The organism is Microcoleus sp. D2_18a_D3 (genome assembly GCF_036702455.1).
GTDB lineage: Bacteria > Cyanobacteriota > Cyanobacteriia > Cyanobacteriales > Microcoleaceae > Microcoleus.
This window is the reverse complement of record NZ_JAUBTK010000001.1, coordinates 188083-245753: the sequence shown is the minus strand read 5'-3', so window position 1 is coordinate 245753 and position 57671 is coordinate 188083. Positions and strand designations below refer to the sequence as shown.

The following is a 57671-nucleotide window of genomic DNA, read 5'->3' as shown; positions in this document are numbered from 1 at the left end:
CGCCCCAATTTTATGTTTATACACTTTTAACCATAAGCTCGTTTATTAGAAAACCCTCGGTTTACATCGGGGACAAACCCCAGGACGACCCTAGTTTCGACGATCGTCCTGGACGCTGAAACCGGTTTTTTCAACCCCCTTAATTCGTTCAAACCTTCAATAAGACTTAAAAAACCCCGTTCTGCGCGTCGGAGTGGGTGCGGGACTGGATGATTAATGCCAATATTAATCCCAACTTGTTTAGAGTGCGCGATCGACCGCCTAAGCATTCGTTTGTGGGCGACCGAAAAAGTTTTGAGGGTAGATATACTTAGCGCAGTGGTAAAAATTTTAAGGACTGCCAAGAGGGTGCATCGGCTTCTCGATCAAGCCCATGATTTGGTTTGCTCAATGGCTATTCAACTATTCCGACTAACTGCATAACTTGTATATATACAATAAAGTAAGAATATATACTATAGCTGCGATCGTGTCAATCTCTGACTTTCAAGAAAAAATGACCGTACGACTAGATAAATGACTATAAAAGGAGCGAAATTTTGTCATACGTGGTAGTGTTTGTAAATCCTTATGGGTTTTACCTTCAATCTTGGTAGAAAGGTTGTGGGGCTTTTGCTGCCGTATCCGAGCACAGCAGGCGGATCGAAATAGAAAGAATGCAGGAGTATGCAACCACCCAAAATTAGTCTATTAGCCCCGACCCCAGAGCCAGTTTTCTCTTACCTGCAATTTTCGAGCTGTGACTGTTCCGGAAAACTACTCGGTACTAAGTCATATAGGATACAAGACAAACATCTCTACAAGTCCCTCAAATCTAGGGACCTGCAGAGAATTTTGTACAAAATCTCTAGCGAACTGTATCCTGAAAAAACAATTCTTGATATGATATCGCGTGTTATTGGCGTGGTGTGGTGTGTGAGGAGCAAAGATGCCGAGTTCTGTTGATTTTAGCGGTAGACCATTTCATTTCATCGGCATTGGTGGGATTGGGATGTCAGCCCTTGCCTACATTTTAGCTAAACGCAAGTTGCCTGTGTACGGCTCCGACATTAAATCGAGTCACATAACCGAGCGCTTGCAAGGAATGGGAGCTCATATTTTTTGGAGTCAAGACGCCAGCAATTTTGAACTATTTCAAACGGCCCTTAACGGTAGCAGTCCCGACTGTGGGCAACAGGAAAGGGCGGTATCCTCGGCAGTAGCGGGTACGGTAGGGACTTCTGTCGCGACAGCCAAAGCTATCCAATTGAACGGCAAAGGTTCAAGCGCCCAAGCAATTCCGGGATTGCCTCAAGTAGTATGTTCGACGGCTATTCACCCAGCCAATGCCGAATATCGAGCTGCTTTAGATTTGGGCTGTCCGATTTTTCATCGCTCGGATGTGTTGGCAGCGTTAATTCAAGATTACCAAAGCATAGCCGTAGCCGGGACTCACGGCAAAACTACTACTAGCAGCTTAATCGGATTCATGCTGATGGCTGCGGGTCTAGACCCGACTATCGTAGTAGGAGGTGAGGTAAATGCTTGGGAAGGCAATGCCCGTTTGGGGGAAGGCCCCTACTTAGTGGCCGAGGCTGATGAATCCGACGGTTCTCTCGTTAAGCTGGTGGCCAAAATTGGCATAGTAACGAACGTGGAACTGGATCATCCAGACCATTACGATACCCTTGACCAGGTAATAGACACATTTAAGGTGTTTGCCCAAAACTGTCAAACCTTGGTGGGCTGCATTGACGACCAAATCGTCAAAGACTCCCTTCGGCCTGATGTCAGTTATAGTTTGCAGCCGGACAGCGGTGCTGACTACACGGCTTCGGGCGTGGAGTACGGGGCAGAAAGCACCAAGGCTCGGATTTGGGAGCGAGGAGTTTTCCTGGGGGAAATGGAGTTGAAGTTGCTGGGCACACACAATCTCAGCAATGCACTAGCTGCGGTAGCAGTAGGCAGATTGTTGGGGTTAGAGTTTTCGGCGATTGCCAAAGCGATTGCTGGCTTTGAAGGAGCTCGCCGGCGTTTTGAGGTGCGGGGTTTTCACAATGACATCCTGTTTGTGGACGACTACGCCCACCATCCTAGCGAAATTCGCGTTACCTTGGCGGCGGCTCGCTTGCGTATCGAAGGTAGCGAAAAAAATCCCAAATCCCGAAGAGTGGTGGCAATTTTTCAACCCCACCGTTACAGCCGGACTCTGACATTTTTGCCAGAATTTGCTCAATCTTTTGGGGATGCTGATTTGGTTGTGGCTTGCGATATTTATAGTGCTGGAGAACCAAATTTAGGAGAGATTAGCGGGCAGCAAGTTGCTGAGTTGATTGCTAAAGAAGGCCGAGAGGTTGAGTTTGCGCCTTCCCTAGAGTCAGTAACTAAGTTTTTAACCAAAAATCTGCAACCGGGGGATTTGGCTCTGTTTTTGGGCGCTGGTAATCTGAATCAGATTATTCCAGAGGTTATGGCTTTTTATCAACAAGCCGATCGCCCGGATTAGCTCGCGAACTGAGTAGAGTTGATCGACATTATGGCATGGCACTTTGTGCCGAAACTTCTGTCGGACGGCTCGCTCAAAGGGGCGACATAAGTTAGCTAAATGGATTTTAAACCACGTCTTCGAGCGAAGGTATTTTTAAGGATTTTCAAGATGGTGACTATCTCGAATGACTCCTCTGTTAAGGACAATCGGCGAGTGTATTCTCCTATTTCTTTGCGGGGAACTGATTGCAAGATTAACTCCCAAGTTTCGCTGGCGGGCCTGACTTCCTTCCGAGTCGGTGGCCCTGCCGAGTGGTACGTTGCTCCCCGCAGTATGGAGGCTTTGCAAGCGAGTTTTGCCTGGGCACACGATGAGGGGGTGCCGGTGACTCTGCTGGGTGCCGGTTCTAATTTGTTGGTGAGCGATCGGGGTTTGTCCGGTTTGGTCGTCGGCACTCGCTACCTCAAACAGGTGAATTTTAATCCAGAAACAGGTCAAGTTACAGCGGGGGCGGGGGAGTCAATTCCCCGCCTCGCTTGGTTGGCCGCTAAACGGGGCTGGAGAGGTCTAGAATGGGCAGTCGGCATACCGGGCAGCGTGGGAGGGGCTGTGGTGATGAATGCAGGCGCTCACAGAGGCTGTACTGCTGATATTCTGGTCAATGCTCGCGTCCTATCCCCTGGCGGCAAGGTGGAAATTCTGACTCCCCAACAGTTGGAGTACCGCTACCGGACTTCGGTGCTGCAAGGGGGCGATCGGCTAGTAACAGAAGCGACTTTCCAGTTGCAGCCGGGATTCGATCGATCGCAAGTAATGGCAGAAACTAATGACCATTTCAGCCAGCGGCGGACAACTCAACCTTACCACTTACCGAGCTGTGGCTCAGTCTTCCGCAACCCCGGCCCCAAGACGGCAGGTTGGTTCATCGAACAAGCGGGACTGAAGGGATATCAGATCGGCGGCGCACAAGTGGCTCAGCGCCATGCTAATTTTATTCTTAACTGCGGGTCGGCAACGGCCAATGATATTTTTCAAGTGATCCGCCACGTTCAACAACAAGTCGAGCAGCGGTGGTCGCTGTTGTTGGAGCCAGAAGTTAGAATACTGGGAGAGTTTCCCTTCTAAGGCATCATTGAAGTAATACGGAAACGGCAGACTGCCAGCCCACACACCATCACAAAGTAGTTATGACAAAATCAGGACAAGGATTTGGCTTCGGCCTGGGCAAAATGAAAGAACTGACTGAAGCTTTCAAAAAAGCTCAGCAGGTTCAAGAAGGAGCTAAAAAGCTCCAAGAAGAGTTGGATGTAATGGAAATTGAGGGAACTGCCGGCGGCGGCTTGGTCAAAGTTTTTCTCAGTGGCAACCAAGAACCCCGCCGCGTGGAAATCTCACCGGATGCCCTCGGTGAAGGTGCTGATGTGGTTTCTGAACTCGTCACGGTGGCGATGCAGGATGCTTACACTAAGTCTACGATGACGATGCGGGAAAAAATGGAAGAACTCACCGGTGGACTAAATCTGCCCGGTTTCGGTTAGTCATTAGTCATCAGTCATTAGTCATCAGTCATTAGTTGTTAGCTATCGGTGTTTAAAAAGGAATCTATAGCTAATGACTGATTGATTTCTCTGAAGTACGAAACGTTGGGAAAAAGGGGAAAGGAAAAATTTTCTTTCTTCCTTCCCATTAAAAATTACCAATTACTAATTATCAATTAAATGTCTTATAAATTATTGTTTGTCTGCCTCGGAAATATCTGCCGATCGCCCTCAGCAGAAAATATTATGAATCACTTAATTGAACAAGCTGGTTTGAGCGATCGCATCACGTGCGATTCTGCCGGAACTGCTAGCTATCACATTGGCAGCCCCCCTGACAGGCGGATGGCATTGGCGGCGAGGAAGCGAGACATTGAATTGCTAGGCGAAGCCCGCCAATTTACCAAGAAAGATTTTGAAAATTTTGATTTGATTCTGGCTATGGATCGCGACAATTATCGCAATATTCTTGCCCTGGATACTACGGGAAAGTATAAAGATAAAGTGCGGCTGATGTGCGATTTTTGCCAGAAATACGACCTTAAAGAAGTGCCAGATCCTTACTACGGCGGCCCGGAGGGATTCGATCGAGTAATTGATTTGCTGCACGATGCTCAAGCGGGTTTGTTGGAGTACGTTGTCAGTCAGGAAGGCTTAAGGGTTGGTGGCCAGCAATCAATTTAAATTAAAAAAGTGTCTTTTTCCGCCCGAATATTAGCAATGCTGTAGGGGGGACAACGCTAACAAAACTCGTAACTAGGGATATCACAGTTGTTCCCGCTCCTCCTCCCAAGATGATACTGGGTGACAAAGAAAAAGTGAAACTTGTCAAGACCAAATGGGGAGAATTGATACTCAAAGCAGCAATTGGCAGCAAAATAGATGGATACCAAGGCATTAGCCAAGGTGTAGCAAACAACAACAAAGTCAGAGTCGTCCATCCAATATCTGATACCAAATTTATTTCCGAATCTTTTTTGCGGAATAATGATTTAATTAATGTCCCTGCATAGTAAACAATCCAGCTTAAATACGCAAAATATTTGAGGAATGATAGAATACTTTCCCTAGTTTCAACACTTACATTGGGCCAAAAATTCAGAAATAAATTGATCGCATGGTGAAACGATCGAGCAGTCGCCCCGGCGGTTCCTGGATTTAAAAGACTTCTCCAAGCTGAAACTGTTGGTAAAAATGTATAAGTTATCACCGCTATAATTAATAAAGAAAGCAAGACTGATGCTGCTAAATCTCTCCACCGACGCTGCTTGCAGAGGAAAGCAAAAACTAACGGAAACCAAATTATAGGTAAGGTTTTTACTAGAAAACCCACCCAAATTGCTAAAATCGCAAAAACGTAACGTTGGTAATAAATACATCCTATTAAAACAATCAATGTATTAGCCAGCAAAACGTCAATATGAGCATTAACTATCTGCTCGTTCAAGAGCATTGGATTGAGTAGATATGCCATTGTGATCAGGCGGCGGTTCTCGGAATTTTTGAGTAATTGCCAAATCAAGTAAGCATTGAGTGTATGTACGCATAAACATATTATCTTAAAAAAATAAACTCCCACTAACGGGCTAATTGGTACTGCAAGTGCTGATACCGAAAAAAATAACAGAGAAACGGGGCCGTATGTGGAAGTTTGAAACCAGTGGATGAACGGGGATAAGATCGAGACAAAGTTATCGGACGTATTCAAGTAAGTATTGATTTTATTTAAGCTCATCACTCCGTAATGCAAGTACATATAAATGTCATTGCTTTGGGGATAAGCTATGAGGGCAATTGCCAGAAAGGGGATTGCATACTTGCAAATGTCTAGAAAGTTGGAACTTGTCTGCTTTTTTTGAATTAACCAGATAATATATGTAACTGTTGCTATCAAGTAGGAACCGTTAATTGTAAGTCGGATGAGGCTGAAACCGCTGGTAGGGAAATCGTTATAGTTGTCTCCACCCTGTAAAACGCTGTAATACTTTGTGATTCCCATTGATGTCATGGCAATACAGAAAATTATGGAAGCTGCTAGTGCGGCAGCATATAGAATTTTCTGATTTTTTAAGTAATTGTTGACCATGATGTTATTTATTCAGCAGGGTAAGTGTAGGTAATTTTCTTGCCCAGAGCGTTGGCGGTTATCTGACTAAATGGTGTTCCATCGCAAAGCGAACGAGTTCTGCTCGGTTGTTGCTGTCAGTTTTTCTGAACAAGCTGCTGACGTGCTTTTCGATAGTTCGAGGGCTGAGGTTGAGTCGATCGCCTATTTGAATATTAGAAAGACCTTCTGTGAGCAAATCTAGCACTTCTCGCTCTCGCTGAGTCAAACTCGGAGAATTTTGGCTGGGAGAGGGGCGAGCGTCGGTTTCTGACTTTGGAGTAAAAAAATCCGATTCTGGCTTGTCATTGGCTCTGCTGCGTGCCTCTGTTGGCGTCGGTTCGGGTTTTGGGGAATGAGACGGTGCCTGAGCGATTAGAGCGTAGCGATCGAGCAAAGAGCGAATTACCGCCCCTAACTCTGGGAGTTCAAAAGGTTTAGCCAGATAATTATCGCACCCCATCTGATAGCCGCGAATCCGTTCCTGCGTGCTCGTGCGTTCCGTCAAAAAAATCACCGGCAGCAAGCGGAAAGCGGGACGAGTCCGAACTCGCCGCACAAATTCGTAGCCATCCATCTGGGGCATTGTAATGTCGGTAACAATCAAGTGGGGCTGAAATTCCTCTACCAAACCTAAAGCTTCTTTGCCGTTCTCAGCAGGGATTACAGAGTATCCGGTAATTTCCAGATAATCGGTAATCGACAAGCGAGTCGCGAAATCGTCGTCAGCAACCAGAATCGTCAAGGGCATGAGGGGAATTTAAAAATTAAACCTTAAAAATTAAAAGTGAAATTAGTCACTTTTAATTTTTAATTCTACTGTTTAATTCTGTTTATAACTTGCTGTTAAAGTAGCAGGCTGGCCTAATTTGCCCTCCAAAGCTACGCCGCGCCCGTTGGCTGCCAAATGCCGCAGAGTTTTGTAAATTGTCTCGATTTGCTCTGGCCTTCCTGCTTTTTTGGCTAGTTCTGCTACAGACAGAGGTGTTTGAGCGTCCTTGAGCACTTGCAGTACCCGTTGCTGCAAGTCCAATACAGCAGCGGCCGCTTTTTTGCCTGCTTCGACGCCCGGTTGGTGATAGGCATTGACATTCACCAAGGAACCGTAAAAACCTACGGCTCTTTCGTAGAGGGCGATTAATGCTCCTACTGTCCGAGGGTTGACTTCTGGAATTGTGACAGTAATGGAATCTCGGTGATTTTCGTACAAAGCTTGTCGAGTTCCCTGCAACAAACCCGACAAATAATCTCCTGAAGTGACGCCTGTTTCTACTTCTGGGGAAATGCCTTGCCTATCTTGCAAAACTTCGATAAATGTTAGGAAGAAATTCGGCACGCCGTCTCGCAGTTGCTGGACGTAGGCGTGCTGGTCGGTGGTGCCTTTGTTGCCGTAAACTGCGATGCCTTGATGAACTGTGTTGCCGTCTAAATCTTCCTGTTTGCCGATCGATTCCATGACTAATTGCTGCAAGTAGCGGCTGAACAATAGCAGTGAATCTTTATAGGGCAAAACTACCATATCTTTTTCGCCACGTCCGTTGCCAGCAAAATACCAGGACATTGCTAACAAGGCGGCGGGATTATGTTTGATTTCGGTGGTTCTGGTAGCTTCGTCCATGACTTTAGCACCGTCGAGCATCGCCCGAATGTCGATGCCTTGCAAAGCTGCTGGCAAAAGTCCGACTGCTGACAATTCGGAAGTGCGTCCTCCCACCCAATCTGCCATTGGAAAAGTGGTAATCCAGCCTTCGGATTTGGCTAATTTGTCTAGTTGGCTGTCAACTCCGGTGATGGCAATTGCTTGTTTGGCAAAATCCAGTTTTTCGGCGGCGAAGGCTTTTTGAACTTCGATCATCCCGTTGCGGGGTTCGGGGGTGCCGCCGGATTTGGAGATAGTAATTACTAGGGTGCTGGCGAGTTTGTCTTTGATTTTGTTAAGGATGCGATCGATCCCAGCCGGATCTGTGTTGTCGATAAAATGTATTGCTAGGGGCGGAATGTCTGGGGATAAAGCTTCGGCGACAAATTGGGGGCCGAGGGCGGAACCGCCGATGCCGATCGAAATTATGTCGGTAAATTGCGGAGCAAAGGGCGGTTTAATATCGCGGTTTTGAACTTTCTTGACAAATGCTTCGACTTGTGATATGCCTTCGACTATTTCTTGTTTTAATTCTGGAGTGGGAGCTAAATCGGGGTTTCGCAGCCAGTAGTGGCCCACCATCCGGTTTTCGTCGGGATTGGCGATCGCACCTGCTTCTAAAGCTGCCATGTCTTTGAAAGCTTTGTCAAATTTGGGCTTCAGTGCTGCTGCGAAAGCGTCGTCGAATCCCATGCGGCTGATATCGAGGTAAAGTCCCAATCCCTCGTGATAGTAAAGCCAGTCTTGATAGCGTTGCCAGAGTGCTGCGGCGTCCATAGGAATTCTCTACAATTTTTTTAATGTTCGATCGGCGTCGTCAGGAATCAACCAATTGTAGTTTAAAACGATCTGATGTACGGCTTTTGCACAATCCCAATAAATTTAAGCATTAGTCGTCTGAAGGCAGCCGGAGCCGAAGGCAGGCAGAGCATTCGGCAGAATTAAACAATAAAAATATGACTGGGGCAACACTCTTAGTAGGTAGATCCCTCATTAATGGTCACACCCCATAGATAGATCGAAGCGGCACAAAGATTTAACTGTGGTCGGCGTTGGCCTTTGGGCCCTGATTTCACAATATTCAAATTAGGGCGATCTGGATGTGTAAAATAGGCATTGCGGTCAGGTTAAATATACTTTTAGCTGCCACTCAATAATCGGCTAAAAATATAATTAACAACTGTCAAGTATCTGAAGTGTAGTATAATATACAGATATTAAAATTAAAGTGCGATCGACTATGCTTACTCTATCTCCCGAATTAAAAGAAAGGTTAGCAACTCCGCTCAAAATCGGCGATTTTGAAGTTAAAAGCCGCGTCCTGCAATCGCCCTTATCCGGCGTTACCGATTTGGTATTTCGCCGCCTGGTGCGCCGCTACGCGCCGGATTCGATGATGTACACGGAAATGGTGAACGCTACGGGTTTGCACTACGTGAAGCAACTGCCGAGAATTATGGAAGTTGACCCGAACGAGCGCCCGATTAGCATTCAATTGTTTGACTGCCGGCCGGATTTCTTGGCAGAAGCGGCGCAGAAAGCAGTGGCAGAAGGAGCGGATACAGTTGATATTAATATGGGCTGTCCGGTTAACAAAATTACTAAAAACGGCGGCGGTTCTTCCCTGCTGCGAGACCCGGAAACTGCCGAGGCAATTGTGCGGGCTGTTGTGGAAGCGGTAGATGTTCCTGTCACGGTGAAAACTAGGATTGGTTGGACTGACAAAGAAATTAATATTTTGGAATTTGCGAAGCGGATGGAAGATGCGGGAGCAAAAATGATTACCGTGCACGGCCGCACTCGATCGCAAGGTTACACTGGCCCGGCAAAATGGGAGTGGATTCGCCGAGTTAAAGAAGTTTTATCGATTCCAGTTATTGCTAACGGGGATATTTTTTCTGTGGAAGCAGCGATGCGATGTCTGGAAGAAACTGGCGCCGATGGAGTGATGTGTTCGCGGGGAACTTTGGGCTATCCTTTTTTGGTGGGAGAAGTTGATTATTTCTTGAAAACTGGTGTGGAAAAGATAGCTCCGACACCAATTGAACGTCTCGAATGTGCTAAGGAACATTTGCGGGCTTTGTGGGAATATAAAGGTGAAAGCGGTGTCTGCCAAGCGCGCAAGCACTTAACCTGGTATGCTAAGGGTTTCCCCGGCGCTGGGGAATTGCGGGGCGTGTTAGCTGTGGTAGAAACGGTTGAACAAGGTTGCGATTCGATCGATCGCGCGATCGAGCAATTGCCCGCATAAACCTTACCCGCAGATGTCAACTAGGGATTACAGAAACAAAAGCCACCTCTGCGGGCTAAGATTTAAGACACAGTTAAAAATTTGTGTGTGGGGGAAAGCATGGATTCATTAAAAGGGCGAGATTTATTAAGTCTGGCAGATTTAAGCATAGATGAATTAAATTATTTGCTGGATCTAGCAGCCAGTTTAAAATCGGGAATGGTCAAGCTGAAACGCAATAAAGTTCTCGGCTTGTTATTTTCCAAAGCTTCAACGCGAACGCGGGTAAGTTTTACGGTAGCAATGTATAAATTGGGAGGGCAAGTGATTGACCTCAATCCCAACGTTACACAAGTCAGCCGCGGTGAACCTTTGGTAGATACAGCCAGGGTTTTAGACAGATATTTAGACATTTTGGCGATTCGGACTTTCGAGCAAAAGGACTTAGCAACTTTTGCCAATTATGCCAAAATTCCTGTGATTAATGCGCTGACAGATGACGAACACCCATGTCAAGTGCTAGCGGATTTAATGACAGTAAAAGAGTGTTTTGGCAAGTTGGAAGGGGTGACTTTGACTTACTTGGGCGATGGCAATAATATGGCAAATTCGCTGATGTTGGGCTGTGCAATGACGGGAATGAATGTCAGAATTGCTTGCCCTCAAGATTTCCAGCCGAATGCTGAGATAGTGGAAAAAGCTAAGAATATTGCTAATGGAAAAACAGAAGTTACTGTGACGGCGGACGCAGAAGCTGCGGTGAAGAATGCTCAAGTGATTTATACTGATGTTTGGGCGAGTATGGGACAGGAAGAGGAAGCAAAAATCAGGATTCCTTTGTTTAAGCCATATCAGGTAAATGAACAATTGCTGAAATTAGCAGATAAGAATGCAATTGTATTGCACTGTTTGCCCGCACACCGGGATGAAGAGATTACCGATGCAGTGATTGAAGGCAGTCAATCGCGCGTTTGGGATCAAGCAGAAAATCGGATGCACGCTCAGCAAGCTTTGCTCGCAAGCATTCTGGAAAGCGATTAGGAATTAGCTAAAAATTAGTCTGTCGGGGGATCAAATCGACCTGATCGCTACTTTTTGCAGACCGCTTCCGTTATCATTTCATTTGAACCAGGATTATTGGCAACCAGCCTGTAATTATCCGTTTCAACCATGATTAATTGCAATCTCTTAAGTAAAAGAAATGAATCACATCACTACTACAGACTTACTCGAAAATCTCAAATGGCGATATGCCACCAAACAGTTCGATCCAGCCAAAACAATTGCTCCAGAAATCTGGACAGCTTTAGAAGATGCGTTAGTGTTAACACCATCTTCTTATGGGCTTCAACCTTGGAAATTTCTGATTATTACCAGCTCGGAACTTAAAGAACAGCTCAAGCCCCTCTCCTGGAATCAGTCACAGGTTACTGATTGCTCTCATTATGTCGTTTTCGCGATTAAAAAGAATCTCACTGCCGAGGATGTCGATCGCTTTATGGCCCGCACTGCCGAGGTGCGGGGCGGGACTGTAGAGGCAATGGCAGGATATCGGAGTCTAATCGTCAGTGACTTGGTTGATGGTGGTCGCAGTTTTCATATCAATGAGTGGTCAACGCGCCAAACTTATATTGCACTGGGCAACTTTATGACCTGTGCTGCATTGCTTGGTGTTGACACCTGTCCAATGGAAGGAATTGAACCTGTCAATTACGATCGCCTGTTGGGTCTTTCTGCAAAAGGCTTTACTACCGTCGTAGCTTGTGCGGCTGGCTATCGCTCTGAAGCAGATAAGTATGCTTCACTCGCAAAAGTAAGATTCCCTAAGTCAGAAATCTTAGAAACTTTATAGAACCCATTTGGTATCTTCTTGAGCGAACTATATGGTTTTGAGGGGATCGTTTTACCAGAGGATTTAATACCAGAGTCAGGACTTTAAGCTAACAGGCATCAAACCAGATACAACCTAGATACCTCAAAGGCTTGTGAGACAACAAAAAGATCCTACATGGGTTCTATAAACCCGGGATACGCTGTAAGTCGATCGCAATAGCGCACCTCGGCGCACCCTAAAAAGATATTAAGAGGCTCCGAAATTCACTTTTGTGACTTCACCTGCGACAACATTAACAGTTTGTTGAATCTGACTGCTATCAACCTTTAACTGATAAGTTCCCGGAGAAAGCTCGATCGCCCCAAACCATCCTTTACCATCGGCGCGCAGTTGACGCACCTTAGCAGCAGCATCGATCGACTGCAATGTCAAGCTCGCACCGTCGCAAGTTTGAGTGCACTGCTGCAAATTTCCGGCGATCGCACCTGTAGTCGGCCGCGACTTCCAAGGCATATCGGGAACGGCTGCTGCTGTCGCCCACACAGGCTGAGTTTCATAGGTTTTGCCCGTCGCAGCGTCAACGTATTGACTCGGCTGCGACAGCGCGGTGTAAAACAAATCGTTGCTTTGGGGAACGTATTTCCAAGGCTGGCGGGGCAAATCACCGCTACCGCCCGATCGCAATTCCACATTCGTGTACACGTTGCTGCTAGCGTAGGAATAAAGCACCGTACCCGCTACGTGATTTCCTTTCGCAGAAGGCTGTTCGGCGCGGCGTACCTGCGCTAGGGTATCTTCGATGTAGTTGAGGTAATTGCCCGGGCCGATCGCAATTTGGCGGTTGTACTGGTGGTCTTTGGCGAACTCGATCCAGCGGTCATAAGCGAGTTTTTGCGATCGTTTGTACTCGCGCTGGTAAGTCATCGGCATCGCCATGTCTATGATCCCTTCTTCCAGCCAAGCGCGCCAATCCTGCAATACTTCTTTGTAAGGCTGCGTTTGATACCACCCTGCATCGTTTTGCGGGCCGTCTCCCCAGGCGATCGTGGCGGCGGTAATTTTAACGCGCGGTTTAATCGCAAGGCTTTCTACATAAAGCTTCCGGACTAAATTTGTCACCTGGTCGCGCCGCCACTGCATCCACGCGGGATCGGTGGGTGCGGGTTTGCCCGATCGACCTGTTTGCTGATTGAAACGGGCGATCGCAGTCGGATTGTAGCCCCAAGTCGGCCCGCCGTAGCGCACGTAATCCAACTGTACGCCGTCCACATCGTAGCGCTTGATCAAGTCCAAATAGACGGAAACAGTATAATCTACGGCGTCTGGATGGCCGGGATCGAGGAAACCGGGTGATTCCCCCCCGTAAGTCAGCATCGCCCAATTGTCATTTCCTGGGGCAGAAGGCCCGTGTTGTTGCCAAACGTGACCGGCGGGAAGTTTGGCGCCCGAAACCACCGGCAGCGTCACCATCCAAGCGTGTACTTCAATGCCCGCAGCGTGGGCTTTATCAATCAAATCTTGCAGGGGATCGAAACCGGGGGGAACGTTGGGATCGAGGGTGCGGGGTTCGATCGCACTCGTGTAAAAAGCATCGCCGCGGCGGCGGACTTGGGCGACGATCGCGTTGGCATTTGCCCGCTGCGCGTCTGCGATCAATTTTGTGACTTCTTGAGGGGTTTTGAAGCCGGGGTTGAAGGCGTCCACCCAGAAGGCCCGAAATTCGGCGGTTTGGGTTTGCGGGGGCATAGTTGCGTTAGCGAAGCCCTCGAAGAGGATCGCGCGGGATGGGAAGTTGGAGAACCAACCAGGAGTCAGCAGAAAACTAATTGTTAAGCCAATCAGGAACAAGCTTGACAAAAAGAATGTTTTGGTATTTCGCATCAGAAATGTGTGAGAGAGCGTTTAACAGTCCTTTACGGACTTTTGGTTTGAGCGTCCGCTTGACATTTTCGCACAATGGTACATTTATTGGGCAGATCGGTAAATAGTTGAGTAATACCGCTGGGAGAGTCGAGAATGAGATTAAAATTCACCTGGGCAAAATGGGCGATATTTTCCGATCTTTCAATATAGCGGTTGAGCCAGTAAATTGAATCCGCTACACCACTTAACATAGTTTTACAGGCTAAATAGGGTTTTAATGATTTTAATTTTGGCTGTATCAATGCCACATTCAAGTTTGGAAATAGGAGTTAGGCTTTTCCACTTGCCTTTATTCGCGGTGAAGATAGCATCGGCAGTTTTTTCGGCATCAATATTTTCAAAGCCGCCTATTTTATTAGTTGATAAGTAATTGAGACGATCGAAAATCTCATCTCTTGATGCACGTTTCACGCTGACTGCTTCAGGCGGTGGCGGCGGCGGTGGTGGCGGTGATATAGAAAATACTTTAGCAATAAAATCTAATCTCGCTTTCGTCAAACCACATTGTAACTTAGTCAGAGGGGTGAAATCTGACCATTGCTCGCGGTTAGAATCTACAATTTTAATGGCAGTTTCAATTGGTTTTACATTCTTCCAATTATGCTCTTTAACTAAGTATTTAAGTACAGCTATAATAGTATCTTTTGATGCTGTACTCAGATTGACTGTAGGATTTGCTTCTCGCGCTAGAATCTTCGCTTGTTCAATATTTGATGGTTTTGGGTCAATGACAATGCACCATGCTCGCTCTAATTGAGCTTGTTTAGCAACAGCATAGACAAAGTTATTGCTCACAACTTCATACTGATAATCGCCTGTTTCTTTGACGATAATCGGAATCCAATTGCGATTACCCGATTGTAAAATGGCTTCGGCTGCTCCGGCAATAATAAACTCTGACTCAGAGCAGGATTCTGCTGATTCAATTTTAGCTAACTCCAAGTGCATTAACTTACCGATGTTTTCTGAATTATTCATACAAGAAATACTCCCTAGCTAATTTTAAGTAATATTCAGCGGCTTTTTTGTGTTGAAACACCGCTGGTTTTCGAGAAAAAGCTGCACTTGAAACAACTTCATATTCTGGAACACTGAATATAGTTGTGTCAATCACCGTTTTTGTAGAGTTAGGCCAATAATAGGGTAACAAATTAGGATCAAGAATATAATTCTCTCCTTTCTTCAGTGTAAGAATTGCTTTAATTTCTGCATTTGCTCTTTTGATTGATGCCTCAGTTTCTTTATGTTTATTGAAAAATATCGGCAAGGCAATAGGGCCACCGTCTTGCCTAAGCTTCTTAACTTCAGGTAAGAATCCTTTAATCACTTTAGCAGCATTTTTTAAAGATGAAAAGTTATTGTGTTCTGTTGGCATGAGGATTACATCGGAAGCTCTCACACAGCTTTTACTAAAAAAAGTCCAGTTCGTAGGCGCATCAATTAAGATGTAATCATAATCACGAACAAAAATATCAAGCAAATCTCGCAGCCTTGCTGAACCTTTCTCAATTTTTGCTTCCTCCTCATAACTCATGAACTTCGATAATCCTGAATCAGAGGGGATGACATCAAACACCTTAACTAATTGACCTGCTTTATTCTTCAGATTAAATGTTTGAATAGTTTCTTTAACATTAAGTGCTGTCTTACGCAGGCAATCAGATAGTTTGACTTTTCCCTCCTGTAAGCCTAATGAATCTGTTAAATCTCCTTGTTGTGGATCGAAGTCAACAACAAGCACTTTTTTCTGCTGTTGTCGAAGAATCGCAGCCAAGTTGATTGTCGTTGTAGTTTTTCCCACGCCTCCCTTATCATTATAGATGCAAATTGTTAAAGCTTGGGGTGGATTTTCCAGCAATTTCTTAAGTCGAGTAATAATCTCAATGATATTATCTTTGGTTATCCTCATGCAGTCAGTAGCAGGCAATACGATTTTACCATGTTTACGGAATAGCTGGATATCTGTTGAGTTAGTGATCATACCCCATTGAGATGTTGGGCACTTAGGATCAAGAAGATAACGTGTTATCTGTTCTTTAGCTTTTTTGTAGGTGGGAGTACCTTCTGCTAAGTTATTGATTGACTTTCCTGATACTCTCCCTTTAACTTCAATGATTAAGTAGGGGTTAATCTTAGAAACTGACAATTTATCCTCATCGTGATTCTTGCGAGCAGCAAAATCAGCCGAACCCTTCCCTGTTTTAAACTGTTGTACCCACTCATCAGAGCTGAATCCAAGTGCATTTAGAAGGCGTTTGACAAATCGATCTTCGACTTCTGGCTCTTCTGCATTCTCTGAAATACTATCTAAAACTTCATTCCAGTTGATAGTTGTCATAACTTACACCTAGATACTTAAGTAAAATCATAACGCTTGGTTTCAGTTTGTGTCATCGTTAGCTACCTCCCGATCTAGCTATATGAACAGTCAACATACTTTGGGATAACTTATATATTTTATAGTGCGCTTGACATTTTTGCACATCGGTGCAATTTTGGGCGAAAATAAACTAAACTCGCGCTCGGTAACATCACCTAATTTTCTGGATAATTTCTTGAACAGTGAAGGATACGGAGAATTTCTACGCTTTCTTCTTTTACTCGATAGATGATGAGATAAGAGGTATTGGAAATGACAAGTTCTCTAGTAGCTTCTGGGCGACCAACTCTACCCATAAAAGGAAACTCGGCGAGTTGACATACAGCACTCTGAATCCTTAAAATTAATTGGCTTGCTGCCTCTGGATCGTCTTTGACAATATATGCGTGAGCCTGTTCTAGATTTCCCAAAGCTTGTCGCAGCAACTTAATTTTTATTAGTCAACTTGGCAACAACTACTTGGACTTCATCATCGCTGGCAAAGTCTCCAGCTTCGGCCTCGGCAACGCCTTTATTAATCTCATCAAGCAGCCATTGATAGATGTCCAGGTAAGAAGCGATCGCTTCGTTCAAAACATAAGTTAAATCGCGATCGGTGACAGTAGCGATCGCCTTCAGCGCCTCTTTTTTTTCGCTATCAAGGAGAAATGTAAAACTTTCTTGACTCATGGCTGCCCTTTGCGGTTATGGGAAGAGAGTAAACTGGTACTATGATAGCGTATAGATTCCTATTTTGGGGAAAATAAACTGAACTCGCGATCCTCTTCGAGGGCTTCGCTAACGCACTTTTTGAACAAATGATACTACCGCACTTTCAAACCCTAGCCCTTCCGGGTAACAGCTACTCAACTGCAAGCAATTTACTCGATCGAGTAGATAGCTGGCGCCAAGAAGCAACCCGAAAGTTGCAGCAAAGCCAGAGAGGAGAAAAAGGACAATTTTTAACACCTTCCTCAGTCGCAAGTTTGATGGCGGGAATGTTTGAATTTAACTGTCCCGATATATCGCTTTTAGATGCCGGTGCAGGAATTGGTTCCCTGTTAGCAGCCGTTGTTTGCGAGCTTTCTCAGCGCCCAAACAAACCGCACAGCCTGCACGTTACAGCTTATGAAATTGACCTTATTTTGATTGAATACCTCAAGCAAACTTTAGAATTGTGCAGTATAGAATGTCAGCGTTTTGGGATATCTTTTACCTGTGAGGTTCGCGAAATAGATTTTATTCAAGACAGCGCCGATATGTTGCAGCCCAATCTATTTACACAACCAGTAAAACGGGAATTTACCCATGCAATTATCAATCCTCCCTATGCCAAAATAGACGCTAAATCCCAAGCCCGAACCTTGCTGCGTTCTATAGGACTAGAAACCAGCAATCTCTACGCTGGCTTCACAGTTGCTGCCGCTCACCTCCTCAAACCAAAGGGTGAATTAGTGTCGATTACTCCCCGCAGCTTTTGCAACGGTTTATACTTTCGAGACTTCCGCAAAGTATTCCTTCAAATGATGGCTTTGCGCCAAGTACACATCTTTGAATCCCGACAGTTGCCATTTCGCGATGATGCGGTGCTGCAAGAAACTATTATTGTGCGCGCCACCAAACAAATAGAACAGCCAGATACTGTACTAATTACCTCAAGCAGCAGCGTGGGCGACGACCTGGTTTTGTCTCACCAACTGCCCTATACCGCCCTAATTAATCCCAATGATTCCGAGCAATTTATTCGGATTTTACCGGATTCTGTCAGCCAGAAAGTAGTCGAGCAAATGGCTCAATTTACTTGCACCCTAGAGGAATTAGGTTTAACAGTTTCTACCGGAAAAGTTGTAGATTTTCGTGTTCGCTCTGACTTGCGGCTAGAACTGGAAAACGGTACAGTTCCGCTGATTTATCCCGCCCACTTCTCGGCTGGCGGTGTTGAATATCCCACAGCAACGAGAAAGCATCAAGCTTTAGCTGTCACCGAAAAAACTGCTGCACTCCTCGTACCTAACGAACATTATGTTTTGAGCAAGCGCTTCTCGTCAAAGGAAGAGAAAAAGCGAATTGTTGCAGTTGTCTGGGATGCCAATAAAATTAATAGTTCTAGCGTTGGTTTTGAGAACCATTTGAATTACTTTCACCAACAGGGACGCGGATTAGACCTCACCCTGGCGCGGGGATTGGCTGTTTATCTAAATTCGAGTTTGGTAGATGCGTTTTTCCGACTGTTCAACGGACACACTCAAGTTAATGCTACGGATTTACGCAATTTGAAGTATCCTACTGTAGAGCAATTACTTTTACTTGGCGCTCAAATAGGAGAAATATTTCCTAGACAGCGGGAGATCGATCGACTTGTCGAGACACAACTGCTTAACGCGACAAATCCGTTAGAAAATAGCCCAATGACCATCAAGAACCGTATTGATGAATCTCTAGAAATACTTGCAGCGCTGGGTTTTCCAAAAGGTCAGCTTAACGAAGGTTCCGCCTTAACCCTTCTGGCTTTGCTTGACCTCAAGCCAAAGGATGCTTGGGAATTGGCAAAATCTCCACTTCGGGGAATCACACCCATTATGGAATTTATGGAGCAGCAGTACGGTAAAAAATATGCACCAAATACGCGGGAAACTGTGCGCCGCCCGACTGTGCATCAGTTTCTAGATGCAGGTTTAATTGTTGTTAATTCTGACAGTCCCGAACGTCAGGTGAATAGTCCAAGAACGACATATCAGATAGAAGAAAGTGCTTTGGAACTGCTGCGAACTTATGAAACTTCTGACTGGGAAAAAAATGTTCGCGCTTACCTCGTTCATATTAACGGAGAAAAATTTTTGCAGGGTTATTCCAAAAATATAAATATTTTTGAGTCAAAAGGATGCTAAAATGCACTATTTATATGGCTGCCGCTGGCATCGGAATGGCATATACTGTGATGCCAGGGGTTGAATTGACCGGAATTGTCGATCGCACTCAGTAAATCAAATAAGTAACTAGGTAAAATATCTCTGCAATGGAAAAAAAGCATAACGCTGGATTGTGGGTATCAGTATTATACTTCGCTCAAGGTCTCCCTTACACCGTCGTTAATTTAATGTCGGTGATTTTTTTGAAAGGTATGGGAACCAGCAACGAATTGATCGGATTGACAAGTCTTTTGTCTTTTCCTTGGGTGTTAAAAGGTTTGTGGGGCCCGGTAGTTGATTTGTATTCAACCAAACGCAAATGGATTTTAACAACCGAAATCATTTGTGCTTTTCTGTTTGCTTTCCTAGCTTTTGGTGTATTGACACCGGCACCGATTATTATATCACTTGTGATCTTTACGGCGATCGCCTTTGTGTCAGCTACTCACGACATCGCCATTGACGGATTTTATTTAAACACTCTCAATAAAGACCAGCAAGCTTTGTTTGTCGGGGTTCGCAACACGGCTTATAGAGGTGCTGTCATTGCGGGTAGCGGTGTATTGGTGTTCTTAGCGGGGAAACTCGCCGAACAGCATTTAGTCACCGGAAATACAGGCGACACCAAAATATATCAAAACATTCCGCTGTCACTTTTCGGTTCGGATTTTAGCGTGTCTGCGCTTAACTACGGATGGGCGACAGCCTTTGGCATTTGTGCGATTATGTTTGTGCTGATATATCTTTTTCAGCGGTGGTATCTTCCCTATCCTCGCAATTACGATCTGGAATCCGACACTCCTCAACAAAGAACCAGCTTTATCGAAGCATTCAAAACTTATTTTCAGCAAGATCAAATAGGATGGATTGTGGCTTACGTCTTGATTTTTCGCTTGGGCGATGCCTTGACGTTTAAAATGGCTCCGCCATTTTTAATGGATAAAGTGGAGGAAGGAGGATTAGCAGTTTCTACATCGGACATGGGTCTGTTATCGGGTACGATCGGGGTAATGTTTCTGTTAATTGGAGGTTTGCTGGGGGGCTATTTAATTGCAAAACAAGGATTGAAAAAATGGATGTGGCCGACGGCAATTCTGCAAAATTCAACTAACGTGCTGTATTGGCTGTTGGCAATCAATCAGCCGGGAATTGAATGGGCTTATGCTGTAAACTCGATCGAGCAATTTACTTACGGACTTGGCGTAGCTGCCTATACAGTGTTCTTGATGCGGACTGTCCGCCCTGAATACGAAGCATCCCACTATGCAATTACAACGGCTTTTATGGCCGCTGGAGTGCTGATTCCGGGTGTTTTTAGCGGCTACTTGCAGGCGAGTCTCGGCTATCAAAATTATTTTTTGATGAGCGCGCTGGCTGTGATTCCCGGTATGCTGACCATTTTCTTTCTGCCCCTAGAAGATGAGAAAAAATTAGCATCCATGCCCAGACCTGGACTTGACGATTTCGAGTGAACGAACCTGACGGTCAACTGAGTACAGTTAGACCGCAGGCTTCTTTTTCCTTTTTTGCAAAGGCTTTTTTGAGTGACGGAGTTCCCCCGCCACTTTCGCAACTTAGACCAATCTTTTTTATAAGTTTGGCTGAATTCTCATCGCGATCCAAAGATTCTCCACACTGACAAGAATGCCATCTATCTGACAATTCTTTCGGTACTTTGTTAAGGCAATTCCAGCAATGCCCAGATGTGCCTTTGGGGTCAACAAACAGAACAATTTTACCTAACTTCCAAGCAACATACTTGAGGACGCTGGCGAATTGCCCATGAGCAACATCAAGCATTGATTTATTCAAGCCACTTTTAGCTGATTGACCATTCGGCAAGTAAACTAAATTACCGTTGTCAATGTCAGTCTTCGGCTTGGCACGTCTAGTCAGGTTTTTGACACTCAAATCTTCAACAACTAAAACATCACATTTACCGAATAGCTCATGTGCCGTTTTAAACTGAAAATCCAATCTAGCTCTAGCTACAAACTGATGGAGTTTAGAAATCCTGTCCTTGATAACTTTCCAAGGCTTGGAACCCTTCATTTTTTTAGCTAACTTCGTTTGAAGTGTTGCCAATCTCTGGGCCGACTTCCTCAATAATTTAGGATTTTCAACTCTTTCGCCATTAGAAAGATAAACGTAATTAGTAATTCCCAAGTCGATACCAACAGTATTTTCATCAGTCGGTTGAATTTCTGCAACCGTTACGGGAACCGTCTTATCTCCTAGCGTCAGGGAAATATACCACCCATCCGCTTCTCTGATAACCGTTCCCGTCTTAACCTTAAATCCTGTTGGTATTGAACGATGGAAAACCATAGGCACTTGACCTATTTTCGCCAGGTTAATACAAATCCTATTTTGCTCATCTTTAGCAATATCTAAGTTGTCTAATTGAGAGTAAGTGAAAGATTTGTAGTAGTGAAACCCTTTGAACTTGGGTTTGCCTCTACGATTGCCATTTTTGTCCGGCGTGGTGAAATTTGAAAAGGAAGTTTCCACCCTGTTTACAACATCCTGCAAAACCTGCGAATCCAACACTTTGTAATCAGGAAATAGTTTTTTAGTGTTTTTCAGGTCAGCAAGCTGTATGGTTTGCCACTGGACGTATCCGCCTTCAATGTTCGAGAAAATGTCACCTTTTCTGGTCAAAGGATTGCCTGACTCATCCTTTTTTCTACCATCTCTAGTCTGCACCCTAGTTAAGGGAATATTTTGATAAATCTCCTCAACAGGGACTATAGAAAGAATCAAGGGGCAGGCATTGATAGGTGTTCTCGTGGCTTCCCACCACCTAAATCTTTCGCCGAGTCGGTAGTTGTACTGCCGACGACAGAGTTCTAAATGAGCCACAATTGTTGCTAGTTGGGCTTTTGTGGGTTTGAGGCGGTATTTGTATGTCAGTTGCATTGGAAACTTCCTTTTTTCGACCTACTTTAATGTACCATTTTTTCAATTTAATGTTTAGAAAGTACATCAAAGTTAAAGGTACTTGCAATGTCTAATTGTCGGCTTCCGTCCCTCCATCCGACGCTTCTGGACATCACGCTCGGTAATTCCCAACGGGGTACTTCGCGCAGCGCTCAGATTAATCCCCTTTAAATATACCGAGGGACTTCCCGGCTGATAGTTAATATCAAGTCCGATCGCTATAATTATCAGATCCGGGTGGGGCGGGTTTACCCGCGTTGCACAATTTGAGGATGATTCTTGTGGGGAGTAGGGTTAGCCGTCCCGCCTGCTGTGAAAATATACTGGACGGGCGGGACGCCCATCCCACAAAGCAATCAAAATCATCGCCCAATTATGCAACGCCGGTTTACCAATGTCTGCACTAATTTTTCGAGATTTCGGTGAATCCGCCCCTGCTGGAATATTGATGTTTTTAATCATCGAACGAGTATAAATTCTGTGCGCTTGCGTTCATAAGACAAAATAAGGACACAACAATGTTGTGTCCCTACCGAATATCTGTATTGCCAGCCGCCAACTAAATCGCAATAAAATCGCTAGCTGTTAGCGGACTACTGGGAATGCCAGGAATACTGGCAAGAACTTCGCCGTTACTGGCAATTTCAATCGTCGTTATAAAATCGCCTGGAGTAACTCTCAATTGGTTGAAGCTCAAACCTCGGCTCAAACCGATTAAATCTTCACCCTTTTGAAAGTCTACAAATGTATCTGTACCGGCACCTGCTCCTAACACCAATACGTCGCGTCCCGCGCCACCAATTAAGAGATCAGCACCCGCTGCGCCAATGAGTGTATCGTCTCCTTCTCCACCGCTCAAATTGTCATCCCCTTTGCCACCGAATAGCTGGTCGTTGCCGCTGCCACCGCTGATAATATCGTTGCCTTTGTTGCCGATGAGAGTGTCGTTTCCCCCACCGCCATTCATAATATCGTCCGCTGCAAAACCTGATGCTGTATTGTTGGCATCGTCGCCTACTAAATTATTAACTTGGGATAGATCGAGAGCAGTTTTCATTGCCACAACGTTTGCTAAAAAGGAGCTTCCCGGAGCGGTTCTTAATTGTTCTAAACTGCTGCGCGATTCCAGCGATGCTCCCAAGGCAGGCAGTGCAAAGTCTAAGCCAGCTAACAGTTCTAAATAATCGGAATCTGTGAAAGTGAAATCAGGGCGGTTCAACTGGTCTACAGAGATTTCGGCCTGAGTTAAGCCGGGAGGAGGAGCAGTTAACAAACCGCTTTGGGTGTGCTTGTCCAAGACAAGTAGTGGGTTGATAATCGGGTTAGTAAATGTTTGAAGAACTACTTTTCCGGGGAGAAAAGCTTCTCCTCCCAAACTCACAAAATCGCCGCTAACTATGTAGTGAGTTACATTTTTTCCGGCGCCGACTTTCTGCTTAAATGTATTGACGGTGCTCTGAGCAACTCCGGGAGAATTGAAGGTGACAACATCTCCGATCGCAGATGTGAATTCTGTTGCGGCTAGTTGCGTTAAAGCACCCCCCAAGCTGTGTCCGAGAAGGTCTGGGAGCAAGCGACGAGGGTTTTTTGCTGTGTCTTGACCGATTTGTGTCAGCCAATTTCCTAATGCCTGTTTGTTGGCTTCAAATTGGTTGAAACCGACGCCGCGCTTGTCTGCGTTGGCAAGATCGTCTGTGGGCGAGTCGGTGCCGCGAAATACCAAAACAGGCGGTTTGTCTGGGGTGGTGGAAATTAAGCCGATCGCGTGAAATCCAGTTCCGGGATCGTCAAAGGTGCGATCGATTTGATAGCCCGCAGCACTCAAGCCTGTTTGAACTAAAGTTTGAGACTGGGGGTTGTTATCTATGTAAGCAAGTTGCTTGGCTATAATTTCGTAAGCGGCGGGGGAGGATGGCATATTTTTTTATTTCCTGTCGTTAGATTGGGAATTAGTGTGTAAGCTACTTAATTAAGTTTACTGTAAACTTCGGTTATTTACCATATTAATTGGTCATTTTGAGGGGCTTTTTAGGGGCAAATTGATAGACATTTTTTAAGACAAAAAAATATCACGCTACAAAACCCAGGAAGGTTTAGCGCCACCAAAACTACAAATTTTTCTCGCCCTAAAGCTATACAAAATCTACCCGCGTAAGATCGCTGGCAACTACCCCTCTGAGAGTAGCAAGAATTTCGCCAGTAACCGGGATAGTAATTAAAGCTCCGTCACCACCTTGGGTTACTCTAATTTGAGGAAAAGTTAGACCCCGCGACAGTGTAATTAAATCTTCACTGTCTTGAAAATCTAAAATCACATCGGCTCCGCCACCGGATTCCAATACAAAGCGATCGCGCCCCGCACCACCAATTAAAAAATCGTTGCCAAACTCGCCGGAAACCAAATCGTTTCCGTCGGCACCCTCCAAATAATCGTTATCTCTGCCGCCGTACAAGAAGTCATCGCCATCACCACCGATGATGCTGTCATTACCTCGATTGCCTCTGAGAGTATCGTTACCGCCGTTGCCGATAACTGTATCCTCTCCAGGGCCCCCCGTAGCAGTATTGTTGCGAGCGTCGCCTGATAAATAATTGGGTTGTAAGGGAGCTAAACCATATTGCATTTCTCTGATGAACTGCACAAAAGAAAATTCTGGTGCTGTTCTCACACTCTCTGCACCGCCTCTGCTTCTGATGGCGACTGACACATTGGGCAGGGCGAAATTCATCGCAGCGATAAACTCGTTAAAATCTGAATCGTTGTTATAAGTAAATTCAGGACTGTTTAATTGTTCTACGGAAATTTGCCTCTGCAAAAAACCCACGGGCGGAGTAGTTAACAAATTTTCAGTTCGATGTTTTGCCAAAACAGTTAAGGGATTAATACTCGGGTCTGTAAAACTTTGGATAAATACTTTACCCGGAATAAATGTTTCGCCAAACAAGCTGACTACATCTCCGCTGACAATGTAGTGAGTGACATTTTTGTTGCCGACTCTGCCGAGATTTCTCCGAAAAGTGTTGAATGTACTCGCTGATACTCCCGGAGAGTTGAAAGTAAAGATATCGCCGGTCAGAGATGTGTATTCCGTTGCTACAATTTGAGCGACTGCTCCGCCCCAACTGTGTCCGATGACATCGGGCAATAATTTGTTGGGGTTTTTACCAGTATTTTGACCGATTTCTGTGAGCCAATTTTGGATATTATCTTTGTTCTTTTCAAATTCAGGTACACCAATGTCCCGCGAGTCGGAAAAGATAGCGTCGCCGTCGATGAAGTCTGTACCTTTAAATACGAGGGCGGGCGGGTTTTCGGGATTGGATGATCCGAACCCGATCGCATAAAAGTTTGTTTCTGGGTCGTCGAATATGCGATCGATATAGTAGCCATTAGTATCCAGGAAACTCGAAACTTCATTTTGCTCGCTCGGCTTTTGATTCAAAAAAACAATTGATTTAGCCAGAGCTTCATAAACAGCAGGCGAGGCAGCCATAATATTATATTTTGTGTTTGTTGGTATTTGCGATCGCTCTCTTCTTGAGCTAAGTGTCCAATCAACCATTATAGCTGACAAGATTTGTATGGTACACTTGATAATATCAACTCAAGAATAAAGTTTTTGCGGTTATGGGTATCATTCGTCAATACATTGCTCCATTTATAGCGGTATTAGTATTTTTCGCGGCTCTGGTAGCAGTCAGTGCTCGCATCTTTTTGCCTGGTGACATGGCTGCCCCGGCACCGATTGAGGAAGCGATCCCCCAAAAGCAAGCGGCAGTAGTGAATCCAATTTTCTTGGGGCTAAATTATTCAGCTTTCCGTGTCCGCTGAGCTGATGTCTGCTCAACTAATACCGGGCTACCGGCTGCGCTCAGGATCGGGACTCGATCGGGCAAAACTGGTAAAGTTTATGCACCGGACTTACCAAGAGCTTTACCCTGATGGGGAATTGGGACATTTGGCTCAAACTGTCGAGCAGTATTTTTCTAACCAGACGCCGGTTTGGTGGGTAGAGTGCCAGAAAAACACCCAGGAAGAGGCAGAAATTTTGCCCGTGCTTCCCTCGCAGTATCTCAATCCCCAATCTCAGGCGCAAAATCTCCAATCGGTTGTCGGATGTTTGTGGTTGGGAAATGCGATCGACCAAACCACCGGAGAACGCTATGCTCACATTTTTTTGCTGTACGTAGCACCGGAACATCGCCGTCTAGGAGTCGGTGCAGCTTTAGTTATTCATGCTGAAAATTGGGCGCGGGAAAGAGGCGATCGGCAAATTGGTTTGCAAGTATTTCTGAGCAATCAGCCTGCGGTGAATCTCTATCAAAAATTAGGCTATCAAACTCATTCCCTCTCAATGCTCAAGTCTCTTTGAAATATAAATTCTACTGGTTCGGAATCAGGGCTAAAGTCCTGATTCATCCAAATTAGGAGGACTTCAGTCCTCACTACAAACTTAAGTAACAGCAGAGATATTCGTTTGTAGTAAGGATTTTAGTCCTGATTCATCCAAATTAGGAGGACTTCAGTCCTCACTACAAACTTAGGTGACAGCAATTATGAGGACTGAAGTCCTCGCTACCAACTTAGGTGACAGCAGAGGTATTTGTTTGTAGTAAGTCCTATGTTGCACCATTCTCAATTAGCCTTTTATGAACAGGCAAGATGCCTGTTCCACAACAGACAAATTTTCTTGTGGAACAGGCATCTTGCCTGTTGCTGACAATGGTGCAATATCTCAGTAGTAAGGTACTGCGCGTGCACCCTACAATTATTGACTGCTGACTGCTGACTGCTGACTGAGTTGCTTAGGAGCATCCTCTGTGCGGTAAAGTTTTTTTATGAACAATAACGACTACTCCAACGCCCTTGATACTGACACGGAACTGGAAAGCCCTTTGGAGCAAATTTATGACTCCGAACCCCCGCTGCCAGATCCCGAGGAAATGCTGCCTTTGCTGGAATCCCCGGAACCTCAGCACCGGATGATTGCGGCGCGGGCTTTTTGCGAAGTGCAGGACGATCGAGCAATTTCGCATTTAATTAATTTATTGAGAGACGGTTGCCCCTTGGTGCGGGTGAGCGCGGCTTATGCGTTGGGGCGAAATCCGAGCCCCGATGCTGTGGAACCCCTGATTCTTCAACTTAACTGCGACTGGAACGGTTACGTTCGCAAAGGGGTAGTTTGGGCCTTGGGAAATTGCAGGGATCACCGCGCTTTGCCATCTTTAATTGATGCTTTGAGAACTGATATTTCGGCGGTGCGTTTGTGGGCGGCGAGTTCTCTGGGTCAAATGGCAAAAGTTGGTTACTATGTGGTGATTGCTGCGATTCCGCCGTTGATTGAAGCGCTGCGGGGAGATGCTGTGTCTGCTGTGCGAAGTAATTCCGCTTGGGCGATCGGGCAACTGGCACGCGAATTGCCGAATAATATCGTGTACGCTGGGGCGATCGATGGTCTGATTGAAGCTTTAGAAGAAGATGAAGATATGGGCGTGCGGGAAGATGCTAAATCTTCACTCTTGCGAGTCGGCGACCCGCGAGGTTTGCAGATAATTGAAGACTTAGAAATGGAAGGACTTTTGTGATATAATTACTATCATTAAACATCTTTACTAATTACTAATTATGGAGTTCATCAACCCTAAGACGGATTTTGGCTTCAAAAAAATCTTTGCTTCGCCCCAAAGCAAAGAAGTTTTGATGAGCTTTCTCAATGCTATGCTCTACAACGGAGAGCCAACAATTACAGACTTAGAAATAATCGATCCCTACGCCGCGCCGGCGATTACTGGGTTAAAAGATAGTTACCTGGATGTCAAAGCAAAAATTACAGGTGACAAAACTGTAATTATTGAAATGCAGGTGATCAATGTAGAAGCTTTTACTAAGCGGGTCATCTATAACGCCGCCAAAACCTACGCAACTCAACTCAAACCGAGAGAAGGATACTCAAAATTAAATCCTCTCATCGCTCTCACGATTACCGATTTTATCCTGTTTGAAAATACCGAAAAATTCCTGTCACATTTTGTCTTCAAAGAAGTCGAAGAAAACTTCGAGTATTATCGAGAAATAGAGTTAGTGTTTCTCGAACTCCCCAAGTTTCATAAAAAATTAGAAGAAGTTGAAAATCTGATTCAAAGCTGGGTTTATTTTATCAAGAATGCTCCCGAATTGGAGGAAATACCGGATGTATTGGCATCAGTACCAGAAATTCAAACAGCTTTTAATATCGCTAACAGGTCTAATTTAAACCTTGACGAATTAGAAGCATTAGAAAAGCGGGAAATGTTCTTTGAAGACCAACGAGGTGCTGTTATCAAAGGGATGCAAGAAGGTCGCCAAGAAGGTCGCCAAGAAGGTCTAATTGAGGGACAAATAGGATTAATCTTGCGTCAAATCGCGCGGCGCACTGGCGAAATCCCACCAGAAATTCAAACTCGCATCCAGCAGCTATCTCCCGAACAATTAGAGGATTTAGGAGAAATATTGTTAGATTTTAACAGTCAACAGGATTTGATAGCTTGGCTGGAATCGGCTTCCGCATGAATTTATAACTTTTGCACTCCTGATACTAAATCCGGCTTTAATACCCCCTTAATTTTTTATTTGCCGCAGGCGGACTGTGTTTGTGTAATAGCGGTTTCAACCGCCGAGTTTCTAATCTAATAAGTCGGGTTCCCGACGCACAATCATGTCATAAAGCGGTTGAAAGCTAAACCATCCCATGCGGTGAGACCCTACTTGCTGCTGTGTTAAACGCGCACATTCTGGCTTGATGAGAATTGGTTTTCCTGCTGCTTCGGCCATTAACTGAGCTTGACAAGAACGTTCCATTGCAATAAACCACCAAGCCGCTTCATCTACTGTTTGACCTACTGTTAACAGTCCGTGATTTTGTAAGATAATGGCTTTTTTCTCACCTAAAGTTTTGGCTATGCGTTTAGCTTCTTCGATTTCCAAAACAACTCCGGTGTAATCGTCAAATAAACTTTGGTCTTCATAAAAAGAACAAGCATCTTGCGTCAGCGGGTCAAGCAGGCGGCCCAAACTCGACCAACTTTTACCGTAGGGAGAATGAGCGTGGGCTGCTGCAATTACGTCGGGGCGGGCGCTGTGCACTTGGGAATGAATGGCAAATGCTGCTTCGTTTACGGGTTTATTTCCTTCAACAACTTCGCCTTTGTGGTTGACTAAAATTAGGTCGCTGACTCGAATTAAACTAAAGTGCATTCCAAAAGAATTGACCCAGAAATGGTCGAGGTGTTCGGGGTCGCGGACGGTGATGTGTCCGGCAATTCCTTCGCTGAATCCGAAGCGGGCAAATAATCGAAAGGCGGCGGCTAAACGCTGTTTGCGGTGGCGACGTTCTTCTTCAACTGAGTTGAATGTTGGGGGTTGAAAAGTGACTTTGGGGATTTTTATTGCAACCATAGATTTGGGAATTGGGCATTGGGCATTGGGCATTGGGCATTGTTGACTGTTAACCGTTGACTGTTGACTGTTAACTGTTAACTGTTAACCGTTAACTAATGACTACTGACTACTGACTACTCACTACTGACTACTGACTTTATCTTCGCTGAGGCGCAAACCTGCGATGTTTTTGCAGTCGAAGGTGGCGTTATTGCCGGGGTGGCGCTCGATTAATTCGATGATTTGTCCGGCGGGGTTTTGCAGAAACCACTGAGTTAATGAGCCGTAATCTAAAGCTCGATCGGACAGGGGTTTGAAGTTTTTATTTTGCCATATTGTAGCAGCATTCTGCACGTTTTCGACTCGAATCGCGACGTGGTGAACTGCTGCTAATCCTCTTTCTTCCTGGAAACGGTTTTTTTGGTCGCCGGCTGCGTGGGGCGCATCTAATACTACTAAGCCGCCCGCTGGCATTAATAAGGTCATTAAATGCAGCCACAAATCGGAGGGAACGTTAATGTTTGTCGAACAAAAGTTAATCGGGAACAAGTCGGGGCCTTCGACAATTTTGGCGCCGAAGTGATAAAAAGATTCGGCGTATTTTTCGAGTTCGGCGCGGCTGGGAAATGTGATGACAAAGTGGTCGATCGCAACTTGTTCGTCGTACAGGTGTGTTTCAAACGTCCAGGTTGTTAAAAATTCGGGAGTGATAAATTTGGGGTTGAATTCCAGCAAGCCATTTTTTTCGATGAAAGGTGAGTCAAGATGGCTGTCAAGGTTGCGATCGAACTTTAGGGTTTGTAGATTCAAGTTTTTCATCTGTCTTCCCGGATGTTAACTCCGCAAAACTGCGAATTTTGTCTGCAAGCCGAAAGTTAACGCACATTTGGTGCGCCTTAATTCAAAAATAACACAAAATTTAATACTGCGAAGCCGATCGCGCGCTCGCAACTCCCAAACCTTTACACAGCAAATCTTCCCCAATCTAAAATCTAAAATCGGATGGTTTGCCGATCGCCAGCCCGGCCAACCACGCTGTAGTCCAAGCACTTTGGAAGTTGAAACCGCCCGTCACGCCGTCGATATCCAAGATTTCCCCAGCAAAGAAAAGTCCGGGACAGCGCCGACTTTCCATTGTCTTGAAATCGACTTCTTTGAGGTTGACACCGCCGCAGGTGACGAATTCTTCCTTAAATGCGCCTTTTCCGGCAATCTGATATTCGCCTTGAACGAGTTCTTGCAGGAGGCGATCGAGGATTTTGTTAGATAAGTCTGCCCAGCGTTTTTGCTCATCAATGCCGATCGAACTTGTCAAACGTTCCCACAGGCGGCGCGGCACCGGAAACGGACAGCTAGAGACAATCAATCGGTGCGACAACTGCGACTTAACCGCTAGCAGTTGCTGTCGCAAAACTTCCGCATTGTACTGGGGAAGCCAATTAATCAGCACAGAGGTTTTATAATGGCGATCGTGCAAAAATCTCGCACCCCAAGCAGATAGTTTCAGGACAGCAGGCCCGCTCAAACCCCAGTGAGTAATTAGCAAAGGCCCGCTTTGTTCTAATTTAGCTCCCGGCAATTTCACCTTAGCATTAGGAACAGAAATTCCGGCTAAATCTTTGATTCTGCTGTCGGAAATATTAAAAGTAAATAGAGAAGGAACGGGCAGTTCTACAGTATTACCTAACTCTTTTGCCCACTTATAACCCAATGGATTGCTGCCTGTAGCGAGAAGAATGCGATCGCACTTAAAACTCTCCCCGGATTTCAACTCAATTTCAAATGTAGGGGCGGTGCCCCCGTGCCCGCCCTCCAATGTTAATTTCTTTACAGAAACTACTGCATCACCGGTGCGAATTTTCACGCCTGCATCCTCAGCAGCGCGGATCAAACAGTTAACAATTGTCGCCGAATCGTCTGTAATCGGAAACATTCGCCCGTCTTCTTCTGTTTTCAACTTCACACCGTGACCGGCAAACCATTCTACAGTATCGCGGGGTTGAAATCGAGTAAAAGCACCGCGCAGAGCTTTCCCTCCTCTGGGGTAATTCTGCACTAAAACACCAGGGTCAAAACAAGCGTGAGTAACGTTGCAGCGCCCGCCACCAGAGATGCGAACTTTTGCCAGGAGTTGCCGGCCAGCTTCTAGTAAAGTGACGCGGGCCTGCGGGTAGGTTTTGGCACAGGTAATTGCACTAAAAAAACCAGCAGCACCGCCGCCAATGACTGTAATTTTGAGCATTCGATCGGACAAATTTTTTCTCGCTTATTCGGGTTCAAAATCGGATTTTGCCGCCCCGCAAGTGGGACAAACCCAATCGTCGGGGATATCTTCAAAGGGTGTACCGGGAGCTATGCCTCCGTCGGGGTCGCCTTCTGCTGGGTCGTAGACGTAATTGCAAACTGTACAAACGTATTTTTGCATTTGCTTAACTCAATTTTCTATTGTAAGCCTATAGATTGTACTTGACAACGCAACCTAGTGCAATACCACTTTCAAAAACTCATGAGACTTTCAGCCATTCCCAAATGATTAAAAATTAAGTTTTTCACAATTATAAAATCTAAAATCTAAAATCGTCAAAGCCTCTAGAACTGTGGTTCTAGAGGCTTGATTGTATTTTTTATTAGTTTAGTGCGATTAGAAGACTAGACTTTCGCTAAAGGCTTAGTCCAAACGCCGTTTTCATCTTCTTCGTACTGCTGGTGAATGGCGTCCCAAGCGGTGTGTTCCGCTTGTATCGAGTCGTTGGTTTCATCAAATGCGGCGTTGTATGATTCCATAAAGGTTTTTTGAGCTGCTTCCGACAGGTGCGATCGCACTTCTGGAGATAAGTCTGCCGGACTATTGCAGCGACCTTTGACAGCGCGCGGCAGCGTCATTTCGCTAACTGAAACTTCTTCGCCGCCGGCACTTTCTAGCAAGAGTTGAAATTCGCCCGATCGGTCGGCGGCAACTTCTGCCATCACCAGAAACTCGCCTGCTTCAACGCGGGTTTGATAGATAGTTGCTTTCTCTTCCGGCATTCCCACAGCGACTAAAGCGGAAACAAGACCCGCACCGGCCGAACCTGCGATCGCGCCGCTAGCTGCACCCAACAGTACCGCACCCAGCGGGCCCGCTGATACTACTGCACCGACAAAGGGAATAAACAGCACGCCGACGCCTGTTAGCAAACCCAAAAAAGAACCGAATAAGGAACCAAAAATCGCCCCGCTTCGGAGACCGCCTAATATCACATCTTTTTTAGTAATAAAGCCGGCAATTTTAGTTTTAGATTGAAAGTTTTTTCCCATTACTGAGATGTGGTCGCGGGAAACTCCTCGATCGAGCAACCGCCGAATTACGCCGTCTAATTGTTCTTCTTCCTTAAATACGGCTGAAACTGTTCGTTCGGCTAAATATTCCTCTGTCATTGTTCCTCCTTGATGGTTGGTAGATTACTTGTGCTGGTTTTCAGTATAGGAGGACACCGCAGGGCGATCGCATCAACCGCGAGATAGAGGTCGATGCGATCGGATATAGTTTGAGGATCTATCAAAAGAGTTAAGCAAGTTTTTAAGGGCTATCGCTCATCTATTACAAATAGTTATTCCTCTCTGATATAAGCCCCCAAATATTCCAGTTGATTTATCATTTCCTCGGCTGACTTAGCCGCCATTAGATTCAATATTCCCCGCCACTGAGCGCCTACTGAGTAATTTTGTCTAGGTACAACAATAATTCCTGAATGAGTTCTTTTTTGTTCAGCAAAAGTTCTGTGCAAACGGCAGAAATCTCCCATGTTAGAACTGTAAATGACGCGCCCTTGCTCAGTTGCCCAGATTAGCTGCTCCTCATCTGAAGAGCTAAGTTTATTCGCGTCTGAGGTAGTCATCACCTCTACAGCAGAATTACGCAAAGATTCTACCAACGAAAGGTTGCCAGAATCTTCATCAATAGAGAGACGAATTTGACTCACGATAACTTACCTGCCATGTATTCAGCTTCCCAATACTTGCACTCTTCGTAGTACGCTGCTATCTCCGCCTCAACTTCATCTTTATTAGCGTGATAATAAGCCAAGCCTGCATAAATTTGTGCTAACGTCAAATGCGGAAATTCTTCAGCAATTTTTTCAGGAGTCATTCCTGCTTTGTAGTCAATTGCTATGCTCCGCACGGACATTCTAGTTCCTGCAATTCGCGGGTGGCCGCCGCAAGTTCCGGGCGTGCGGACAATTAGCGTTCCTATATCAACGGCAGTTGTCATATTTATCTCTATTAAATTAACTTTATTTTATTGTAACTCAAATTCTCATAGAATTGATTTTAACGCAGGAGTGTAAAACGAGCGATCGCTCCGGCATCTGCCCAACATATTTTTTTTTCGCGGGTTGTGAATGTCTAAAAAAACGCTACACAGATACAGGTTCCAGTTCGATAAGTGTCACATAACTTAACTATATTTGTGTCCCATAAATACAATAATATTTAAACGCCAAGCTAGACAAAAAACAAATTTTATCTTACTCAATTTTTAACAGCGCTCTTGATGGCGCAGTTGCACAATTTCTACCCGATCGCATTTATCAAGGTTAATCAATGCCACTAGCACCCCTGTTTCCTGTCGTTCATCCCATTCTCAAATCGGCTTTTCCCGGATGTCTGTGGACGGGAGATATCAACAGCCGAGAAATTGCCCTCACATTTGACGACGGGCCGCACCGTCATCACACACCTCAACTGTTAAAAATTTTAGATAAATACGACATCAAAGCTAGTTTTTTCTGGCTGGGGTTTTGCGTGGACAGGCATCCCGAAACGGCTAAAGAAGTGTACGATCGCGGGCACTGGATCGGCCTCCACGGCTACCAGCATATATCGTTTCCCAAACTCAAAACCCACGAACTCAAACAAAGTTTAGAAGACACCCAAAAAGCAATTGCCAAAGCTTGCGATTTAGACCCAAAATTAATCCTGGACGTGCGCCCGCCCAACGGCATTTTTACGCCGCGAACATTAGAGTTATTGCAACAGTGGGAATATCGCCCTGTAATGTGGAGTGTTGTCCCGGAAGATTGGGTGCGACCGGGGGTGAGGAAAGTTATTAGTCGCATCGTGCAGCAAACTGAAAACGGATCAATTATTGTACTGCATGACGGCTATTGCGGCGGCGAAGATGTTGCAGATTCGGCGGATAAAATAATTCCCTTGCTTTTGTACAAAGGTTACAAATTCGTGACAGTCGATCGACTGTGGGAACAGAACAACATTCAAATAACAGGAAATTAAATCCATGAAAAAAAGACAGTTTATTGCATCTCTTTGTTTGGTAAGTGCCGGATGGGCGATCGAGCTTTCTCCTGCTTCGCTAAGTGCTGAAACTCCACTTGTAGTGCAGCAGCCAGCCCCTGGCGTATCCGCGCCTGCCCCAAACTCGAAAAGCCCGCAAGTGGAACTGCTAAATCCGGGAGTGGAACCACGACAGGAACTGCGTTTAAAACCAGCTATCGATGTCAAAGAAACGACAGTTATGACCGTAAAAATGGATATGGAAATATCCGCATCCGGTCGGTCTTCGCCTGCGGCTAAAATTCCTGTATCGGTGATGACTTTCGAGACAAAAGTCACTAAGATTGATCCCAACGGCGATATTCACTACGAGTTTGCTTATACTAACTCAGATATCGTCGGCGATACTGGAAATATGCCGCCAGCCGTCCGAGATGCCATGCGTTCCGCACTCAAAAGCATGGTCGGAATGAAAGGCTCTTTCATCATGGACAATCGCGGTTTTAATAAAGGAGGTAACTTTATTTTGCCCGAAAAAGCTGACAACAACCTCAAACAAATGGTTGGACAAATGTCTAAATCTCTAGAGCAACTTGCCTCGCCGCTGCCTGCAGAAGCAGTAGGAAAAGGAGCCAAATGGCGCGTTTCTTCTTCCTCGGATTTCGGCATGAATGTGAATAACATTGCTACCTATGAATTGGCTAGTTGGCAAGATGGAGTTGCCTCTCTGAATGTAAGTATAGAGCAGCAAGCAAAACCTCAAAATATTACCTCTCCCCAACTGCCTCCGGGAACTACCTTAACCCTAAAATCTTTTGCTTCCCAGGGTCGGGGAGCAGCCACAAGGCGCTTGGATAGATTAATGCCTTTTCGGTCTACTGAGTCTGTTAGTTCAAATAGCGAAATGAGTGCTAAAAATGCTGGCAGTTCTCAAGAATTAACAATTACAACAAAAATGGCGATGGAGATGACTTTAGAGTCGAAGTAAGCTTTATTATACCAACTGGAAAAAGTAGGGACACGGCCTTGCCGTGTCCCTGGTGGCAGCTAAATTTTTAATAAATGGTATTAAATCGGGCTAATATACTGGATATTATGTAAATTTTCCGAAACTTTCGATCGCCAATTTGCAAGTAGAGGAGTCTGTTCTATGGTTCGATCGCACAAAAGTCAAGCTGTAATTGCTTTCGTCGTAGCTTTAGGGATAATCATCGGGAATTTAGTGTTTCCGGGTCTGAATGTAGCGCCGGCATTTGCTGAAGCCAAATTTCAGGATGTTAACAACCATTGGGCTCAAGCTTGCATTGAGGAGTTAGCAGAGAAAAAAATTATCAGCGGCTACTACGAAGACGGCACTTTTCGCCCGAATCGCCCAGTCAGCCGCGCTGAGTTTGCGGCAATGGTTCGCATGGCTTTTCCCGATGCCAAAACCGTCCGCGCTCCGATCGATTTTGCAGATATTCCTACAAATTACTGGGGTTTTAAAGCAATTCGAGAAGCTTATCAGACGGGTTTTATGTCCGGTTACAGCGGCAGCATTTTTAACCCGACGTTGAATGTTACCCGCTGGCAGGTTTTGGTAGCTTTAACCAGCGGCTTGAAATATACACCTGCGGGGCCGGCGGCTGAGATTTTGGATGCGACTTTTGAAGATGCGCGGGACATTCCCGAACTGGCCAGAAGTGCGATCGCCGCCGCCACAGAAAAACAACTTGTGGTCAATTATCCGGCTGTTAAACAGCTAGAACCTACTCGGAATGCTACTCGCGCCGAAGTCGCAACTTTTTTCTGTCAGGCGCTGGCCAAACCCGGCCAAACTGCCTTAGTTCCTGCCCAATATATTGCCCAAGTTCCGGCGAATATCGGCCCGCCGAGAACAACAGAAATCTCGGAAGCGGGGAAAGTTCGGGCGGAAGTTTCTTTCGTAAAAGAAGCAGAAAATGCTAAAAATCTCCGCATTAGAATTATCCGCGACGGTAAAACTTTATTAGAAGAACCAGTGCTGATTCCGACTCGTTCTCTAGTAGATAACCCCGACCAAAGGGCCAGCGAAGAAATATCAGAAGGACGTTTTTTATCGCTGCGAATTCGCGATTTGGACGGCGACAAGGAACCGGAAGTGCTGGCAGATTTAGTCTCTATCAAAAGCGGCGTCCGCTGCTGCAATTATTCGTTTATTTACCGCTACGACTCTGGGGCTAACAAATACAGTCACGTCAAGCATTTTTGGGGCAATGTGAGTTACGAAATAGTCGATTTTGGCAAAAATGATATCCCAGAGTTTAAGAGCCAGGACGGCAGATTTTCCGAGGCTTTTACAAATTACGCTGATTCTCGCTTTCCGCTGCAAATTTGGCAGTACCGCCAAGGTAAAATGCAAGATGTTAGCAAACAGTATCCGGTGGAAGTATACACGAATTCTGCTGAGCTTTGGCTGGAATCTAACAAGCGCTTGAGTGAAAATGGGGAGGTGAAGGGGGTTTTGGCGGCCTTCATGGCGAACAAGTATGTCATGGGCCAGGATGCGGAAGGTTGGCAGTTGTTGGAGAAAGTTTATCAAGGACGCGATCGCACTCAATTCTTTGGGAAGTTGCGGGAGTTTTTGGTAAGTACGGGTTATGCTAGTAAGTAGATTTGGAGGTTTTTAACCGCAGATTAAAGCGGATTAACGCTGATAATATCTGTAGGGGCGGGTTTTACGAATAATATCTAATTCCTACTAACAATATTACTAAACCCGCCCCATACAACAGATAACCAAAGTCAACTATTCATCAAATTTATCGTCACCTATTAATTTGTTTAAATAAAGTAAATTACTACTCACATCTTGCCCCATTCTCCAGAACAGGCAAGATGCCTGTTCCACAAAGAGTGAATTTTCTTGTGGAACAGGCATCTTGCCTGTTCATAAAAAGCTTATTGAGAATAGTGCAACATCTCAGTTACTAACAACTTGTGAACAAATACCAAAAATTGTTGCTTTTTGAAGCGCCAAGCTAAAATAAATATAAAATCTCACACATTAAATCACTTAAAATGGTATATCCACCTGCACCGTGGCATCTGCAAGGTTATGCTGTTGAGACTTTACAATTGGTAGATGTAGCACGAGTGCGCCCCTTGGTTCCCTCTGAGTTAGAAATTGTCTCTTTATTGCCAGGAAAAACCCTAGGTGGCATTTATATATCCTCCTACGGGTTGGGTTCGGTGATGGAGTACAATGAGTTAATTGTAGTTAGCGCGATCGCCAATTATGCAGGAAAATGGGGCGCTTGGATTTCCCACATCTACGTAGACAATCCTAACTCGGTAGCCGGCGGGCGCGAAATTTGGGGACTTCCTAAAGAATTAGCTACATTTAGTTGGGAAGGTAGCGATTCGGTAAAAGCATCACCGCTAGGCTACCGCGTCACAGTTAGCCAAGAAAACCGTCAACTGTGCAGCCTCAATTACAGCCAGCAAACTTTAGCCTTACCGCTGCCTTTTAGCGGAAATGTTTTCAGCGCTGACCGCAGCAATTTGCTGTTGTTTAAAGGAGGATTAGAGTCTCGCATCGGTTTGATTAAAGGCGAATTAGAAGTGGGCGAAGAAAGTCCTTTTGCCAGTTTAAACTTAGGCCAGCCCTTGCTAACAGTTGCCTGCGAAGATATGCGTTTAACAGTCGGTGCGCCGGAATTTGTGGGAAACAGAGCCGTTGAGTTCAGTTATTAGCTGTAAAGTGCGGGTATTCGCCGTCAACCTAAAAAAACAGAACAGCCAGAAACCCGGTTTCTTGAAGAAGCCGGGTTTCTGTCGCGGCGTATTAGTTTGAGCTACTTACTAATCTTTTTGAGGACTTACGCATCAAAGGGCTAAAAACCCGGTTTCTTCCTAGATGCCTGGTTGCTGCACCCAATATTCTCGGATAAACGGGGTTTTTTTTCGTAAGTCCTATTTTTAAATGCCAGCGCCTGGAGCGGCTTCAGCACCCATTTCTAAAACTGTACCGCGAAGGAAATCAATTTGCTGCTGAAAGTCCATGCCCTGAACTTTTCCTAATAAAGCTTTTCCTGCGTCAGGAAGTTGATAGTCTGGAGGCACAGGAATAATAGTTCCTTCGTCCATTCCTACTGCTAGGAAATACCAAAAAGCCAGCTTGGTTTCTGGGCTCATCGAACCGTACATCCGGCTGATTTCAGTATTGGCTTTTGAGGCAATGTCGCGCATTACTTGTAGTTGTGCTTCGTGGGGCAGCGGTTTGACTTGCTCGAACAAACCCTGAGCGATTTCGGAACCGGAAGCACCGGGAGCCGCTGGCGTTATTGACTTGCCGATTTCGGTGTAAACAAACCACAGCACACCTAATTGGTCGTCTACACTCAAGCTCTGAATATCTGCTTTTCCTTGGTCGTAAGCACCGGCAGTAGTAAATGTCATTCAAGCCTCCAAAATAATATGTATTGCTCAGTTTTCTTATGTTTGAGAAAACTTTTGTTTGCTACTTAAGTTAAAGTACCTAATAAATAGTGATGCTAGAATCTTGCTTAAGACAGAGATGATCCCGGACATAAGTTTGGGGAGTAAATTCACCAAAATTGGGAAAATTTGCAACCAAAGGATGAGGAAAATTTGACAAGATTGTTGTTGGCAGAGCTCATGATTAGCATTGTTTAGCCGATCGACGATCGCCTATAATCGCAACAGACCTGTATTGAGGTGGCTGTTATGTCGATCGCAACTGCAAAACGCTTCACCATAGCGGAATATCATCGCCTCACAGAACTGGGGTTCTTTGGTGAGGACGATCGAGTTGAGTTAATTAATGGAGAACTTGTGAAAATGGCAGCTAAAGGTACCGCTCACGAAACCTGTCTGAGAAGATTATTGCGGGAATTAAGCGCCATAGTAGCAGAGCGGGCAACTTTACAGTGTCAATCTCCCATCGTTTTACCGACAAACAGCGAACCTGAACCTGATTTTTCGCTCGTACAAAATCGCCCTGACGACTATCTATCCTCTCACCCCTGTCCAGGGGATATACTGTTGCTGATTGAGATTGCAGATTCTTCTTTGAGTTACGACAAACAGGTTAAGCTCCCCCTTTATGCTGAAGCCGGAATCTCGAACTATTGGATATTTAATTTATTACAAACTTGCTTGGAATGTTACAGCGATCCGTATCAGAATGCCCCTGGCCAATTTGGTTATCGCAGGACGCTGATTTTTCTGCCCAACGAGTCTGTTAATCTGCCTTATTTTCACGACTTGGCGCTCGATTTATCGAGAGTATTTCCGCCAACTATAGAATCCTGAAGGACTCTGATATTATTCCAAAGAAAATAGGCTGGCAAACAGCCAGCCTAGAATCAGGAGAACTTTATTTCAAACTCGTTGAAAGTCTAGCTAAACAAACCCGAAATCCCGTTGACTGCTATTGCTCCAGCCAAAGCCGAAACAACTACAGAAGTCAGAGCCGTACCGAACAGCCACCAAGCTGCGGCTGCTGCCGCTTCGCGCGCATCTTCGGCTTGCTGCTTGGTCTTTTTCTTGAGCTGTTTGATGCGTTTTTTGGCTTCATGTTGCAGGCGTTCCGATCGCAATAAAACGCTGTCCCTGGCTCCTTCCATTTGGTCAACAATTCGGTGCGCGTCAGTCTCGGAAATATCGGAACGAGAACTCAGCAGGGCAACTAAAGTACCGCGATCGAACTCACCTAAACGCTCTTTAATCGCGTCAAATCCGGCCTGCGGGTCGTCAAACACTTTGCGGAAGTCCCGCTTGATGCCTTCGTAGTTGAGCTCTGGTCGATCGAGCGAATTGAGGTAATCCCGGATTTTCCCGAAAATACCATCCATTGCTGACTGAAACTTGTCCTGAACCATTTGAACTTGTTCGACAATTTGGTTGCGGACAGATTCAATTTGGTCGGCAATTTTGTTCGCTTCCTCTTCCGAGATGTCTTCCCGCTGCGACAGCAGCGCTACCAGCGTACCCCGATCGAAGTGCTTCACGCGATCGCCCAAACTTTGCATCCCCATTCCCGGCTCGCTAAAGAGCAACTGCAAATCGCGTTTGATGCTTTCAGGATTGAGTTCTTCCTTGTCCGTATTCCGCAAGTAATTTTCCAAACTTCCTTGGAAATCTCGGACTGTTTTTTGAGCGCGAGATGCCAAGCGGCGGGGCGATTTCACGATGCTGCGAATTGAATCTTGCACGCGATCGATCGTCCGATTGATCTGTTCTTCGCTCAAATCTTCCCGCTGTGAAAGCAGCTTGACTAAAGTTTCGCGATCGACCTGAGAAAGTCTGTCCCGAAGTGCCAAAGCACCCTCTTTCGGATTTTCAAACAATTTAGTCAAATCCCGATTGATGGCTTCTGGATCGAGTTCTTCCAGGTTAGTATTCCGCAGGTACTCGCCAATTTTTGCAGTAACTTCCTCGTACTGTTGCTTAGCTCTATCTGCAACTATTTGCGGCGCGTGGATAATGTTGTCGCGCACAGATTCGATCCGGTCGATCGTCTGATTGATCTGTTCTTCGCTGAGGTCTTGGCGCTGTGACAGCAACTGCACCAGCGTATCGCGGTCGAATTGAGACAAGCGTTCTCTCAGCGCTTTAAATCCGGCTTCCGGGTCGTTTAACAGCGTTTGAAACTCGCGCTCGATCGCTTCAGGATTGAGTTCTTCCTTATTAGTATTGCGGAGATAGTCTTCTACCTTTTGTCGCAATTCTTGCGCTTTCGATTGCGCTTGCTCTTGCAATTCTTGAGCTTTAGAAATCACGCGATCGCGCGAACTTTCGAGCCGCCCGATTAACTGATCGGCTTCCTCTGGACTGAAATCTTCCCGCTGACCCAGCAACTGCACCAAAGTATCGCGGTTAAACTGCGAAAGGCGATCGCGCAAAGCCTCAAAACCAGCATCCCGGTCTTCCAAAAGCGCTTGGAAATCGCGCTCGATACCTTCAGGATTGAGCTCATCTTTGCCAGTCGCTCGCAAATAATTCTCAATCCGGCTCCGCAAATCTTGAGACTGTTCTTCACCAGCAGCAGCTTGCACAATTTCCAACACTTCTTGGCGGACACCTTCAAGCTGTTCGGCAATTTCCGTCACCTGTTCAGGAGCAAACCCCTCGCGGCGGCTGAGAATCCCTACAAAATAATCGGGATTAAACAGCTCTAACTGGCGCAAAACAGCCCCGGGAGAAGCTTCCGGGTCGTAAATCACATCCCTAAATTCCTGCTTGATTGTCTCCCGGTTGAGATGCCAAGGTTGGGCATTCATCAAGTAGTTTTCCACATCAGCCTTAGCTGTATTGAAAGGCAGCGCAGGCACTTTGTCGCCCACCTTAGAAGCCAAAGATTTAGCTTGTTCCGTCCCTTTGGCTGTCAGTTGCTGCAACTGACCAGTGATTTTTTCAACATCCAAATCAGACAAATCCGTCCGCGACAAAACAGTGTTCACAAGAGTGCCCACACCCAACTGCATTGCTCGCTTCATGCCGCTGCTGGATTCCGATTTGTTTTCCCTACTTTCCAGAATTTGAGACAGCTTGGCGTTGAGTTCGTCAGACTTCAGCAAATCGGGAGCCGCAAACTTGAGAAAATCCACCAACTCTAAATTCGGGTCTTTCTGCTCTTGCTGCTTGCCGAAAGTTTGCTTCCAAACGCCTTCGAGTTGGTCAGCAACTTGAGTTATTTCCTCTTGAGAAAAGTCGGTGCGACTCTTAACTAAATCCACAAAAGTCTGGCGGTTAACATTCTTCAGAACGTCGCTTCCCGCAAGAGATTTGATATCTGCATCGCCCAGCAACTTTTCAAATTGACCGCGAATTTCCTTAACATCTAGTTTCGGTAACTGCAAAGAACCCACATAATCTTGCAGTGTTTCGCGAATGCTATCCGGGTCTACCGCCGAACTCAATTCGCGGCGGACAGCGGCAACAGATGCCTCTACAGTGTTGACCATTTGGTCGCTGGCCATCTTGCCGCCGATCGCAGCACCAGCAGTGCCCATGACGCCTTGAACGCCTGAAAAAGCAGTTTTTATCAAGGAACCAATCATGGAACCGACGGCGCTAGAACCGAGCCACACCAGGGTTAAAAAGTACGCAGCCCAGATTACCACACCAATAATTGCCGCTCCGTCTACCGAGGCAATTGAAGTTAGTTTGACTGCCAGAAAACAAGCCAAAAATAAAGCCAGGTTAACGGTGACTAAAATCCACCCCCCGACTAAACCTTCGATTTTGCGAACTTTACGGCCTATACTTTCGGACTCATCATCATCGTCATCGTCGGGTAAAGCCTCGTCCCAATTTGAGATTTTGGCGGCGATCGAGAAATTTGTTAACAGGAACTGGAAGCCGAAAGCCATGATGACTCCGGCGATTAATGCCACGAAAAACTGCGGGCTTAAAAACATCAGCCCTCCGATATCGGGGTGGTCAAATGGCACATCCATTTGTACTGGCATTTCTACTGGCATTTGTACTGGCACTGGCATTTCTACTGGCATTTCTACTGGCATTTGGCCCCTATTGACTTGGGGAGTGTACAGCGACATTAATAACTCGCTTTGAAACATAATTTCCCTCCTAAGTTTTTATGCCTAACTCGGCATAGCGAAAATAGTCCCCAACTTTTTTATAGGGGATTTTGTAATCTTTAGATGATGGTTTGTTTTGGTTCGGCTTTATCTTACGGAAAGCCTTATTAGTGAAATTGGGATGAGTAGTAAATCAGTTCTCTAGTTATCTCATCCTTACTGCTTATTATGGCTGTGGAAGCTAAAAAATAAATCCGTCTAAAGTCAGAAATCAGTCTTTCTGGGACTAATAGCAGCAGAGTTCGCATAAACGTGGCAAGTTTGAGGCGGGGGGCGATCGCCACCAATTATCTATAGTAGTAAACTGAGATTCGGCGCACCCTACATATCGTAGAGTGCGCTAGCGAGTTAGGATTCCGTTGGATTTTTAGGCTCAAAACGAGCGAGTAATTGCGATCGATCGAGCTGCATACTCAGTCGCGCGATTTCAAGAAATTCTAGTTGAATCAAAGGCTCAATTATTTGGGCTAATTCTTTATCAATTTCGCCAAATCTTACTTGTAATATACTTTCAACAAACTGGCGTTTACTTTGCTGAATACCTTGCTCGATACCTTGCTAAATACATTGCTCGATACCTAGCTGAATACCTTGCTCGATACCTCGCTGAGTTGCTTCTTCAAGCCGTTGTAAATAGAGGGGTGATAGTTGCATAATTACCTCCCCATTTAGTCGATAATAAATAGTAAAGTGATATTGAGCGCACCCTACCGATTGTAGAGTGCGCTGCTGAGTCAGGATTCCGGTTGATTTTTTTGTTCAAAATGAGCTAGCAATTCAGAGCGATCGAGCTGCCTAATTAGTCGCGTGCGATCGAGGGGTTCTAGCTGAATCAAAGGCTCGATTATTTGGGCTAATTCTTCATCAATCTCGCCAAATTTTAGTTGTAGGAGACTCTCAACCATCAGGCGTTGAGCGCGCTGCATAGCTTGCTGCATACCTTGCTGGATACCTTGCTGAATACCTTGCTGGATACCTTGCTGGATACCTTGCTGGATACCGCGCTGAGTTGCATCTTCCAGCCGTTGCAAGTAGAGGGGTGACAGTTCCATAATTAACTCCCGATCTTCTCGATCTATGTCTTGACGTACTTCTAATATCGTTCGCAAGTTGTACAACAATTCTAACGCATTCAACCGAAAGACATTATCTGAGGGTAACTCTCTCAATTCGGCAATAGCTTGCTTCTGCACGTTTCCCTTCCCCAAAACTCTCAGCCACAGAGTTTCTGGAGTCCGGGGGAGTTGGTGAATGGCAATAATCGCTGCTTTCAGAGATGGGCCCAGAAAATAAACTCCACTTACCCAATTTTCCGGTTCGGGAATGGCTCGAAATCCAGCTAGCATCGTATCGGAAACAGTCGGCGACAGTATCCAGAGTTGGGGCAAGTCTGCCTCTGCAATCCGGGTATTTTCTCTAGCTGCGGCGCGTTCAAATTCGCCGTGGATATCGAAGAGTTTGCCCAGACAACTGCGAATTTCTCCGATTTGGACTGGGCTGCGGAAGGGTTCAAATACAGCGGGTTTTGCTGCGATTTGACCCAGAATGCCGAGGGCTGTTGCTTCGACTTCCGGTTCTGCTTTCGGGGAAAATAAAACGTCAACCTGCCTTACTTCTCCAGCGACATCCCGGCTGGTTTCTACATTACCGAGAGGGGTTAATAGTTCTTTCAAATACTGTTTAGCAAATTGGTCGTGGATGAATCTAGTCATGATAATTTTTAGCTATCAACTGTTTAAAAACCTCGCCATCAACTGTCAACTGTCAACTGTCAACTGTCAACTGTTTACAGCATTTACCCTCACAGTTGCGAAGGCTGCGAATACAGCCGTACTCCTCGAAACGTTGACTGTGTTTGCGAACAGTAGGATATGCCAGTAAATATAAGGGAATTCCGATTATTTTGTAAAGCAATCGACCAGCAGCATGAACAATATCCCAAATTTCGCTTAAATTAGGTTCTCGAACAAATTCTCCTATTTCATCTTTTAAGGCAAGCCACTGAGATTGCACAGTAGGAGAGTGACAATTATCAAATACTGCCATACCTTTTTCGTAGTTTCGCCAAATTTTATTCATATATTTAATCAAATCCGCCTCACGTCTGATAATATCAGAAGTTAATCTGAGATTACAATCATCCGGTATTTTAAGGAAATCAGCCATGCGACTCTCTCAAATGCTTTTTGTCACCCTGCGCGAAGACCCGGCAGAAGCAGAAATTCCCAGCCACAAATTATTACTCCGTGCCGGATACATCCGGCGCATCGGTAGCGGAATTTACGCTTATCTACCTTTAATGTGGCGAGTTCTCAAAAAAGTATCTCAAATTGTCCGCGAAGAAATGGACGCTACCGGCGCTCAAGAATGTCTCCTCCCGCAATTGCAACCGGCCGATTTGTGGCGGGAATCCGGCCGCTGGGATACCTACACTCAAGCTGAAGGTATTATGTTTGCCATGACAGATAGGCAGCAGCGAGAATTGGGATTGGGCCCAACTCACGAAGAAGTAATTACTACAATTGCTAAAGATATGATTCGTTCCTATCGGCAATTGCCTTTACATCTTTATCAAATCCAAACTAAGTTCCGCGATGAAATTCGCCCGCGTTTCGGGTTGATGCGCGGTCGCGAATTCATTATGAAAGATGGCTATTCTTTCCACACTAACGAAGAAAGTTTGAAAAAAACTTATCAGGATATGGCTCAAGCTTATAGCAATATGCTGCGCCGATCGGGCTTGCAATTCCGAGCAGTAGATGCTGATTCTGGAGCAATTGGTGGCTCTGGTTCTCAAGAGTTTATGGTGTTGGCTGAAGCGGGAGAAGATGAAGTTCTTTATACTGAAGATGGTCAGTATGCAGCTAATGTGGAAAAGGCTGTCTCGATGCCTGCTGATGCCGAACCGTCGCCCTTTGCCACTTTTGAAAAGCGGGAAACGCCGGGAACTGAAACAATTGATAAACTTTGCAAATTTTTGAAATGTTCTCCGACGCAAGTTGTCAAAAATGTGCTTTACCAGGCAGTTTACGACAATGGCATGACTGTTTTGGTATTGGTAAGCATTCGGGGCGACCAAGATGTGAATCAGGTAAAGTTGCTGAATGAGTTGACGAAGTTAGCGGGCAATTATCAAGCTAAAACTGTTTTATTTTTGACTGTTCCCGATGCGGAAGCTCAGCGGAAATGGGCGGCTAAATCTTTACCTCTCGGTTATATGGCTCCCGATGTTGCTGATGATTATATCGCTGGAAGCAAGCAGGTAAACTCTAAGTTTTTGCGTTTAGTCGATCGCACTGCAGTTGAGCTGACAAACTTTGTCACCGGTTCAAACGAATCAGGATACCACGTTGTCGGGGCTAATTGGGATAAAGAATTTCCGCTACCAGCAACGGTTGTGGGTGTCAGAACAGCCAAAAAGGGCGATCGGGCCGTGCACAACCCCGAACAAACCTTGCAAAGCGCCAGAGGCATCGAAGTCGGCCACATCTTCCAATTAGGAACCAAATACTCCCAAGCAATGGGCGCTACCTACACCAGCGAACAAGGCGAAGAAATGCCCTTTGTTATGGGCTGCTACGGCGTCGGCGTGTCGCGGCTAGCTCAATCGGCCGTAGAACAATCCTACGACAAAGACGGGATAATTTGGCCAGTGGCGATCGCCCCGTATCACGCCATCATTAGCATCCCCAATATTTCCGACGCCCAACAAGTAGAAGTCGCCGAAAAACTCTATGCAGAACTCAACCAATCTGGCATTGAAACCCTACTAGATGACCGCGACGAACGAGCCGGAGTTAAATTCAAAGATGCTGATTTAATCGGCATTCCCTATCGGATTGTTCCGGGCCGTTCGCTGAAAGCAGGCAAAGTTGAAGTTGTAGAAAGAGCAACTCACAAATCCCATGAAATTCTCATTGATGAAGTCAATTCTACTTTAAAACAGTGGATTGAAGCCGCCATCAACTAAGCCTTTATAATTGGTAAGGTGCGCGCACCGCGCACCTACATTTAGGCTCGCAATGTTCCCGGTGTACACCCTACATTGCGAGCCTCTTGGGAGCATCTCAATGAAAGCACCCAGCTAGAAATTGGAGTTTGGAGGCAGGAGACAGGATGCAGCAGGAAAGAGGAAGAAAGAAGGAGCCAGAAGAAGTGTTTTTACAAATAATATGAGATGCTCTTCCCTCTTCCTGACATCCATGACATCCATGACATCCATGACATCCATGACATCCGTGACATCCGTGACATCCGTTACAGAATCCGTTGCCGAACTTCCCTCTTCCTGACATCCATGACATCCATGACATCCGTGACATCCGTGACATCCGTTACAGAATCCGTTGCCGAACTTCCCTCTTCCTGACATCCATGACATCCGTGACATCCGTTACAGAATCCGTTGCCGAACTTCCTTGAGATGTGAAATTCCCTAAAACTTAAAACTCGGTATGAATCTGAACCTAAATCAGTTTCTGCGATTCCCTCAATCCCGAATTGGGCGGTACTTAGCTCAAGTAACTGTCGTTGCTGTCGCTTACGCCGTGGGAGCGAGGCTAGCAATTTCAATTCAAGGTGTTAGTCCCTTTGCTGCCTCGGTGTGGCCACCCGCAGGAATTGCCCAAGCTGGACTTTTATTGTTTGGGAGTAAAGTCTGGCCTGCCATAGTTTTGGGTACATATTTGCTCAATTTAGTTAACCCCAATGAACAAATATTCGTGGTTTGGCTGGGAGGAAACGCCGGGGCGATTCTGCAAGCTGTTTTTGCAGTAACCGCCCTGAGCTGGTTCCGGTTTCGTCCCTCTATCGAGCGATTGAAAGATGTAATTAATTTAATCTTGTTTGGCGGTCTAATTGCTACTCAAATCAGTTGCACTATTGGGGTTTTTTCTCTATATTTAGCTGGGAAAATAGAGTGGAGTGAATATTGGTCGGCTCGATGGAATTGGTGGTTGGGAGACACAATGGGAGTTTTAATTATAACTCCCTTAATTTTAATATTTATTCGTCCTCAATTGGCAGCAGATAGTTTAAAAATACAAACAGAAACAAAGGAAAATTATTTAATTGAGCGAGGAGTATGGTTAATATTATTAATTGGGGTGAGCTGGCTGGTCTTTGAGTCGAAACATGAAGCTTCTATTTCTCGTTATCCCCTGGAATATTTACCGTTTCCTTTGATAATGTGGGCGGCGCTTCAATTCGGTCAGCGAGCCGCTGTCCTAGCATCGTTTATTGTCTCAATCATCGCAATTTTTGGCAGTTCTCATGGAGGGGGGCCATTCACAGCTAAAGCCGACAATATTAATCAGGCTATCTTATTCTTGCAAGCTTTTATGGGTGTAATTACGATTACCTCGCTGTTATTGGCAGCGACAGTAGCTGAACGCACATCAGCAGAGTATTCTCTGCGGGAGAGCGAAATTAAATATCGAGAATTGGTGGAAAATGCTAACAGTATTATTCTGAAACTGGATGCTGATGGCAATATTACTTTTTTTAACGAATTTGCCGAAAAATTCTTTGGTTACAAGGAGGAAGAAATTCTGGGAAAAAACGCCTTGGGAACCATTATTCCACAGACGGACATGGAAGGGAATAACTTAGAGTTGGTTTATAGTCAACTTTTACAAAATCCCGATCGCTTTACCAGCTATGAGAATGAAAATATCCGGCGCAGTGGCGATCGGGTTTGGGTATCTTGGGCAAATAAACCGCTGGTTGATTCAGCGGGCAAACTTTTGGGCATCCTCTGCATCGGGACAGATATCACCGATCGCCGAAAAGCTGAAATAGCGTTGCAAAAGCTGAATGAAAAGCTGGAAATCCGAGTTGAAGAACGGACAAATGCCCTGAAACAAAGCGAACTTCAGCTACAAAAACAGAAATCGGCATTAATTGATTTAGCCAAAAATAAAGCGCTGAATCAAGGCGACTTAACAAAAGCGCTTCAAGAAATAACAGAAACTGCTAGCCGTACTCTGGAAGTTGCCCGATCGAGCGTCTGGCTGTACGATCGCACTAAATCCAAGATCGAGTGCCTAGATTTGTTCGATCGCACTCTCAACCAGCACTCACACGGCTTGGAATTAGCAGCAGCAGACTATCCTGTCTATTTTCAAACACTGCGAGAAGAACGCGCAATTGCTGCCTTTGACGCACAAAAAGATTTTAGAACTAGAGAATTTGCGGAATCTTACCTAATTCCGTTCGGCATCACTTCCATGCTAGATACGCCGATTCAAATAGGCGGAGAAACAGCAGGAGTTCTCTGTTTAGAACACGTAGGAATGCCCCGCTTTTGGACGATTGAAGAACAAAGTTTCGCTGTTTCTCTAGCAGACTCTGTAACTTTCGCAATGGAAGCGCGAGAACGCCAGCGGGCTGAAGAAGCGCTGCGGCAAGCTGAAGAAAAATACCGCAGCATTTTTGAAAATGCGATCGTCGGCATTTTTCAAACTACCCCAGATGGGCAATATCTCAGCGCCAATCCTGCTTTGCTTCGCATTTACGGTTACAGTTCGCGCGAGGAATTGGTCGGTACACTAACTGATATTAGCCAACAACTTTATGTTGACCCCGATCGCCGGGCCGAAATTGTCCGCTTAATAGAAGAACAAGGCAAAGTATCGGATTTTGAATCTCAAATTTACCGCCGAGATGGCAGCATAATTTGGGTTTCAGAAAATACTTATACCGTGCGCGATTCCTACGGAAATTTGCTTTATTACGAAGGTACTGTTCAAGATATCACAACTCGCAAACAAGCTGAGGCAGCTTTGCGCTTAGAACAAGAAAAATCCGATCGTCTCCTACTCAACATTTTACCGCAACCGATCGCGGACAGATTAAAACACGACCAAAGCATCATTGCCGATACATTTTCCGAAGTAACAGTATTATTTGCAGATATAGTCGGTTTTACTCAAATTAGTTCCCAAATTTCTCCGCCCGAATTAGTTTCCTTGCTTAACGACATTTTTTCCACATTCGATCGCCTAGCAGAAAAGCACGGATTGGAAAAAATTAAGACCATTGGCGACGCTTACATGGTAGTTGGAGGGCTGCCGATGCCCCGCAGCGATCATGCAGAGGCGATCGCAGAAATGGCCCTAGATATGCAGCAGGCAATTATGGACTTCAGCCATACCCACAATCAAGATTTCAGCATCAGAATCGGCATCAACAGCGGCCCGGTTGTCGCCGGAGTAATCGGTATTAAAAAATTTATTTACGATTTGTGGGGAGACACCGTTAACACCGCTTCCCGCATGGAATCCCACGGCTTGCCGGGGTGCATTCAAGTAACAGAGGCAATTTATGATATATTGCAGGACAAGTATGTATTTGAAAGTCGCGGCGCGATCGAAGTCAAAGGCAAAGGCGAGATGAACACTTACTTTCTTACAGGCATCAAGTTATAGCAGTAAGAAAAAAGGTTCTTCGGCTTCGGTCAGGAGAAAAAGAAGGAAGAAGCAAGAAGGAATAAGCAATATAATAACTCATATTTCAGCAATCAAAAATCTCTTAAGACTCCGGCGCGGTTGCTATAGTTAGTTAAAAATCTAACACTCAGTATGAACCAAAACAAAAATCTGTTTTTGCGATTTCCTCAATCTAGAAATTGGCAATACTTAGCAAAAGTAGCTGCCATTGCTTTTGCTTACGCTTTGGGAGGAAAAATAGCAATTTCAATCCCAGGCGTCAATACATTAGCTAGCTGCGTCTGGCCGCCGGCAGGAATTGCACAAGCTGCACTTTTATTATTTGGTCGGCGAGTTTGGCCGGGAATAGCTTTAGGGGTATTTTTGTTCGATACTATCAACAAAATGTCATTTTTTAGTGCATTTTTAGCTGCGTGCAGTGCTTGCTTGCAAGCTTTTTTTGCATTTGCTTTGTTGCGAAAACTCAACTTTCGCTCATCACTATCTCGGCTCATAGATGTAGTCAATTTAGTCTTTTGGGGCGCTATAGTTGCGACTCAAATAAACTGCACTCTCAGCACGTTACGCCTGTGTTTAAGTGGTTTAGTTGACTGGAGCGAATATTGGCACATTCGATGGAATTGGTATCTCGGAGATACATTAGGAGTTTTAATTTTTACTCCCCTGCTGTTAATTCTATACAACCACAAACCAGCGCCCACCCCTTCACAAAATACAGCTTCTAAAACAATTGTAAATCGCATAAGTGTCGGAATATGCCTGCTGTTATTAGTAACGGTCAGTTGGCTAGTCTACAACTCAAAAAGTCAAAGTAATCTCTCCGGTTATCCTCTCGAATACTTGCCATTTCCCTTGGTAATTTGGGCAACCATTCAATTCGGTCAGCTAGGGGCGGTTTTAGCATCTTTCATTGTATCCAGTATCGCCATTTGGGGCGGTTCTCAGGGAGGTGGCCCCTTTATTGCCAAAGGGGAAAATATCAATCAGGCAATCTTATTTTTGCAGGCTTTTATGAGCGTAATTGTAGTTACATCGCTGCTGTTGGCGGCGACAGTAGCCGAACGCGCCTCAGCAGAGGATTCGCTGCGGCAAAGCGAAATTAAGTATCGGGAATTAGTGGAAAATGCTAACAGCATTATTTTAAAAATAGATAGGCGAGGAAATATTACTTTTTTTAACGAATTTGCACAGAAGTTTTTTGGTTACGATGAAAAAGAGATAATTGGCAAAAACGCCGTGGGAACAATCATTCCCCAGAGAGATACAAGAGGAAATGACTTGGCAGCCAAGTTGAGAGATATTTTGGAAAACCCAGAACAATATACGCGAAATGAAAATGAAAGTATCCGGCGCAGCGGCGAGCGGGTTTGGGTATCGTGGGCAAATAAACCGCTGTTTGACGCGGCAGGAAAGTTCGCGGGAATGCTGGCAATTGGTACGGATATCACAGACCGCAGGCGGGCTGAAATGCAGCTTGTAAAGCTGAATGACGAGTTAGAGTTTAGAGTAGAAGAACGAACTAATGCTCTGAATGAGACTTTAAGTGCACTGCGAGTTCAACAGGAACAATCAGAACGCTTGTTGTTGAATATTTTGCCTGAAGAAATAGCAAATCGCTTGAAGCGGGGAGACAGTACGATCGCAGATACTTTTGCGGAGGTTACTGTCTTGTTTGCGGACATAGTAGGCTTTACTCAATTGAGCTCGCGAGTTTCTCCAACGCAATTAGTAGCCTTGCTGAATGATATCTTTTCGACATTTGACAACCTAGCAGAAAGACACGGTTTGGAAAAAATTAAGACGATTGGCGACGCTTACATGGTAGTTGGAGGGCTGCCAATTCCTCGCCCGGATCACGCAGAAGCGATCGCAGAAATGGCCCTCGATATGCAGGAGGCAATTACTGACTTCAGCAATATCCACAATCAAGATTTCAGCATCAGAATTGGCATCAACACAGGCCCGGTTGTCGCCGGAGTCATCGGTATTAAAAAATTTATTTACGATTTGTGGGGAGACACCGTTAACACCGCTTCCCGCATGGAATCTCACGGCTTTCCGGGGTGTATTCAGGTAACAGAGACAACTTATCAGCAGTTGCGAGAAAAGTATCCCTTTGAAAACCGTGGCGCGATCGAAGTTAAAGGCAAAGGCGAGATGACTACTTATTTACTGCAATGCCGAAAATTGCTCTAGTAAAGGTTTTTCTCTAAAAGTAAGGGCGATCGCACTCTCAAATGTGCGATCGCCCTCATTTTAATTTAGCCAAGTTTTTTAAAGCTTGTACAGGTTAATTCCAGCTTCCTTCGCCATGATTTCCAAACCCTTGTGTTCCAAGGTTTTAATTGCCTTGGTAGAAAGGTGCAATTTTACCCAGCGCTTCTCCTGTGGCCACCAAACCCGCTTCCACTGCAAATTTGCCTCTTGCAACTTGTGAGTGCGGTGGTGCGAGTGAGAAACCGCAAAACCGTTATTCGCCTTCTTCCCCGTTAGCTGACATTTCCGTGACATATTGCGCTCCAGATTACCGTTTTTTTGCGTGCAGCCTTTTATTATATAGCAACAGCGCAGAACCCCCCTAGCCCCCCTTGTTAAAGGGGGGACAAAAAACACCCGATCGCCCGCTCAGCAATAGAAATAAACTCTTACTCCCCCCCTTAGCAAGGGGGGGTTGGGGGGGGTTAATTACATTGCACGTTCAGTCAACTTTGTCAAGACTTGATTCGATCGCTCGACAAAATCCTTCATCCCTTCAGCATCGAAACCCTTCTGGGCCATCAAAGCCAAGTCGTAAACGTGGTGACAAATCATACTCGCCAACTCAGCCGACGGAGACTCCCCGCCGCCTTGAATAATCGCACCCTGACTCAAACTCGCCAGATTTTGAATCAGCGGGTGAGACGTATTCACCAGCAAAACGTGGTCTTCGGGGAATTCCGCCGCTTGCTGCTGCAAAAGCGCCGTCATGTCGCGCATCCGGCGCAAAGCTTCCGGTAAAAGTACGATCGCAGGTGGCGTCGCCTCCGCAGAATCAGACTTCAAAGCTTCTGTGCGAATGTTCACTTTCGGCTTATTGAGAGCTTTTTGGAACATTTCTTTAACTTGTTCGCTGCGAGTTTTATTCGTCGCCGGATCGACAATTTCCGCTTCTTTCTCTTTGTCAATTAGCGTTTCGTCGATGTCGGAATCAACCCGCGAGAATTTGACATCTGAGTGTTCTCGTTCCAAGAAGCTGATAAAGTGCGTGTCGATGAAAGAATCCATAAACAGCACTTCTAAACCTTGGCTTTTGTGCATAGCAACGTAAGTTGCTTGAGACGCCGGATCGGTACAATAAAACACGCGATTTTCGTGGCGTTTTTGATTGCGTTCCAAATACTCTTTTAGAGTCGTGTAAGGTTGCGTCGAAGTAGAAGTTTCCGACTTCGGAGTGACATCTTGCCACAAATCTCCTTCCTCACTTTGCACCTGAACTTCGGGCGTTACAGTTTCTGGCTTCTCGGCTGTTGGTTCGTAAGTGCTGCGGTAGATTAAAATATCTTCGACTTGCTTTTTGAACTTATCATCGTTGAGAGTTCCAAACTTGACAAAAGTGCCGATATCTTGCCAGCAGCGGATGTATTCGTCACGATCGTCGCGGTAGAGTTCTTTTAGGCGATCGCCCACTTTTTTCGCAATATAATCAGCGATTCTCCTGACTGTGCGATTGCTTTGCAAAGAACTGCGAGAAACGTTCAGCGGAATATCCGTACTGTCAATAACTCCCCGCAGCGGCATCAAGAATTTCGGGATAATTTCTTCGCAGTGGTCGCTGACAAAAACCTGGTTGCAGAATAGCTTAATATTGCCTTGGGTAACATCGACATCCGGGCGCAGTTTGGGAAAGTAAAGAATCCCGTTGACAATGAAAGGATAATCTGTATTCAGGTGTACCCACAACAGCGGCTCGTCTTGGAACGGGTAAAGGTAGCGGTAGAGTTCCAAGTAATCTTCTTTTTGCAAATTGCTGGCTGATTCCCGCCAAATTGCTTTGTGCTTGTTGAGTTCCTCTCCCTCAAATTTGATGGGAACTGGCATGAAATCGCAGTAAGTTTTGATTAACTGCTTAATGCGAGTGGGTTCTAAATATTCTTCTTCTTCGTCTTGGAGAGTAAGAGTAATAGTAGTGCCGCGTTCCGTGCGGGAAGATTCTGATAGTTCAAAAGCGGGAGAACCGTCGCAAGACCAGTGTACTGCTTGGGAGCCTTCTTGGTAAGAAAGAGTATCAATGTCTACTTTCTTCGCCACCATGAAGGAAGAGTAGAAACCGAGACCGAAGTGACCAATGATTGCGTCATCGCCACTGCCTTGGTATTTTTGAATAAATTCTTCTGCGCTGGAGAAAGCGACTTGGTTGATGTATTTTTTTACCTCGTCGGCGGTCATGCCGATGCCGTTATCGGAAATTGAGAGGGTTTTGTTTTCTTTGTCGATCGCTATGTTGATTTGCGGTTCGCCCATGTCGCCGCCGTATTCGCCGGAACGGGAAACCATTTTGAGTTTGGCAATGGCATCGACGCCATTAGAAATTAGCTCCCGCAAGAAGACTTCGTGGTCAGTGTATAGCGACTTCTTGATAATCGGGAAAATATTTTCGGTATGGATTGAGATTGTTCCCTGTTCTAAAACTGTCATAATTTTTCTCTGTGATGAGTGCTAATTGCTTAGAAATAGCTATTTAATGATTTTCGGCGATCGTGCTCTCTTCTGCAAAAGGGATTACCACAAAAAGATGATTCGGTTTTCCCCACATCTTGCACAATTCTCAATCAGCCTTTCAGGGGCGGGTTCTCGTCTCCAACCCCTACTCCCCACAAGATAATTAACTTTTTGTGGAACAGGCCGAAAAGCCTGTTAAGCGAACATGGTGCAAGATGTCAGTTGCCCTCACATAGTAGCTCACAAAGGCAACTGCAGGAGAAAGGTGCTGCCGGAACCCAATTCGCTGCGGGCGCTGAGGCTGCCGCGGTGGGCGCGGGCTATGGTTTGGGCGATCGCCAATCCCAGTCCCGAACCGCCGGTATGGCGCGATCGATCGCTGTTGACTCGGTAGAATCGATCGAATATTCGCTCTAAATCTGCCGCCGCTATCCCAATACCGGTATCTTGCACCTGAACGATCGCCTCCTGGTGGCTGCAATCTAAAATAACTGTTACTTTCCCGCCCGCCGGAGTGTATTGAATCGCATTAACAATTAAATTAGCAACTAAGCGATAAAGTTGGTCGGAATTGCCGACAACATTTAATTGCTGCTGCACTCGCACTTCGGATGTTAACGCTACCTTAGAAGCGATCGCCATTGCTGCCAATTCCTCGACTAAATCGCTCACCAAGTCATTCAAACAACACAATTGAGGGCGATCGCGTATCACTTGATTATCCATGCGAGCCAGTAGCAGCAAATCAGCCACTAACTGAGTTAACCGTCGGTTTTGGCGCTCTACAGTTCGCAAAATTTCCCGCGCTTCTTTTTCATCCAATTGAGGCGTCAACAGCGCCGATTCTACTGTCGCCTGCGAAGCCGCTAAAGGCGTCCGCAATTCGTGAGCAGCATCCGCTGTAAACTGTTGGATTTGTCGGTAGGAAGAATAAATCGGTTTCATGGCCAATCCTGCCAACAACCAACTAGCAAAGCCTATCAAAATCAATGCTGTAGGCAATCCTAATTTCAAAACCCATTTCACTGTACTGAGATAATCATTGAAGTCTTGCAGGCTCCGCCCAACTTGAAAATATCCCCAATCTTGCTGTGTTTGGGTGTGTAGCGCTACAGAAATTTGGTGGTAAACATTGCCTTTGGTATCAGTTATTGTTTGCCAGTATTGGGAGTTAAATGCTGGTGGTAATTCTTCGGGATAAGCGCCTGCGGTAGCAATTAATTTGCCCGAATCATCAAATAAACGAATATAGTAATAGCCTTGGTTGATAGCGCTTAAAATATGGCGGCTTGGCAACTGTTCTGTAATGCCTTTAACTCCCATTAGGCGGAGGTTGGGCAAAAGTTCGTTTACTATTGGCTCCAAGCGTCCGGGCTGCTGCAATTTGAGTTCTAGGCTGTCGTGTAGCGTCCCCGCTACCGATTCTAATTCGCGGTCTATGGCTACCCAGTGAGCGTGGGCGATCGCCTTGTATACGCCAAATCCCAACAAGCTTAAAATCAAACCCATTACAGCCGCATAGGAAATGGCTAATTGCCAGCGAGTTCGATTAAATAGTTTATTTTGATTCACCTTTCATATCTTGCTAGTAATTGGTAATTGGTAATTAGCTGAAGATGATATTTTTTTTATCTACCGCAGAGGACGCAGAGAACGCAGAGGAGGAAAAAAGAGAGAATAAGCTTAGACCTCTTGCGAAAATAGCTGGCACGGGCTCTCCGGCCCGTCCCACAAAAATCTTTTTTCTTGTGGGATGGGCTTCTAGCCCCTTCCAAAATTTGATTAAAACGACTTTTGCAAGAGGTCTATTATCTGAAATCCTTGCAGGGAAAGAGTTTGACAAAAAGCAATGATTATGTTTATCATAGTAGAAAATAAAGCTACAAACCCCATCCCAGTAAGAATTTTAAACAGTGCTTTTGATTTTTGTTTTCGGAGAGTGACAAAAGAGGGTTAAAGACCCCCAAAGCGAGGGAAGGACTCTGAGAGATATGGGAAATGCTTACGATAACCTCGGCGACTACGCCAAAGCCATCGACTTCGCTCAGCAGTGTTTGGTGCTCGCGCGAGAAATTATTAAAGACCGCCAAATCGAGGGGGAAGCTTTGGGAGCTCTGGGAAATGCTTACCGTAACCTCGGCGACTACGCCAAAGCCATCGACTACCAACAGCAGTCATTGGCGATCGCCCGAGAAATTGAAGACCGCCAAAGCGAAGGAATAGCTCTGGGAGCTCTGGGAAATGCTTACTTTTCCCTCGGCGACTACGCCAAAGCCATGGACTACCAAAAGCAGTGGTTGGCG

At 45.5% G+C, this 57671-nt stretch carries 50 protein-coding genes and 1 pseudogene; 22 read left to right on the top strand and 29 right to left on the bottom strand.

Annotated features, from left to right (window positions below; all coding sequences use genetic code 11):
• Positions 1-928: 928 nt before the first annotated feature.
• The 4 genes from murC (at position 929) to QUB06_RS01125 (ending at position 4689) form a co-directional block, all read left to right on the top strand.
• Positions 929-2485: a UDP-N-acetylmuramate--L-alanine ligase gene (murC, locus tag QUB06_RS01140; protein WP_333433871.1), complete on the top strand. Its 1557-nt coding sequence runs from the start codon at positions 929-931 to the stop codon at positions 2483-2485.
• Between the two features lie 150 nt (positions 2486-2635).
• Positions 2636-3592, top strand: coding sequence for a UDP-N-acetylmuramate dehydrogenase (gene murB / locus QUB06_RS01135; protein ID WP_333433870.1), 957 nt, complete (start codon positions 2636-2638; stop codon positions 3590-3592).
• Positions 3593-3654: 62 nt separating this feature from the next.
• The gene (locus QUB06_RS01130) at positions 3655-4005 is read left to right on the top strand and encodes a YbaB/EbfC family nucleoid-associated protein (protein WP_190742781.1); all 351 of its coding nucleotides are present in this window, start codon (positions 3655-3657) and stop codon (positions 4003-4005) included.
• A 180-nt stretch (positions 4006-4185) separates the two neighbouring features.
• A complete protein-coding gene (locus QUB06_RS01125; protein WP_333433869.1) occupies positions 4186-4689 on the top strand; it encodes a low molecular weight protein-tyrosine-phosphatase in 504 nt (167 codons plus the stop codon).
• 1 nt (position 4690) lies between these two features.
• Here the strand turns inward: QUB06_RS01125 and QUB06_RS01120 are convergent, their stop codons facing one another.
• From QUB06_RS01120 to QUB06_RS01110, 3 genes are all read right to left on the bottom strand, one after another.
• Complete coding sequence (locus tag QUB06_RS01120) at positions 4691-6091, bottom strand: hypothetical protein (protein WP_333433868.1); 1401 nt, start codon at positions 6089-6091, stop codon at positions 4691-4693.
• Between the two features lie 58 nt (positions 6092-6149).
• Positions 6150-6860: a response regulator transcription factor gene (locus QUB06_RS01115; RefSeq protein ID WP_333433867.1), complete on the bottom strand. Its 711-nt coding sequence runs from the start codon at positions 6858-6860 to the stop codon at positions 6150-6152.
• A 72-nt stretch (positions 6861-6932) separates the two neighbouring features.
• Positions 6933-8525, bottom strand: a complete 1593-nt coding sequence (locus QUB06_RS01110) for a glucose-6-phosphate isomerase (RefSeq protein ID WP_333433866.1) — start codon at positions 8523-8525, stop codon at positions 6933-6935.
• Positions 8526-8988: 463 nt separating this feature from the next.
• Between QUB06_RS01110 and dusB the strand changes: the two genes are divergently transcribed.
• The 3 genes from dusB to QUB06_RS01095 all read left to right on the top strand — a co-directional run bounded on the left by dusB (position 8989) and on the right by QUB06_RS01095 (position 11830).
• Positions 8989-9999 (top strand): tRNA dihydrouridine synthase DusB, encoded by a 1011-nt coding sequence (gene dusB / locus QUB06_RS01105; protein WP_333227082.1) that lies wholly within the window; start codon positions 8989-8991, stop codon positions 9997-9999.
• 99 nt (positions 10000-10098) lie between these two features.
• Positions 10099-11019, top strand: a complete 921-nt coding sequence (gene argF, locus QUB06_RS01100; protein ID WP_190693579.1) for an ornithine carbamoyltransferase — start codon at positions 10099-10101, stop codon at positions 11017-11019.
• A 160-nt stretch (positions 11020-11179) separates the two neighbouring features.
• Positions 11180-11830 (top strand): NAD(P)H-dependent oxidoreductase, encoded by a 651-nt coding sequence (locus tag QUB06_RS01095; RefSeq protein WP_333433865.1) that lies wholly within the window; start codon positions 11180-11182, stop codon positions 11828-11830.
• Between the two features lie 228 nt (positions 11831-12058).
• Here the strand turns inward: QUB06_RS01095 and QUB06_RS01090 are convergent, their stop codons facing one another.
• From QUB06_RS01090 to QUB06_RS01065, 6 genes and pseudogenes are all read right to left on the bottom strand, one after another.
• On the bottom strand, positions 12059-13693 hold the full coding sequence (locus tag QUB06_RS01090; protein ID WP_333433864.1) for a family 10 glycosylhydrolase: 1635 nt from the start codon (positions 13691-13693) through the stop codon (positions 12059-12061).
• 92 nt (positions 13694-13785) lie between these two features.
• Positions 13786-13926 (bottom strand): annotated as a pseudogene (locus QUB06_RS01085) (alpha-E domain-containing protein); the annotation flags it as partial.
• Positions 13927-13930: 4 nt separating this feature from the next.
• Entirely contained in the window at positions 13931-14713 is a 783-nt protein-coding gene (locus tag QUB06_RS01080) for a hypothetical protein (protein ID WP_333433863.1), read from the bottom strand.
• Positions 14706-16073, bottom strand: a complete 1368-nt coding sequence (locus tag QUB06_RS01075; protein ID WP_333433862.1) for an AAA family ATPase — start codon at positions 16071-16073, stop codon at positions 14706-14708. Before QUB06_RS01075 ends, QUB06_RS01080 begins: the two co-directional genes overlap by 8 nt.
• 197 nt (positions 16074-16270) lie before the next feature.
• The gene (locus tag QUB06_RS01070; RefSeq protein WP_333433861.1) at positions 16271-16540 is read right to left on the bottom strand and encodes a type II toxin-antitoxin system RelE/ParE family toxin; all 270 of its coding nucleotides are present in this window, start codon (positions 16538-16540) and stop codon (positions 16271-16273) included.
• Position 16541: 1 nt separating this feature from the next.
• A complete protein-coding gene (locus QUB06_RS01065) occupies positions 16542-16784 on the bottom strand; it encodes a CopG family transcriptional regulator (RefSeq protein ID WP_333433860.1) in 243 nt (80 codons plus the stop codon).
• 128 nt (positions 16785-16912) lie between these two features.
• On the opposite strand from QUB06_RS01065, the gene QUB06_RS01060 reads away from it, so the two are divergent.
• The gene (locus QUB06_RS01060) at positions 16913-18982 is read left to right on the top strand and encodes an Eco57I restriction-modification methylase domain-containing protein (protein ID WP_333433859.1); all 2070 of its coding nucleotides are present in this window, start codon (positions 16913-16915) and stop codon (positions 18980-18982) included.
• Positions 18983-19110: 128 nt separating this feature from the next.
• On the top strand, positions 19111-20475 hold the full coding sequence (locus tag QUB06_RS01055; RefSeq protein ID WP_333433858.1) for an MFS transporter: 1365 nt from the start codon (positions 19111-19113) through the stop codon (positions 20473-20475).
• 13 nt (positions 20476-20488) lie between these two features.
• Here QUB06_RS01055 and QUB06_RS01050 read toward each other — a convergent pair whose 3' ends face one another.
• The 4 genes from QUB06_RS01050 to QUB06_RS01035 all read right to left on the bottom strand — a co-directional run bounded on the left by QUB06_RS01050 (position 20489) and on the right by QUB06_RS01035 (position 25437).
• Complete coding sequence (locus QUB06_RS01050; protein ID WP_333433857.1) at positions 20489-21922, bottom strand: transposase; 1434 nt, start codon at positions 21920-21922, stop codon at positions 20489-20491.
• A gap of 315 nt (positions 21923-22237) precedes the next feature.
• On the bottom strand, positions 22238-22405 hold the full coding sequence (locus QUB06_RS01045; RefSeq protein ID WP_333433856.1) for a hypothetical protein: 168 nt from the start codon (positions 22403-22405) through the stop codon (positions 22238-22240).
• Positions 22406-22502: 97 nt separating this feature from the next.
• The gene (locus QUB06_RS01040; protein ID WP_333433855.1) at positions 22503-23861 is read right to left on the bottom strand and encodes a calcium-binding protein; all 1359 of its coding nucleotides are present in this window, start codon (positions 23859-23861) and stop codon (positions 22503-22505) included.
• 214 nt (positions 23862-24075) lie between these two features.
• Positions 24076-25437: a calcium-binding protein gene (locus QUB06_RS01035; RefSeq protein ID WP_333433854.1), complete on the bottom strand. Its 1362-nt coding sequence runs from the start codon at positions 25435-25437 to the stop codon at positions 24076-24078.
• Positions 25438-25571: 134 nt separating this feature from the next.
• Between QUB06_RS01035 and QUB06_RS01030 the strand changes: the two genes are divergently transcribed.
• The 4 genes from QUB06_RS01030 (at position 25572) to QUB06_RS01015 (ending at position 28493) form a co-directional block, all read left to right on the top strand.
• Entirely contained in the window at positions 25572-25775 is a 204-nt protein-coding gene (locus QUB06_RS01030) for a hypothetical protein (protein WP_333144596.1), read from the top strand.
• 4 nt (positions 25776-25779) lie between these two features.
• A complete protein-coding gene (locus QUB06_RS01025; protein ID WP_333433853.1) occupies positions 25780-26316 on the top strand; it encodes a GNAT family N-acetyltransferase in 537 nt (178 codons plus the stop codon).
• Between the two features lie 466 nt (positions 26317-26782).
• Positions 26783-27529 carry a HEAT repeat domain-containing protein gene (locus QUB06_RS01020; protein WP_333433852.1) on the top strand — a complete coding sequence of 249 codons (747 nt, stop codon included), beginning with the start codon at positions 26783-26785 and terminating at the stop codon, positions 27527-27529.
• A gap of 40 nt (positions 27530-27569) precedes the next feature.
• Complete coding sequence (locus QUB06_RS01015; RefSeq protein WP_333433851.1) at positions 27570-28493, top strand: Rpn family recombination-promoting nuclease/putative transposase; 924 nt, start codon at positions 27570-27572, stop codon at positions 28491-28493.
• 111 nt (positions 28494-28604) lie between these two features.
• Here QUB06_RS01015 and QUB06_RS01010 read toward each other — a convergent pair whose 3' ends face one another.
• The 8 genes from QUB06_RS01010 to QUB06_RS00975 form a co-directional block, all read right to left on the bottom strand.
• Positions 28605-29378: a class II aldolase/adducin family protein gene (locus QUB06_RS01010; RefSeq protein ID WP_333052907.1), complete on the bottom strand. Its 774-nt coding sequence runs from the start codon at positions 29376-29378 to the stop codon at positions 28605-28607.
• A gap of 123 nt (positions 29379-29501) precedes the next feature.
• Positions 29502-30179 carry a hypothetical protein gene (locus QUB06_RS01005; RefSeq protein ID WP_333433850.1) on the bottom strand — a complete coding sequence of 226 codons (678 nt, stop codon included), beginning with the start codon at positions 30177-30179 and terminating at the stop codon, positions 29502-29504.
• Between the two features lie 166 nt (positions 30180-30345).
• Complete coding sequence (locus QUB06_RS01000) at positions 30346-31602, bottom strand: NAD(P)/FAD-dependent oxidoreductase (RefSeq protein WP_333433849.1); 1257 nt, start codon at positions 31600-31602, stop codon at positions 30346-30348.
• A 24-nt stretch (positions 31603-31626) separates the two neighbouring features.
• The gene (gene rd, locus QUB06_RS00995; protein WP_333065750.1) at positions 31627-31785 is read right to left on the bottom strand and encodes a rubredoxin; all 159 of its coding nucleotides are present in this window, start codon (positions 31783-31785) and stop codon (positions 31627-31629) included.
• Between the two features lie 224 nt (positions 31786-32009).
• Positions 32010-32777 carry a ChaB family protein gene (locus QUB06_RS00990; protein ID WP_333433848.1) on the bottom strand — a complete coding sequence of 256 codons (768 nt, stop codon included), beginning with the start codon at positions 32775-32777 and terminating at the stop codon, positions 32010-32012.
• Positions 32774-32902: a hypothetical protein gene (locus QUB06_RS00985; RefSeq protein ID WP_333433847.1), complete on the bottom strand. Its 129-nt coding sequence runs from the start codon at positions 32900-32902 to the stop codon at positions 32774-32776. Before QUB06_RS00985 ends, QUB06_RS00990 begins: the two co-directional genes overlap by 4 nt.
• A gap of 48 nt (positions 32903-32950) precedes the next feature.
• On the bottom strand, positions 32951-33322 hold the full coding sequence (locus QUB06_RS00980; RefSeq protein WP_333433846.1) for a DUF5615 family PIN-like protein: 372 nt from the start codon (positions 33320-33322) through the stop codon (positions 32951-32953).
• Entirely contained in the window at positions 33319-33612 is a 294-nt protein-coding gene (locus QUB06_RS00975; protein WP_333433845.1) for a DUF433 domain-containing protein, read from the bottom strand. The genes QUB06_RS00980 and QUB06_RS00975 overlap by 4 nt, the downstream gene beginning before the upstream one ends.
• Positions 33613-33944: 332 nt before the next feature.
• On the opposite strand from QUB06_RS00975, the gene QUB06_RS00970 reads away from it, so the two are divergent.
• The 4 genes from QUB06_RS00970 to QUB06_RS00955 all read left to right on the top strand — a co-directional run bounded on the left by QUB06_RS00970 (position 33945) and on the right by QUB06_RS00955 (position 38348).
• On the top strand, positions 33945-34634 hold the full coding sequence (locus tag QUB06_RS00970) for a polysaccharide deacetylase family protein (RefSeq protein ID WP_333433844.1): 690 nt from the start codon (positions 33945-33947) through the stop codon (positions 34632-34634).
• 4 nt (positions 34635-34638) lie between these two features.
• Complete coding sequence (locus tag QUB06_RS00965) at positions 34639-35622, top strand: DUF6263 family protein (protein ID WP_333433843.1); 984 nt, start codon at positions 34639-34641, stop codon at positions 35620-35622.
• A 162-nt stretch (positions 35623-35784) separates the two neighbouring features.
• The gene (locus QUB06_RS00960) at positions 35785-37266 is read left to right on the top strand and encodes an S-layer homology domain-containing protein (RefSeq protein ID WP_333433842.1); all 1482 of its coding nucleotides are present in this window, start codon (positions 35785-35787) and stop codon (positions 37264-37266) included.
• 407 nt (positions 37267-37673) lie between these two features.
• The gene (locus tag QUB06_RS00955; protein WP_333433841.1) at positions 37674-38348 is read left to right on the top strand and encodes an acetoacetate decarboxylase family protein; all 675 of its coding nucleotides are present in this window, start codon (positions 37674-37676) and stop codon (positions 38346-38348) included.
• A gap of 225 nt (positions 38349-38573) precedes the next feature.
• Here the strand turns inward: QUB06_RS00955 and QUB06_RS00950 are convergent, their stop codons facing one another.
• Positions 38574-39053, bottom strand: a complete 480-nt coding sequence (locus QUB06_RS00950) for an orange carotenoid protein N-terminal domain-containing protein (RefSeq protein WP_333433840.1) — start codon at positions 39051-39053, stop codon at positions 38574-38576.
• 288 nt (positions 39054-39341) lie between these two features.
• On the opposite strand from QUB06_RS00950, the gene QUB06_RS00945 reads away from it, so the two are divergent.
• Entirely contained in the window at positions 39342-39929 is a 588-nt protein-coding gene (locus tag QUB06_RS00945) for a Uma2 family endonuclease (protein ID WP_333433839.1), read from the top strand.
• Between the two features lie 86 nt (positions 39930-40015).
• Here QUB06_RS00945 and QUB06_RS00940 read toward each other — a convergent pair whose 3' ends face one another.
• From QUB06_RS00940 to QUB06_RS00930, 3 genes are all read right to left on the bottom strand, one after another.
• Positions 40016-43201, bottom strand: a complete 3186-nt coding sequence (locus QUB06_RS00940; RefSeq protein ID WP_333433838.1) for an MFS transporter — start codon at positions 43199-43201, stop codon at positions 40016-40018.
• A gap of 755 nt (positions 43202-43956) precedes the next feature.
• A complete protein-coding gene (locus tag QUB06_RS00935) occupies positions 43957-44934 on the bottom strand; it encodes a hypothetical protein (protein WP_333433837.1) in 978 nt (325 codons plus the stop codon).
• Between the two features lie 52 nt (positions 44935-44986).
• Positions 44987-45301: a hypothetical protein gene (locus QUB06_RS00930; RefSeq protein ID WP_333433836.1), complete on the bottom strand. Its 315-nt coding sequence runs from the start codon at positions 45299-45301 to the stop codon at positions 44987-44989.
• A gap of 85 nt (positions 45302-45386) precedes the next feature.
• Between QUB06_RS00930 and proS the strand changes: the two genes are divergently transcribed.
• Entirely contained in the window at positions 45387-47192 is a 1806-nt protein-coding gene (gene proS / locus QUB06_RS00925) for a proline--tRNA ligase (RefSeq protein WP_333433835.1), read from the top strand.
• Positions 47193-47306: 114 nt separating this feature from the next.
• On the opposite strand, the gene QUB06_RS00920 is transcribed toward proS, so the two are convergent.
• Positions 47307-47612, bottom strand: a complete 306-nt coding sequence (locus QUB06_RS00920) for a hypothetical protein (protein ID WP_333433834.1) — start codon at positions 47610-47612, stop codon at positions 47307-47309.
• A gap of 64 nt (positions 47613-47676) precedes the next feature.
• Between QUB06_RS00920 and QUB06_RS00915 the strand changes: the two genes are divergently transcribed.
• Together QUB06_RS00915 and QUB06_RS00910 are read left to right on the top strand one after the other, a co-directional pair.
• Entirely contained in the window at positions 47677-50649 is a 2973-nt protein-coding gene (locus QUB06_RS00915) for an adenylate/guanylate cyclase domain-containing protein (protein WP_333433833.1), read from the top strand.
• 153 nt (positions 50650-50802) lie between these two features.
• Positions 50803-52866: an adenylate/guanylate cyclase domain-containing protein gene (locus QUB06_RS00910; protein ID WP_333433832.1), complete on the top strand. Its 2064-nt coding sequence runs from the start codon at positions 50803-50805 to the stop codon at positions 52864-52866.
• 78 nt (positions 52867-52944) lie between these two features.
• On the opposite strand, the gene rpmB is transcribed toward QUB06_RS00910, so the two are convergent.
• From rpmB to rppB, 3 genes are all read right to left on the bottom strand, one after another.
• The gene (gene rpmB / locus QUB06_RS00905) at positions 52945-53181 is read right to left on the bottom strand and encodes a 50S ribosomal protein L28 (RefSeq protein WP_242724808.1); all 237 of its coding nucleotides are present in this window, start codon (positions 53179-53181) and stop codon (positions 52945-52947) included.
• Between the two features lie 174 nt (positions 53182-53355).
• Positions 53356-55344 (bottom strand): molecular chaperone HtpG, encoded by a 1989-nt coding sequence (htpG, locus tag QUB06_RS00900; protein ID WP_333433831.1) that lies wholly within the window; start codon positions 55342-55344, stop codon positions 53356-53358.
• A 264-nt stretch (positions 55345-55608) separates the two neighbouring features.
• Entirely contained in the window at positions 55609-56940 is a 1332-nt protein-coding gene (gene rppB, locus QUB06_RS00895) for a two-component system sensor histidine kinase RppB (RefSeq protein ID WP_333433830.1), read from the bottom strand.
• A gap of 419 nt (positions 56941-57359) precedes the next feature.
• On the opposite strand from rppB, the gene QUB06_RS00890 reads away from it, so the two are divergent.
• The coding region (locus tag QUB06_RS00890) for a tetratricopeptide repeat protein (protein ID WP_333433829.1) at positions 57360-57671 on the top strand (312 nt) is incomplete at its 3' end.

Coding starts and splice junctions, on each gene's coding strand:
- murC (WP_333433871.1), top strand. CDS start 929: ATGCCGAGTTCTGTTGATTTTAGCGGTAGACCATTTCATTTCATCGGC.
- murB (WP_333433870.1), top strand. CDS start 2,636: ATGGTGACTATCTCGAATGACTCCTCTGTTAAGGACAATCGGCGAGTG.
- QUB06_RS01130 (WP_190742781.1), top strand. CDS start 3,655: ATGACAAAATCAGGACAAGGATTTGGCTTCGGCCTGGGCAAAATGAAA.
- QUB06_RS01125 (WP_333433869.1), top strand. CDS start 4,186: ATGTCTTATAAATTATTGTTTGTCTGCCTCGGAAATATCTGCCGATCG.
- QUB06_RS01120 (WP_333433868.1), bottom strand. CDS start 6,091: ATGGTCAACAATTACTTAAAAAATCAGAAAATTCTATATGCTGCCGCA.
- QUB06_RS01115 (WP_333433867.1), bottom strand. CDS start 6,860: ATGCCCTTGACGATTCTGGTTGCTGACGACGATTTCGCGACTCGCTTG.
- QUB06_RS01110 (WP_333433866.1), bottom strand. CDS start 8,525: ATGGACGCCGCAGCACTCTGGCAACGCTATCAAGACTGGCTTTACTAT.
- dusB (WP_333227082.1), top strand. CDS start 8,989: ATGCTTACTCTATCTCCCGAATTAAAAGAAAGGTTAGCAACTCCGCTC.
- argF (WP_190693579.1), top strand. CDS start 10,099: ATGGATTCATTAAAAGGGCGAGATTTATTAAGTCTGGCAGATTTAAGC.
- QUB06_RS01095 (WP_333433865.1), top strand. CDS start 11,180: ATGAATCACATCACTACTACAGACTTACTCGAAAATCTCAAATGGCGA.
- QUB06_RS01090 (WP_333433864.1), bottom strand. CDS start 13,693: ATGCGAAATACCAAAACATTCTTTTTGTCAAGCTTGTTCCTGATTGGC.
- QUB06_RS01080 (WP_333433863.1), bottom strand. CDS start 14,713: ATGAATAATTCAGAAAACATCGGTAAGTTAATGCACTTGGAGTTAGCT.
- QUB06_RS01075 (WP_333433862.1), bottom strand. CDS start 16,073: ATGACAACTATCAACTGGAATGAAGTTTTAGATAGTATTTCAGAGAAT.
- QUB06_RS01065 (WP_333433860.1), bottom strand. CDS start 16,784: ATGAGTCAAGAAAGTTTTACATTTCTCCTTGATAGCGAAAAAAAAGAG.
- QUB06_RS01060 (WP_333433859.1), top strand. CDS start 16,913: ATGATACTACCGCACTTTCAAACCCTAGCCCTTCCGGGTAACAGCTAC.
- QUB06_RS01055 (WP_333433858.1), top strand. CDS start 19,111: ATGGAAAAAAAGCATAACGCTGGATTGTGGGTATCAGTATTATACTTC.
- QUB06_RS01050 (WP_333433857.1), bottom strand. CDS start 21,922: ATGCAACTGACATACAAATACCGCCTCAAACCCACAAAAGCCCAACTA.
- QUB06_RS01045 (WP_333433856.1), bottom strand. CDS start 22,405: ATGATTAAAAACATCAATATTCCAGCAGGGGCGGATTCACCGAAATCT.
- QUB06_RS01040 (WP_333433855.1), bottom strand. CDS start 23,861: ATGCCATCCTCCCCCGCCGCTTACGAAATTATAGCCAAGCAACTTGCT.
- QUB06_RS01035 (WP_333433854.1), bottom strand. CDS start 25,437: ATGGCTGCCTCGCCTGCTGTTTATGAAGCTCTGGCTAAATCAATTGTT.
- QUB06_RS01030 (WP_333144596.1), top strand. CDS start 25,572: ATGGGTATCATTCGTCAATACATTGCTCCATTTATAGCGGTATTAGTA.
- QUB06_RS01025 (WP_333433853.1), top strand. CDS start 25,780: ATGTCTGCTCAACTAATACCGGGCTACCGGCTGCGCTCAGGATCGGGA.
- QUB06_RS01020 (WP_333433852.1), top strand. CDS start 26,783: ATGAACAATAACGACTACTCCAACGCCCTTGATACTGACACGGAACTG.
- QUB06_RS01015 (WP_333433851.1), top strand. CDS start 27,570: ATGGAGTTCATCAACCCTAAGACGGATTTTGGCTTCAAAAAAATCTTT.
- QUB06_RS01010 (WP_333052907.1), bottom strand. CDS start 29,378: ATGGTTGCAATAAAAATCCCCAAAGTCACTTTTCAACCCCCAACATTC.
- QUB06_RS01005 (WP_333433850.1), bottom strand. CDS start 30,179: ATGAAAAACTTGAATCTACAAACCCTAAAGTTCGATCGCAACCTTGAC.
- QUB06_RS01000 (WP_333433849.1), bottom strand. CDS start 31,602: ATGCTCAAAATTACAGTCATTGGCGGCGGTGCTGCTGGTTTTTTTAGT.
- rd (WP_333065750.1), bottom strand. CDS start 31,785: ATGCAAAAATACGTTTGTACAGTTTGCAATTACGTCTACGACCCAGCA.
- QUB06_RS00990 (WP_333433848.1), bottom strand. CDS start 32,777: ATGACAGAGGAATATTTAGCCGAACGAACAGTTTCAGCCGTATTTAAG.
- QUB06_RS00975 (WP_333433845.1), bottom strand. CDS start 33,612: ATGACAACTGCCGTTGATATAGGAACGCTAATTGTCCGCACGCCCGGA.
- QUB06_RS00970 (WP_333433844.1), top strand. CDS start 33,945: ATGCCACTAGCACCCCTGTTTCCTGTCGTTCATCCCATTCTCAAATCG.
- QUB06_RS00965 (WP_333433843.1), top strand. CDS start 34,639: ATGAAAAAAAGACAGTTTATTGCATCTCTTTGTTTGGTAAGTGCCGGA.
- QUB06_RS00960 (WP_333433842.1), top strand. CDS start 35,785: ATGGTTCGATCGCACAAAAGTCAAGCTGTAATTGCTTTCGTCGTAGCT.
- QUB06_RS00955 (WP_333433841.1), top strand. CDS start 37,674: ATGGTATATCCACCTGCACCGTGGCATCTGCAAGGTTATGCTGTTGAG.
- QUB06_RS00950 (WP_333433840.1), bottom strand. CDS start 39,053: ATGACATTTACTACTGCCGGTGCTTACGACCAAGGAAAAGCAGATATT.
- QUB06_RS00945 (WP_333433839.1), top strand. CDS start 39,342: ATGTCGATCGCAACTGCAAAACGCTTCACCATAGCGGAATATCATCGC.
- QUB06_RS00940 (WP_333433838.1), bottom strand. CDS start 43,201: ATGTTTCAAAGCGAGTTATTAATGTCGCTGTACACTCCCCAAGTCAAT.
- QUB06_RS00935 (WP_333433837.1), bottom strand. CDS start 44,934: ATGACTAGATTCATCCACGACCAATTTGCTAAACAGTATTTGAAAGAA.
- QUB06_RS00930 (WP_333433836.1), bottom strand. CDS start 45,301: ATGAATAAAATTTGGCGAAACTACGAAAAAGGTATGGCAGTATTTGAT.
- proS (WP_333433835.1), top strand. CDS start 45,387: ATGCGACTCTCTCAAATGCTTTTTGTCACCCTGCGCGAAGACCCGGCA.
- QUB06_RS00920 (WP_333433834.1), bottom strand. CDS start 47,612: ATGTCACGGATGTCATGGATGTCAGGAAGAGGGAAGTTCGGCAACGGA.
- QUB06_RS00915 (WP_333433833.1), top strand. CDS start 47,677: ATGAATCTGAACCTAAATCAGTTTCTGCGATTCCCTCAATCCCGAATT.
- QUB06_RS00910 (WP_333433832.1), top strand. CDS start 50,803: ATGAACCAAAACAAAAATCTGTTTTTGCGATTTCCTCAATCTAGAAAT.
- rpmB (WP_242724808.1), bottom strand. CDS start 53,181: ATGTCACGGAAATGTCAGCTAACGGGGAAGAAGGCGAATAACGGTTTT.
- htpG (WP_333433831.1), bottom strand. CDS start 55,344: ATGACAGTTTTAGAACAGGGAACAATCTCAATCCATACCGAAAATATT.